We start from the raw sequence: 56571 nt of genomic DNA, 5'->3' as shown, positions 1-56571 counted from the left end.
CGTCGGCCGCGCCCGCGAGGTGCGCGTGGAAGTCCGCCTCGTCGCCGAGCGCGAGCGTGTCGGTCCCCCGCCGCAGCCGCCGGGCGATGAGCGCCTCGCTCACCCCGAGCGACGGGTAGCCCGAGGAGTGGGTGAGGAGGTGATGCAGGCGGATGGGCTCGTCCCCCTCGGCCCCCAGATCGACGTCCAGGTAGTCCGTCACCGGGTCCTCGACCGAGAGCATCCCCGACTCCTGGAGCTGCATGACCGCGAGCGCGGTGAACGACTTCGTCAGCGACCCGATGCCGTACAGCGTGTCGGGCGTCGCCGGCCGGTTGCCCGCGAGGTCGCGCGAGCCGAACCCGTCGGCGTACGCGACCGAGTCGTCGGCCACCACCGCGACGCTCACGCCCGGCAGCCGGTCCCGGCGCATCGTCCGCCGGACGAGCTCCCCCACGGTCCGCTCCGCGTTCGTGTCCATGGGAGCGCGACGGCGCGCGTCGGCTTCAATTCACGGACCGATACGTCGCGGGTGATTGGGGGTTGGTGCGTTTCGGAGGCGGTTACCCAAAGAGAGCGACCACAACAGCAGCGACCACCTCGAAAGCCCCCGCACGTCTCGGCTCGGTTCGGCCGCTGTGCTCCTCGGCTTGCTCCCATCGGTCGCTCGCCTGCGGTGCTTGCTTCGTCCGCGTTCGCCGAGAGCCACGGGGGCTTTCGCGGTCGTCACCAGCGTTCCTACCAGCTATCCACCGAACCATCCATCGCTGATCCGATCACTGAATTCCCTGCCCGACCCGAACCGTTCCGCTACCCGGAGCGTTTTCCCCGCCCGACCCTCGAACCCACCATGCCAGAAACCGACTCGGACCTGTTCGGCATGACGTGGGAGGACGCCGGCGAGGCGTTCCTCACGGCCGACTGCGCCGTCCTCCCGACCGGAAGCGTCGAACAGCACTCGACCCACCTCCCCGTCTCGACCGACACCCTGCGGGCGGACCACCTCACGGCCGAACTCGTCGAGGCGGCCGAGGACCACGGCCTCGAGTTCGTGCGCCTCCCCACGCTCCCGTACGGCTACTCCGAGCACCACATGCGCTTCCCGGGCACCGTGACGCTCTCACAGGACACCTACAAGTCCGTCCTCGTCGACGTGGGCGAGTCGCTCGCCGAGCACGGCGCCGAACGCCTGCTCTTTCTCAATACCCACGGCGGCAACAAGGAGGCGCTGTCGCTCGCGTCGGACCGGCTCAACCGCGACACGGAGCTCACGGCCCACTTCGTCCACTGGACCGACTTCGCCCGCGACGAACTGGAGGACCACTTCGGCGAGGGCTGGGGCCACGCCGGCGACCACGAGACGTCGTTCGTGGAACTGTACCGCCCCGACCTCGTGAAGGAGGGGAAGAAGGAGCCCCAGACGACGAGGGAGCTCCCCGAGACCCGCTCGTGGACCTACTTCGACGACGTGACCGAGCAGGGCGGGCTGGGCGACCCGACGAACTCCGACCCCGAGTTCATGAAGGAGGTCGTCACCAACACGACCGACCGCATCCTCGATGCGCTGACGGACGACATCGGCGCCGGCTGGTAATCGGGAGACTGCGGTTCGAATCGGAGCGTCGAGCGGCCGACTCGTCCGCCCGATTGTGGGTTCGGAACCCGCGATTCACCGACGGAAAAACCGACGGGGGATGACGCCGACCGGCCGATCGAAAATCGATATACTGCGACCCGAATCGGAGAAGTCAAGCGACGATCCGGGGTCGATTCAGACCGCCGGGCCGCGCTTCGACTCGCCGTCGCCGTCGACGCCCGCGGACCCGACATCCCCGTCACCCGCGCGTCGCGCCCGCAGGACGAGCAGCACGGCGCCGGCGCCAATCACCGTCAGCGCCAGGCGGACCAGGCCGCCGCCGGGAACGAACTGGGTGAGCGCCACGACGAGGAGACCGAAGCCGAGCGCCAGCCAGCGTGCGTTCTCGGCGTCCGCACGGTCGAGCGCCCGCAGGGCCCACGTTCCGAGCGTGAACGCGCCGAGCACCAGCCCGGCCCACAGCAGCAGGCCGTAGGCGACGCCGCCGAGCAGGGCGAGGGGGATGCCGATCAGCGTGATCGCCAGGAGCACGAGGCCGACCGGGACGAGCAGGAGCGCCGCCAGCCCCACGCCGCCGCTCCGGGCGGTGTCGGTCAGGCCGGCCTCGCTCACCTCGCCCACGAAGCGGGGCGCGACGAGCAGCAGGACGGCCCCGAGCGCGAGGTGGACGAGCGTGCTGTACAGCACGCCCAGCCACGCGGGAAGGGTGAACAGCGCACCGTCGAAGTTCCAGGCCGCCGCGCCGTCGAGGTCCGTCCGGCTGACCGTGCCGGCCACGCCGTCGCCCTCGTAGGCGAAGTCGTCGGAGTCGTACGCGACGTTCCCGCCGACGGTCGCGGTCGGGCCGATGCGGATCCGGTCGGCGCCCGCGGTCACGTCGCCCGAGACGGCGCCGTCGACGAGCACCTCGCCGGCACCGACCTCGAGGTCGCCGCCGACAGCGCCCGACTCGCGCAGCATGAACGCGCCGGTGCCGACCTCGACGTTGCCGTCGACGCGGCCCTCGATGGTCACCGCGCCGGCCGCGCCGGAGAGGTCGCCGGTGACGACGCCGGTGGGCGCGACGAGCACCGTCCCGCCGGCCGCGTTCAGGTCGCCGTCGACCGTCCCGCGGACGACGATGGTGCCGCCGACCGCGTCGAGGTCGCCGTTCACGGTCTCGCCCTCGGCGACGACGACGGTGCCGCCGAAACTCGATTCAGCGGCCGCCGCCGGCCCGCTCGCGACCAGGAGGAGCACAAGGAGCGCGGCGAGGAGCCGCAGTGCTGTGGATTGCATGATCGCCATTATAGACGCTGGGCGAGGGGATAAACTAGTATCAGCATACCGATACCATACCACTTCGTTGCACGGTCGGGAGGGGCACCGTTCAGACGTGCTCGTCGAGGAACTCCGCGATGGCTTCGAACTCCTCGACGAGGTTCTCCCGCGAGGTCGTGTGGTGCCCCTCGTCCTCGAAGATCAGTTTCTCGACCGGGACGCCGCGCTCGCGCACCGCCTCGACCACCTGCTCGGCCTCCCCGACGGGGACGCGCGGGTCGTTCGCGCCGTGTTGCACGAACAGTGGACACCGGACGTTCTCGACGTGCGAGAGCGGCGAGATGGACTTCAGGAACTCGTAGTCGTCCACCAGGCTGCCGTATTCGGCCTCGCGGTGGCTCCGGCGCCACTCGCCCGTGTTCTCCAGGAACGTCGTGAAGTCGGCGATGCCGACGAAGTCGACCGCGGCGGCCCACAGGTCGGGGTACTCGGTGATGGCCGCGAGCACCATGAACCCGCCGTACGAGCGGCCGTAGGCGACGACCCGGTCGGGATCGACGTCGGGTCGCCCCTCGAGCCACTCCACCGCCGCGGCGATATCCGCGACCGAGTCCATCCGTCTCTCCACGTCGTCAAGGTGGGCGTAGGCCTTCCCGTACCCCGACGAGCCGCGGACGTTCGGTTCCAGCACGGCGTAGCCGCGATTCAGGAAGAACTGCTTTGTCGGGTAGAACCACGGCCGGCGCTGGTGTTCGGGACCGCCGTGGATGTCAACGATGACCGGGGCGGGGTCGTCGGCGGACGCTCCCTCCGGGCTGGTCCAGTACGCGGGTATCTCCCGCCCGTCGAACGTCTCGTAGTGCACCGTCTCGGGCGCCCGGAAGGACTCCTCGGGAAGACCGTTCGTCCCGACGGGCGTCCAGATGGTCTCCTCAGTTTCGCCGTACTCGACGCTGTGAACGCCGTACGGCTCCGTCGGCGCCGTGTGGGTGAACGCCACCCGCTCGGCGTCCGGGCCGAACGTGAACCCCGACGCGATACCGTCCACCTCGGGCGCATCCGTCGGCTCGAAGTCGGTTCCGTCGAGGGTTCCCGTGCGGACCGCCGAGTAGCCACCCTCGTTAACGGCGAACGCAAGCCGCCCCGTCTCGGCGTCGTACGCCAGCGCGTCCACGTTCCAGGCGGCAGTTCCCGGTTCGCCGCTCCGATTCCCGTCGCAGCCTGCGACTTTCTCGAGTTCACCGGTATCGAGATCGAATCGACCTACGTGGGTCGTGTCCGTCCCGTGATCGGTGATGCAGTACAGGCCGCCGTCGCCGTCGAAGTGGACGTGGGAGTAGGTCGCCTCCGCGTCGTCCGAGAGCGTCGTGACCTCGCCCGAGTCGAGGTCGAGCAGCGAGAGCTCCACGTCATAACTCGAGTGTGGCTTCGAGATGACGAGCCGCTCGCCGCGGGGGCCGAACGCCTCGACGTCGAGCCAGCCGCCCGGTCCCTCGTGTACTCGCTCGGGGTGACCCGGGTCACACCCCTCGCCTCGCTCGCAGCCCGCGCCGACGCGCTGGACGTACACGTCGAAGCGGCCGTCCTCGTCGCGGTTCGCGGTATAGGCGATCCGCTCGCCGTCCGGCCCCCAGGCGCCCCAGGCGTGCTTCGACTCGGGGTCGGCCGTCAGCGCCGTCTCGGCTCCGGTGTCGAGGTCGTAGTGGAACAGCTGGTCGCGCTCGTCGCTCCCGCGGTCCATGCCGAAGACGAACGCCTCGTCGGTCGGCGACGCAGCGACCGTCGAGACGCGCTCCTCGTGCGGGGTGAGTCGCTCGGGCCACGCCCCGGGGTCGCTCGTCGTCCACACCTGCGGCGTGCCGGAGGTGTCCGCGAGGAACAGCAGTCGGCCAGCGGGCGTGACCGTCGGGGAGTCGACGTGCTCGACGGCGAGGTACCGGGCCACGCCGTACGCCGGCTCCGTATCGGTGTCGCTCATGCTCCCTCCGGGTGTCGGGGTCGGCTAAAGGGTTGGCGTGTCGGCGAGCCGCGAGTCGGGTCGAGGGCGAGTTCGATACCCGGAGACGGCGCGACGAAACGGAGGCTATTCCGAATCGGTCAAGTAGCGGTTCGGCCGAACGTCTCGTGTGACGACTCGTCCGAGACCGCCGGGTCGGACGCTCACCTCGGGTTACTGCCGAATCGGTACTCGCGGGGATAACGGGGACCCGGTACCGTTCGTCGATCGGCGAATCGACCGACTGGAGTGGCCTACAGTTGGGACAGAACGACCCTACCATGCGTATACAGGCCCAATCCCTTACAACGTTTCTCCCGAACATATCGGATATGCGATTTTCCAGCAGTCAGGAGTCGGAGGACGACCCCGAATCACGGGAGTCGGCAGGCGTCGAGGCACGAGACGGAGTGCGCGTTCTGTCGGACGAAGGACCCTCGTCGAATCGCCATCACCGCCTCGTGACCGACGGCGGAACGGACGAGGAGGCCGAGGGCGACGAGGAAGACGAAGGTGCGGACGAGGGCGATGAAGGCGGCGACGAGGGTGAGGAGGATACCGAGGAGGAAGGCGAGGAAGAGGGAGAGGACGAGGCAGCCCAGGAAGAAGGTGAGGAAGGCGAGGAGGAGGAAGAAGGCGAACAGGGTGCCGAAGAGGAAGAAGGTGAGGAAGGTACCGAAGAGGAAGGGGAGGAAGGCGAAGAAGGTGCTGAAGGTGAGGAAGAAGGCGAGCAGGGCGCCGAGGAGGGAGAAGAAGGTGAGGAAGGCGCTGAAGAGGAGGGGGAGCGTGCGACCGTCCTCCACCTCGACCTCGAGGGGCTGTTCCTCAACCTGCTCGGCCTGGAGGTCGACCTGAACGAGGTGGTCCTCGACGTGGACGCGGTGAAGGGGGAGAACAACCTGCTCGGCAACCTCCTCTCCGGGGTCGCGGGACTGCTCAAGCCGATGTCCGGCGGCGGGCTGGGCAGCCTCCTCGGCGGACTGCCCGGCCTGGGAGATCTGCTCGGCGGCTCCGGCGGCGAGGGTGAAGACGAGGAAGGTGAGGGCGGAGGTGGCGTGTCCAATTGGGCCTCCTCCGCGAAGGAGTCCGTCTCGGGGCCAGTCAGTGACGCGCTGGAGAAGATCGATATCAATGCCATCCTGACCCAGGTGCTGAAGGAGTTCGTCTCCGAGCTGTTCGGCGACGGCTCCGAGGAGTCGAGCGAATCTGACGGGGAGTCCAGCACATGAGCGAGAACGAGGACGGCAACGGGGACGACGGTGGAAGCGGTGATGGGAACGGCGACGGTGAGCAGTTAGACGTCGTCCAGTCCGTCAAGGGGATCGACTTCGAGGAGGTGTTCGAAGGGACGCCCCTCGAGGGATCGCCACAGGAGGGGGAGTCGACGGCCGAGTACGTCGGCGGCCGCATCGGCTCCTTCCTCGGGAGGAGCCTCGGCGCATGGCTGGGGGGGCTCATCGTCGCTTCGCTGACGGAGACGCTGGCGGGCGACGAGGAGGAAGGTGAAGGCGAAGAGGAGGAAGGCGAGGAAGGAGAAGGCGAAGAGGAAGAAAGCGGGGAAGGCGAGGAAGAAGGGGAAGGTGATGGGGACGAAGACGAGGCCGACGAGGACGACGAGGAGTGAGCATGTCGTTTCCCACTGGCCGAAACCGCCGACGGCGGGTGACGGTCGATGAGTGACGAGCCCGATCCGAAGGCGGCGATCGTCGAGGAGGTACGCGAACAGGCCGACGTCGGCGACCTCCTGGCAGGCGGCGACATCGAGGACCAGCTGGACGGCGAGTCGCTCGGCCGCACGCTGGGTAAGTCGCTCGGCGCCATGGCAGGTCGGCAACTCGGTCGACGGATCGCACGGCGAGTTCGGGACTGGCTGCCGTTCGTCAGCGACCCCGACCGGGAACTGTCGCTTCCGGGCCGGGTTCTTCGGGCGCTAGTGGTCGCCATCGGTCGGACCTTCTCACAGCCACAGTTCCAGGACGCCGTCGGCGACGCGCTTCAGGGGATCGCCGAGCGTGGCGAGGAGGCCCAGGAGACCGCGGAGGACGCCGCTGAGACCGCAGGGGAGACCGCCGAAGAGGCCGCCGACCAGGCGACTGAGACGGCCGAGGACGCGGCCGACCAGGCGACCGACACGGCAGAAGGGGTGGCCGACCAGGCGACCGATGCGGCCGGAGGCGCGGCCGACGCCGCGGGGGAGGCGGCCGACGCCGCGGGGGAGGCGGCCGACACCGCGACAGGGGCGGGCTCCGACGCCGTGGAGGCGCTCCAGGGGGACACGGGCGACCTCAAACGCGAGACGTACCGCGAACTGCTCGACGTGCTCTCCTACTCCGACCTCCAGTCGGTCGCCAAGTCTGTCGACGTGAAGGCGAACCTGGGGCGCGAGGAGATGACCAACGCCATCGTCGAGCAGTTCGCGGAGGAGGAAGCCCAGGAGGCCCAGGACGAGACCGAGGAGGCGGAATCCTCCGACGGGGGGGAGGGTGGGAGCGGTTGACGGAACCCTCCTCGGAGCCGGAGGACCGGGCCACAGAACTCGCGAACCGCCTCGCGGAGGCGACCGACCGCATCGTCCCGCTCCTCGACGAGGGGGAGGGCCTCTCGTCCGAGGACGAGGATGCGGTCGGCGACGCGCTCGCGGAGTTCGCGGAAGAGGCACGGGAGGCCGACTTCGAGACGTTGCTTCGGGCCGCCGGATTCGAGGACCTGCCCGACGACCCGAAGCCCACGGACCTCCCGGAACTCGTGGGGCAGGCGGACGACGAGGAGGTCGATACCGTCCACCGATTACTCGGGCTTCGGGATCTGGCGGAGGAGTGGGAGGGCCTGGAGTCCGACGAGCGGCACGAACAGCTTCGGGACCTGTTCGAGGGCGTTTCGGCCGACAGCGGGGTGGGTGATACCGTGGAATCGACAGACGACGGTTCGACCGCCGAACCTGACGAGACCGAGGAAGCAGAGGAACCCGGGGACGAAGCCGAGTCCGAGGACGACGAGCGATCCGGGGGAACCGCGTCGTTCGTCGACAGGCTTCGGGACGCGGCGAATCAACTCTCTGAGACCGCCGCCGAGAGCGTGGCCGACGAGACGGAGGCGGCGGCGGACGCCGTCACGGGCGATGACGAAGCCGAAGAAGCCGAGGAAGCCGAGGAAGCCGAAGACGAAGCGGAACCAGAAGAGGACGACGAGTCGGACCGGAAGTCCCGCTCCCGCCGGGGACGGTACTCCTCGATGCCGTCGAACCGTCCGGACATGCAGGGCGTCGGTCGCAAGTCGACGATGCCCCGCCGCAAGCGGAACTGATCGAGGGGGATTCCGGCGGTTCGGGCCTCAGTCCCCGAACCGTTCGAGGACCGCCGCGGTCGTCCGAATCCCGTTCTCGAAGCAGGTCAGGTCGAGGTGCTCGTTCGGCGAGTGGTTCGCCTGGTCCGGGTTCGCGTACGGGACGACGAGCACCGGCACGTCGGCGAGCGCCTCGACGCGCCGGAAGAACGCGGCCGGGAGCGAGCCGCCGAGCACCGGGAGTTCGACCGGTTCCTCGTCCCACACCGCGGCGAGCGCCTCGCGAACCGGGTCGGCGGCGGGCGCGTCGACGGGCGTCTTCATGGGCGGGAACGTCGTCCCCTTGGTGACGACGACGTCCGGGTGTTCGGCCGCGACGTGCTCGCGGATCCGGTCAAAGATCCTGTCCGGGTCCTGTCCGGGGACGAGCCGGCAGTCGCACTTCGCGGTCGCCTCGCAGGGGACGATCGTCTTGCTTCCCTCACCCTGGTAGCCGGAGTCGAGGCCGTTGACGTTGAGGACCGGCTCCAGCAACAGGCGTTCGTAGTACGGCTTCCCGGTCGCGAGGTGAGTGAGACCGAGTTCCTCGCGAATGGCGTCCTCGTCGTCCGGGAGTCGGTCGACCAGCTCGCGGTCCGCGTCAGTCACCTCAGTATCGTCGTGGAAGCCGTCGACGGTGACCTCGTCGCCGGAGACCATCGACGCGAGCACCTCCGTCAGTTCGGTCGCGGCGTTCGGGACCGGGCCGCCGAAGTTGCCGGAGTGGAGGTCCGCGTTCGCGGTCCGGAGGTCGAGCTGGAAGGTGAGGATGCCGCGGTTACCGTAGAGGAGCGTCGGCCGGCCGCTGCGATGCTGGGGCCCGTCCGCCACGTACACCAGGTCCACGTCGGCGATCTCGGCGGCATCGCCTTCGAGGTACCCCGCAAGGCCCAGGCTGCCGCTCTCCTCGCCGCCCTCGACGAGCACCTTCACGTTCACGTCGGGCAGTTCCCCGGCTCCGTCGAGGGCGTCCACCGCGAACGCGTGGCACGCGAACTGGCCCTTGTTGTCGCCGGCGCCGCGGGCGTAGATGCTGCCGTCGCGGACCGTCGGCTCGAATGCCAGCGAGTCCCACGCTTCGGCGTCCTCGGCTGGTTGGACGTCGTAGTGGCCGTAGAACAGCACCGTCGGCGCGTCGGGGTCGGCGAGTCGCTCGGCGTACACGAGCGGGTAGTGGTCGGTCTCGATTCGTCGGGCGTCGAAGCCGAACTCGCCGAAGAAGTCCGTCACCGCGTCGGCACCCCCCTCCATTCCCTCGCCCGTCGCGCTGACGGTCGGGAGACGGAGGAGTTCGAACAGCGCCTCGCGGTAGCCGTCGAGTCGATCGTCGATTGCCGCGTCGGTCGCGCACATGCGGATACGGGCGTCGGAGGGGGCTTCGCTGTTGTGCAGGCGGCGCGTCGTGCCGGAGATGAGTCGGTGGTAGGGACTCGTTACCTCGCCGAGCAGGCAGTCCTATCGCGGAAATACGCCTTCAACGCGCAGACAGCGTTTAGAACGACTATGAATCCGATTTTCGGCGTTTCTCAAGCCCGATGACGGGCCGGGACTTCGTCCATCGGGACAGGTTTTGTATCGCGTTATTCGATTTACAGTGTCGAGTGTGAGGCACTCACGCGTGACAGCGAATCGGCCCAAAGCAAGCAGTATGGATTCTCTCGCTGCAGTACTCTGAATCGACTTCCGGAAGTCCGGGGAATCCGAGGGTCGTGGGGGCTCACGATCAGTAGGAGCGGGCGAATCCTCTGAGAACAGTCGATTTGGAGGACGGCCGAACGATTGCCAGAACGGGGGCCAAATCGAGCCCCAAGCTCGAAGGAATAGCCACGGAACATGACGGTTGGATCCAGCGTCACTCCGAACACGTGACGGTAGCGGACGCTCCTTCGATAGTACTCTTCGCGCGTGAGGGTCTCGGATCGGCGGGACCCGGGATGAGGTAGCTTGTGAACCCACCACCCAGGAGAACGTAGAGGTATCACCTGCGATTCGCCGACCGCCGAGAACAGTCCGAACGACCGAACAGACCGGGCGTCCCCGCCTTTCAGTTGACCCTGCATTCGAGGACAGTTGCGAAGAGAGTTGATCGGTAGGACCCAACAGGTGTCCGGGATCGCTCCAGCAGCCGAGGGACTCCTTTCCGGACGACGAAAATCGGGAGCCGACGCGGAGCCAGCGAATCCCCTCCCACTAATCGACCCCATTACATGCCGATTTCGGCGCTCTGGACGCCTCAAACGCCGTATCCGGGCCTAGTCTTACGCTTCCAGGAGAGCTACCGGAACGGAGCTAGTGAATCGTATTTCGCTATATCAAATTTTCCGACGGAGCCACGATGGAGGTTCGACCGGCTGCTTCCGGCTTCGCAAGAGCTACCGATGCCGACACCGGAGGTTCAGGCGGATTCCCGTGGCGAACCAGGACGCGCGCGTCGACATGACGACCGGCGCAATCCCCCCGCGGCTGTTCAGACTCGCGTGGCCGCTCGTCCTGGGGAACCTGCTGCAGACGCTGTACAACCTCGCGGACATGTTCTGGGTCGGACGCGTGAGTCCGGAGGCGGTCGCGGCCGTCTCCCTGATGTTCCCGCTGTCGTGGATGTTCGTCTCGACGGCGATGGGGCTCACCGCGGCGACCATCGCGCTCGTCTCCCAGCACGTCGGGGCGGGCGAGGACCGGGCGGCCGACAGGGTCGTCGGGCAGACGACGCTGCTCGCGATCGGCGTCTCGCTCGTTCTGATGGTCGTCGGGCTGCTCGGGCGCGTACCGCTCCTCCGGTGGATCGGCGCGCGGGGCGAGGTGTTCGTCCAGTCGCTCGCGTACATCGAGGTCATCTTCCTCACGCTCCCGCTCACGTTCCTCTTCTTCGCGTTCCGGTCGTCGCTCCAGGGCGCGGGCGACACCAAGACGGCGATGTGGCTCGTGGCCGTCTCAGCCGGCTTCAACATCGTCCTCGACCCGTTCCTCGTGCTCGGCTGGTGGGTGTTCCCTGCGTTGGGCACCCGCGGGGCCGCCGTGGCGACGTTCCTCTCGCGGGGACTCGCGGCCGGCGTCGGCGTGTACATCCTCCTGCGCGGCGATTGGGGGATCCGGCTCCACGTTCGCGACCTCCGACCCGACCCGGAGCTGCTCCGTCGGCTCGTGGACGTCGGCTATCCCGCGACGCTCGACGGATGGGCGCGGTCGTTCGCCGCGGTTGCGATGGCCGCGCTGGTCGCCCGGTTCGGCCCAGCCGCGACGGCCGCCTACGGCATCGGCGTGCGGCTGATGTCCGTCTCCTGGACGGTAGCGGGTGCCGTCGGGCAGGCGACCGCCACGGGCGTCGGTCAGAACCTCGGCGCGGAGACGCCGGAACGGGCCAGCCAGGTGACCGCCACGGCGACCGGCGCGACGATGGCGCTGCTGTTCGCGGCTGGCGGACTCGTCTGGTGGTTCCCCGCCACCGCCATCCGGGTGTTCGTCGGCGACCCCGCCGTCGTCACGGAGGGCGTGACGTTCCTCCGGGTGGTCGCCCTCTCGTGGGGCTTCTTCGGCGGTCTGATGGTCGTTCAGGGGGCGTTCCGCGGCGCCGGCGACACCCGGGTCGCGATGGCGCTGTCGCTGTGCTCGCGGTGGCTGTTCCGCATCCCGACGGCGCTGGTGCTCGCGTTCGCCTGGACCGTCACCGTCCCCGGCGTCGGCGTCGTCTCGGGAATGGACGTCGGCGTCGTGGGGCTCTGGTGGGCCTACGCGCTGAGCGCGGTCGCTTCGTTCGTCGTCGGCGTCGCCTGGTTCCTGCGCGGGACCTGGAAGGAGGGCATCATCGAGCGGGACGCGCCGACGGCCGGCGACGATTGACAACTGGCAACGGGAAGCAGGCCATCGAGCCCCACGCGGGCGGTTAGCCCGGCTCCGTTGTAACTCCGGGAGAGTGAACAGTTCGGCACCTCAACGGGTAGTGGAGATGAGGTAGCGATCAGATAAGACCGAAACGTGCTGCGAAACTGCTAATCTGATCCGACACGATAGAGATTCGGTATGCCGAATAGCGGTACCTTGTTGCAGGCGGCACTGAACGGAGGTCGTGAGCATCCCGCGGCTCCCCATACGCCGGAAGAGCTTGCCGTGGAGGCACACGCTGCAGTCGCTGCCGGGGCCGAATCGCTCCATCTTCACCCGTACGACGAGAACGACCGCCAAACGCTCGCAGCGGAGCCGTGTGCCGAAGCGTTGCGCGCAGTCCGCAATGCTTGTCCCGAGGTTCCGATTTCACTCAGTACTTCAGCAGGTATCGAGCCCGACCCAGAGCGACGATACGAACTCATCGCGGCCTGGACGGAGCTCCCGGACCTCGTGACGGCCAATCAGGGCGAGAAGGGGATTCACGACCTCTGCGAGCTACTCGTCGAGCGTGGTATCGGCATCGAGGCGGGCCTCTTATCGCTGGACGACGCGCACGCTTTCGTCACGTCGGGAGTCGCACCACGTTGCGAACGTGTGATGGTCGAGCCACTGGACCCCGACCCCGATGACGCCGTCGCTCTCGCCGAGTCGATCGAGCGGACGGTCGACGACGGCGGCATCCAGCTCGAGCAGGTCCATCACGGCGACGGCATCGCCTCATGGGCGGTCAATCGACGCGCGGTAGCACGCGGTCACGGGATCCGTACCGGGCTGGAGGATACGACGGCCCTTCCTGACGGTCGTCCAGCCAAAGACAACGGGGAACTGGTTGCAGCCGCGGCGTCGTTGCTCGATTAGGAGGTGTTCGTTCACAGGATCAGGAGCCGCCAGAGACGAGAAACCGAGTAGTGCTTGGCAGTAGTCAATACGCAGATCCACCAAGCGTCTCTTTCACGGGAGAGTATCCCCGAATCGGGGGGTTCGACGGGGCGTTAGTCGTCCAGCCGTTCGCGGAGCAACTGGTTCACCGTTCCGGGGTCCGCCGACCCGCCGGTCGCGGCCATCACCTGGCCCACGAGGAAGTTGACCGCGCCCTCGTCGCCGCCGTGGTAGTCCTCGACGGCGTCGGGGTTGTCCTCGATCGCCGCGTCGACGGCGTCGGTGACCTGGTCGTCGTCGGCCTTGCCGAGGCCCTCCCGCTCGATCACCTCGTCGGGGTCGAGCCCCTCGTCGAGCATCGTTCGCAGCACCGTCTCCTCGGCGTTCTTGGTCGTCACCTCGTCCTCGGCGACGAGTTCGACCAGGCGCGTGAACTCGTCGAGGCGGTCGGTCACGTCCTCGACGGCCATGTCGCGGTAGTTGAGTTCGCCGAGCAGGTTGTCGGCGACCCACGTCGCGGCGAGGTCCGGGTCGAACTCGGCGGCGACCTCCTCGTAGAAGTCGGCGACCGCCTTGCGCGAGGTGAGCTTCGAGGCGGCCTCCGCGTCGAGGCCGTACTCCTCGCGGAAGCGGGCGCGCCGGGCGTCCGGGAGTTCGGGGATGGGGATCTCCTCCTTCCAGCCCGACACCTGCAGCGGGGGGAGGTCCGCCTCGGCGAAGTAGCGGTAGTCCTTCTCCGCCTCCTTCGAGCGCATCGAGACGGTGTTGCCGTGGGTCTCGTTGAAGTGGCGCGTCTCCTGTTCGACGGCGCCGCCCGACTGGATGAGCCGGCGCTGGCGGCTCTCCTCGTACGAGAGCGCCTTCTCGGCCCCCCTGTGGCTGGAGATGTTCTTCACCTCGGTCCGGTTCGCGGACTCGAGGGTCGATTCGGCGATGGTGCCGTCCTCGTCGATCTCGTCGGCGGGGACCATCGAGAGGTTCGCGTCGATGCGGAGGCTGCCGTCGCGCGAGGCGTCGAACACGCCGAGGTACTCCAGCACCTCCTCCAGTTTCTCGAGGAAGGCGCGGACCTCGCCCGGGTCGCGGAAGTCAGGTTCGGTGACGACTTCCATCAGCGGCGTGCCGGCGCGGTTGTAGTCGATCAGCGTGTAGTCGGCGCGGTCGACCGAAGTGGTGCGGACGTCGATCGACTCGGTTCCCTCGCGGACGTGCCGGAGGCTACCGGGGTCCTCCTCGAGGTGGGCGCGGCGGACGTTCACCGTCCGGCGCTCGCCCTCGGTCGAGAACTCCAGTCGACCGTCGGCACACAGGGGGGCGTCGTACTGGGTGATCTGGAAGTTCTTCGGCAGGTCGGGGTAGTAGTAGTTCTTCCGGTGGAAGCGGGTCTCCTCGGGGATGTCGGCCTCGAGGGCCTTCCCAACCTTGACGGCGGCCTCGACGGCGGCCTCGTTGAGGACAGGGAGGGAACCGGGGAGCCCCAGACAGACGGGGCAGACGCGCGTGTTCGGGGCCTCGTCCTCCGCGGGCTCGGTCGAGCATCCACAGAAGACCTTCGTGTCCGTCTCGAGCTGGACGTGGACCTCCAGCCCGATGACGGGTTCGAGGTCGGCCCGCTCGGCTGCTCGTGCCATTACCGACGGATTGGGTCGCCGGAGGTAAAGGCTAACGGAGCGGATTTCCGGCGCGTGCGTCGTCGCCCTCACGACGGCGGGGCGATGGCGGGACGACGACGGACAGTATTTACGGGCGGCACGCCTTCGTCGGGTGAATCCATGACTGCGACACGGTGGTGGGTCAAGCTCGCGGCCCGCTGGCTGGCCAGGGTCGACGGCGTCTCCGGGATGATCCGGCTGGCCATGCTCGGGCTCACCGGCATCTCGACCGCGACGCTCACGCTCCGACAGTACGGCCACGGCGAGTACGCCTGGCCGCTCATCGCCGTCATCAGCGTCGGGACGCTCGTGTTCACGTACCTCTACACGGAGGGCGGCGTCTGGAACCAGATGGCGCGGGACCGACAGGACCTCTCGACGAACTTCGCCGGACCGTCGATGCGGATGAACGACGAGATGATCGCGCGAGGGATACTGGCCGCACAGGAGAAGCGCGAGCTCTCCGCAGCGGAACGGGATGCGATCCAGCGGGAGCTGGACCACGCGTTCGAGGAGTTCCGGGAGGGGATCGACCTGGAGGACTGACCGCGTCACCGGCGGATTTCTGGGCGGGCGTGACGGCACGGCCGAGGCCCTTTCACCCGCGGTGCGATCAGCGCCCCCTCCACCGAAACCGATCGTCCGTTCGAAGTGGAGCGAAACCGACAGACAGCGGTGCGAATCGGAGAAATTCAGCGCGCGTACAGGGACTGCCCGAGCAGCTCCGCGAGCGCCGTCGAGTCCTTCGGCGTCACCGCGACGTACGGATGCGTCACGGGTCCGAACACGTCGACCACGCGCCCGACGGTCGTGAGCGAGTCGTCGAGCACCATCGTGCCGATGTCCGCGGGGTCCTCCCCGTCGGGCACGCGCAGCACGGCGAGCCCCTGGGCGGTCCGGACCACCTCGCCGACCCGGCGCATCACTCGCCCCTGAGGATGCCGATGTAGGCGGCGACGGCCTGCACGAGGTCGTTCTTCGCGGTGTCCTCGGTGCCCGAGACGAGCACGCGCCCGCGCTCCTCGTACTCCCGCGAGTACGTCTTGTCCCGTTCGATCGTCGCGTCGTAGCCGACCTGCTGGACCGCCCTCGCGATCTCGTCCACCGTCGGCTCCGCGACTGCCTGCTCCTCGGAGACGCGCCGCCCCTCCGCGCGGGTGAGCGCCGCGTCGAAGTACGCGGGCCAGAGGACGTTCTCGACCATACCGGAGGGGCGCGCGCCGGGCGGAAAAAGGGTGCTATCGACCTCGGCGTCGAGTCCGGGAACGGAGGGACGGACGCGTCGATCCGGTCGATCGGTCGTCGTGCGATCGGCGTCTACTCGGCTTCAGTCGGCGTTCGGGGGTGCAGCACGGGGCGTCGCCTCGTCCTCCGCATCGAACACGTGGTCGAGAGGGTGGGGCGATCGGAGGAGCGCGATGACGCTCCACATGATGCCGGTGAGGAGCGACCCGACGGCCGACATCGTCATCCCGAGGGTGAAGAACGTCGTCCCGTAGATGATACCGATCGTCGCCGACGGGAGGGAGGTTCCGAGGGGGATGTTCGCCATCGAGTCGCGGAGGGTCGGCACGAGCACGAGGAGCGAGAAGACGCTGCCACAGAGGAAGATCAGGTCCTGCCACATCATCGTTCACCCGCGGTTGGAGGGGCTTTCTTGGAGGTAATGTCGTTCATCACTAGAACGGAGACGAGGGGTGTTGAAAAGCCTTACTCGTTATCGAGTAGTTTCTATCGTGAAGGACCTACGATCACCCTACCTCGGCGTGAGAATGGCTAACGAACGGCCAGGAGACGGGCGGAAAACGGGATGAACGTCATAATCGTCCATGTCCGAGAATCGACCCCAGTCGAGTACAAGAGCAGCCGAAAATCCCTGCTTACTCGCCGAACATGGCCGGTTCTGGGCGGTACCCGGCCACACCGGCCGAGAGTTGATGCGGGGGAGCTGAACCCCGCACCAAGGGAGCTACGAACGCTCGCGCTCGCGCATGCCTCGCTCCCTACTGTGTGCCCTGTCCTCGACGTCCTCGAGCGACTCGGAATCGAGGAGTCGCTCGAGCTTCCGCTCGAACTGCTCGTCCGTGAGCTCCCCGCGCGCGTACCGCTCCCTGAGCGTCGCCAGCGCGTCGCGGTTGTTCGGGCGGTCCGAGTCGGCGGTCCGGGTCGGCTCGTCCGACTCCGTGTCGCCCCACGACCAGAGGTCGTCCCACCCGTCGTCCCACCACTCTGTGACGTCGTCCTCGTCGCCGAAGAGGAGCGCGACGAGCGGAACGACGACGACGTAGCCGATCAGGAGCGCGGCGAGCCACCAGCTCTGCCCGGTGAACAGCGCTGCGAGCCAGAGTCCGGTCACCACCGTCCCGGCGATCTCGGTCGCGTTCTCCCGGAGGCGCTCGCGAGGTGTCTCGGCCATACGGCCTAGAGCGCGGAGGTCCAGTATAAAACGGGGCGGCTCCGCTACCGGCCGCGTCGCGCGAGCAGCGCGCTCGCGAGCAGGGCCAGCGTGGCGACGGCCGCGCCGAAGCCGGCGGCGGTCGTGTCGGTCGTGGTCGGCTCCTCGGTCGGTTCGGCGGTCGCGTCGCCGGTCTCCCCGTCGGGCGTCGGACTCGCCGTCGACGAGGCGGTCTCGACGCTCACCTCACTCCGTGCGACGAACTCGGCGTTCGCGGCCGCCTCTGGGTGGAACCCCTCGGTGAGGTTCCGCACCGCGTAGACGACCGAGCGCGGCGCGGGCTGGTTCAGGTAATTCGTCTCTACCATCACCGTGTTGTTCTCCCGCACGGCGTCGAGGCTCGCGTAGGGCTCCTGCTCGGTGAGGTAGGTCGTGGAGTCCGTGAGCACGAGGTAGTCGGGCGAGAGTTCGAGGACGACCTCGTCGCTCACCTGCGGGTAGGTCGTCGAGAACTCCCGCTGGCCGGCCGCGTTCTCCGCGCCCGCGGCCTCGATCATCGCGGAGATGAACGTGCCGGTGTTCGCGACGTACCCGCCGCCGAGCGGGTAGAGCGCGGTGGGGCGCTCGGCGTCGGCGGTCGCCGTCCCGGCGGCCTCGACGTTCGCGTCCATCCACGCGTTCGCCTCGGCGGCGCCCCGACAGTTGCCCGTGAGCTGGCCGATGAGCGTCGTCTTCGTCCGCACGTCGGTGACGTTCGTCGCCTCCGCGAAGTGGAACACGGTGACGCCCGCCTCGCGGAGGGCCGACACGGTCTCCGGGGAGCTGGCGTTCGGCGCAAGCACGAGGTCCGGGTTCGTCCCGACGACCGCCTCCACGCTCACGCCCATGCCGGACGCGGAGACGTTAGTCCGCGAGTCGGCGCCGTCGAGGTACAGCGCGTACTGCGTGAGGCCGACGACCTGCTCCTTCCCGCCGATCTCCCACATCGTCTGGGCGGCGCTGGGGTTGAGCGTCGTCACGCGCTCGGGCCGTTCCTCGAGGGTGACCTCGGTCCCCGTCGCGTCCGTCGCGGTGAACGGGAACTCGCAGGAGGCCGCCTGTCCGTTCGTCCGGAACTGTCCGTCGACCGCCCGGGCGTCGCCACCGACGGCCGGGGCGTCCACGCCCGCCACCCCGTCGGAAGCCGTCGGGGCGGAGGCCCCGGCGGCGACGGCCGGGACCGCCCCCGAGAGCACGAGGGCGGTCGCCAGAAGGATCGCTGTGTATCGTCGCACACCGAACGGGAACGTGGAGAGCAATAAATATTTATCTAAAGCAAGTCCCCTTTCATCCATGCGCGTGTGGGCCCGGACGGGCGCCTGGTCGGCGGCGCTTCTCGCCACGCTGTTGGCCGTCGTCACCGTGAGCGCCGGCGTCGGTCCGGTCCCCATCCCCGCCCGAACCGTCCTGGCCGCGATCGCGAACAACGTCGCGGTGCCGGTCAGCGTCGAGCGCGTCGCCGGCGCGGCCGACGCCGGCCTCGTCGGCACCGGAATGGACGTCCGCTACGTCCACCCGTTCGCGTTCCCCGTCTCCTCGACCCACGAGGCCATCGTGATGAAGGTCCGCCTCCCCCGCATCGTCCTCGGTGCGTTCGTCGGCGTCGCGCTCGCGGCCGCCGGCACCGTGATGCAGGGGTTCTTCCGCAATCCGATGGCCGACCCCTCCATCGTCGGCGTCTCCTCCGGCGCCGCCGTCGGCGCCGTCTTCGCCATCGTCGCCCCGCTGGCGCTCCCGTTCGGCATCGGCCTCCGCGGCGCGGCGTTCGTCGGGGCGCTCGCGGCCGGCTTCGGCGTCTACCTCGTCGCCACCCGCGACGGCCGGACGCCGGTCGCGACGCTGCTGCTCGCGGGCGTCGCCGTCCAGACGTTCCTCGGTGCGGTCGTCTCGTTCATGCTACTGCGCTCGGGCGAGTCGATGCGCCGAGTCGTCTACTGGCTCATGGGCCACCTCGACAACGCCACCTGGGGCGACGTGGGCTCGGTGGCCCTGCTCGTCCCCGTCCTCGTGCTCGTCCTCTTCACCTACGCGCGCGACCTGAACGTCCTCCTGCTCGGCGAGGGCGACGCGGGCGCGCTCGGCGTGAACGTCGAGCGGAGCAAGCGGTCGCTGCTCGCCGTCTCGGCGGTGCTCACCGCCGTCGCCGTGGCCGTCTCGGGCGTCATCGGCTTCGTCGGGCTCGTCGTCCCCCACGTCCTCCGGCTCGTCGTCGGGCCGGACCACCGCATCCTCCTGCCGACCAGCGCGCTCGCCGGCGGGACGTTCCTCGTCGCCGCCGACACGGTCGCTCGGGCGGGCGCCGCGGAGGTTCCGGTCGGCATCGTCACCGCGGCCGCGGGCGCGCCGTTCTTCCTCTACCTCCTCAGGAAGCGGGAGGTGTACGAGCTGTGATCCGGGCGCGCGACCTCCACGTCGCCCTCGGCGGCGAGTCGGTGCTCGAGGGCGTCTCCGTCTCGGTCGACGCGGGCGAACTCGTGGGGCTGGTCGGTCCGAACGGCGCGGGCAAGACGACGCTCCTCCGGGCGCTCAACGGGACGCTCGCGCCCGATTCGGGGACCGTCGAGATCGACGGCGCGGACGTCGCGGAGCTGTCCGCCCGCGAGGTCGCCCGGCTCGTCGCGACCGTCCCGCAGGACACCGGCCTCTCGTTCGAGTTCACCGTCGAGCAGGCCGTTGAGATGGGCCGAACGCCGTACGTCTCGCGGTTCGGCCGGACGACCAGCGCGGACCGCGAGGCCGTCCGAGAGGCGATGGAACGCGCGCAGGTCGCCGAGTTCGCGGACAGGGCCGTGACGACGCTCTCGGGCGGGGAGCGCCAGCGGCTGCTGTTCGCCCGTGCGCTCGCCCAGCAGACGCCCGCGCTCCTGCTCGACGAGCCGACCGCGAGCCTCGACATCAACCACCAGCTCCGGACGTTCGGGCTCGTCGCAGAGGCCGTCGCGGACGGGAAGGCCGCGCTCGCGGCCATCCACGACCTCAACCTCGCGGCGCGCTTCTGCGATCGACTGGTGCTCCTCGCCGACGGCGAGGTCCGCGCGACCGGGTCGCCCGAGGCGGTGCTCGCCGACGACGCGCTCGCGGAGGCGTTCGGCGTGCGGACGGCGCTGAACCGCGACCCGGCCGTCGACGCGCCGCTCGTCACCGCGCTCTCGGACGAGGACGAGTAGCTGTTCGTCCGGCGATCGTTGGACGACGGGGGTGTTCGGCCGAATACGGGCCGACGAGGAGCACCGAACCGTAGCCGGGATGCGCGGAGAAGTGGCACCCTACAGCCTGATTTCGGCCATCTTTGCCAAGGTACTTGAGCGGAGAGTTACTCTAGACGGGTAGACGTGTATTCTCTATCATCTGGTGGGCAGCGAAACGCTCTCACAACCGAGTGGCCCGAGAACACCCCGGGAGAACAGTGAATCCGAGCCGCGTCGACTCGATCGTCGACCTCACGTACGGCCTGCTGATCGCGATCTCGGTGGGCCTGATCATGATCGCCGGCAACGCCATCGGGCTGGCGTTCGGGTTCGGCGTCCTCATCTCGTACATCATCCACGTCGTCTGGAAGATGGCCCGGTTCGACCCGGACTGGATGACGACGGCGGTCAAGGAGACGGTCGAGGAGACCGTCGACGAGACGGTCGAGGAGAAGGTCGGTGAGACGGTGGAGAAGACGGTGGGGGAGACGGTCGAGGAGACGGTCGGCGAGACCGTCGAGAAGACAGTCGGGGAGACGGTAGAGAAGACGGTCGACGAGACCGTCAGTGAAACCGTCGAGGAAACCGTCGGTGAAGCGGTCGAGGAGAAAGTCAACGAGACGGTCGAGAAGACTGTCGGCGAGACGGTCGAGAAGACTGTCGGCGAGACGGTCGAGAAAACCGTCGGCGAAACGGTCGAAAAGACGGTCGACGAAACCGTCGAGGAGAAGGTCGGTGAGACGGTCGAAGAAACCGTCGAACAGACGCTGGAAGAGCAGTTGGAGGCGGCCGAGGAGGAAGACGTGAAGGAGGACGAGGAGGGCTCCGACACCCAGACCGGGGGCAACTGATGGTCGAACTCCTGCTCGTCGTCGGCGTCCTCGTCGCGATGTTCGTCGCGTACAACATCGGCGGCTCGACGACGGGCCCGGCGTTCGGCCCGGCCGTCGGCGCGGACGCGATCTCGAAGACGGTCGCGGCGGGGCTGATGGGCGTGTTCTTCTTCATCGGCGCCTGGACCATCGGCCGGAACGTCGTGACGAAACTCGGAACGGAACTGGTCGTCGACACCGGCGTGTTCACGCTCGAATCGTCCATCGCGGTCCTCTTCTTCATCGGCGTCGCGCTCCTCGTCGGGAACATCTTCGGCGTGCCGGCCTCGACCTCGATGACCGCCGTCGGGGCGATCGCGGGGCTGGGGCTCGCCGGTGGCGTGCTGGACTTCGCCGTCATGGGCGAGATCCTCACCTGGTGGGTCGTCTCGCCGATCATCGGCTTCTGGGTGTCGCTGATCATCGGCCGGTACTTCTACGCGCGGCTCAACCGCGTGGTCGCGATGGAGCGCAGCGAAGGTCCGCTGTTCGACGTCGATCGCTCGGGCGCGGTGCCGATCCCGCGCGTCCATCGGACGACCAACCGTCGGGAGTTGGCCGGGACGATCACCGTCGTCGCGATCGGCTGTCTGATGGCGTTCAGCTCCGGGACCTCGAACATCGCCAACGCCGTCGCGCCGCTGGTCGGGAGCGGGGAACTGGCGATGAACCCGGCGATCATTTTCGGCGGCGTCGCCGTCACGATCGGCGCGTTCACGATCGCTCGCCGGACCCTGGAGACGATGGGGAGCGACATCACGGAACTGCCGCTGACGGCCGCGATCGTCGTCGCGTCGGTCAGTTCCACGCTCGTCGTCTTCCTCTCGGCGCTCGGCATCCCCGCGAGCTTCGTCGTCATCGCGACGATGTCGATCATCGGGCTCGGCTGGGGCCGGGCGACCCGGCCGATGACCGGCTCCTCGGACGTCCCCACCGCGACCGACCTGTTCAACCCCGCGACGACCGTCCGGATCGTCCTGATGCAGAACGTCGTGCCGGCGATCGCGACGCTCGGCGCGTACCTCACCTTCCGGTTCGTCCCGATATTCGGGTTCTGAGCTGAGTTCGCTCCGAGGCGGCTCCCGGCCGACCTCCACACCCAAGGCCGTGAGATTCGTCCGCCTCCCCATCCGAACCAGCCCCGAACTCACGAACCGGTAGCCCTTTCGCCGCCCGTCGGCGAGACGAATCATGCGCGTCCCGTGCGTCAGGGTCCCCGTCGAGTCCGGCGAGGCGACCCGCCAGCGCCTCGCCGAGGCCGCCCTACTGGACGGCGACCGGGAGATCTCGGTCGAGGACGGCGACATCTTCATCCCGGTCACCGACGCCGACACGGTCCCCGCCGAGTACGAGGTCGTCGAGCGCGTGGCCGCCGAACGCACCGGACAGGTGACCCCCGACGAGATCCTGGGGTACGAGCCGAGTTACGAGCGCCTGGGCGACATCGCGATCGTCGACGAGGACGACCCCGCCGAGGCGAGGCGGGTCGCCGATGCGATCATGGAGTCGGATTTCCCGTGCGAGACGGTCGTGAACCGCGCCTCGAAGGTCCGGGGAGAGTACCGGATCCGCGACTGGGAGGTGCTCGCCGGGGACGGCACCGAGACGGTCCACCGCGAGTACGGCCACGAGTTCCTCCTCGACATCGCGGAGGTGTACTTCTCGCCCCGACTCGCCACCGAACGCCACCGCGTCGTCGAGCAGGTGGCGGCGGGCGAGCGCGCCTTCGACATGTTCGCGGGCGTCGGCCCGTTCGCGATCCCGATGGCCGTCCGCGGCGCGGAGGTCGTCGCCTGCGACGTGAATCCGCGTGCCGTCGAGTACCTCCGGGAAAACGCGAGACGGAACGGCGTTTCGGAGAACCTCACCGCGATCGAGGGGGACGTCCGCGAGGTCGCCGCGGAGTACGACGGCTGGGCCGACCGCGTGGTGATGAACCTCCCCCACTCCGCGAACGAGTTCCTCGACACGGCGGTCACCCTCGCGGGCGACGACTGCGTTCTCCACCTGTACGACATCCAGCACGAGGACGACCCGTTCGGGCCGGGCGAGCGTGCGGTCCGCGCGGTCGCAGGCGACGAGTACGAGGTGACCGTCGAGACCGAGCGGGTCGTCCGGTCGTACGCGCCCCACGAGGTGAACGTCTGTCTCGACGTCCGATTGACCCGGGTGTGACGTCGGCCCACGGGCGCGCCGCTTTCGGAATCCTTATTTCCGTCATGCCGGTATACCGAATGCGAGCGCCGGTGTAGCTCAGCTGGCAGAGCGATTCCTTCGTAAGGAATAGGCCGAGGGTTCAAATCCCTCCACCGGCTTCCGTTTTCCTCCTATGCTCACCTTCATCGGTCTCGGCCTCTACGACGAGCGCTCGGTCACCGTCGAGGGCCAGGACGCGCTTCGGGCCGCCGACCGCGTCTTCGCGGAGTTCTACACCAGTCGACTCGTCGGGGCGACGGTCGGCGAGCTGGAGGCGTACCACGCCGTCGACGTTGAGGTGCGCGACAGGGCGGGCGTCGAGCAGCACCCCGAGCCGATCCTCGACGCGGCCGAGTCGAGCGACGTCGCCTTCCTCACCGCCGGCGACACGATGATCTCGACGACGCACGTCGACCTCCGGATGCGGGCGGTCGAACGCGGCATCGACACCCGAGTGATCCACGGCGTCACCGCACAGTCGGCAGCCTCCTCGCTCACCGGCCTCCAGAACTACCGCTTCGGGAAGGCCGTGACGCTCCCGTTCCCGTACGCCCACGGCGCCGACGGCGTCCCCGCGAGCGTCGTGGACGCCATCGAGGACAACCGGGAGCGCGGCCTCCACACCCTCGTCTACCTCGACATCAAGGTCGCGGGGTCCTCCCCCGCCGGCCCCGCCGAGGGTGAGCCGGACGAGTTCATGACGGCGAGCGAGGCCGCGGGGATGCTCGCCGAGGACTGGGACTCGGAGGTACTCGGCGTCGCGGTCGCGCGGGCGGGCAGTCCGGACCCCGTCGTCGCTGCCGACACGCTCGCCGCGCTCGCCGAGCGTGACTTCGGTGCTCCACTCCACATGCTCGTGGTGCCGGGCGACGTCCACCACCTCGAAGCCGAGGCGCTGGCGACGCTCGCGGGCTGTCCGGCCGGCGTCCTCCCCGAGTTCTGAGCCGGGTTCGAGACGGGAGACGGACTACAGTCGTCCCGACTTCGACCCGCCGGGACTGTCCGGGCGGTCGCCCGGCAGGTCCAGCGACCCCCGCAGGTCGTACTCCTCGTTTGTGGCGAGGTACAGCACGTCCTCGATGACGGTGAGCAGTTCGGGCAGTTCGCGCACAACGAGGTAGGTGACGCCGACGAGCGCGACGACCGCGAGCACCTGGCTGATCACCCGGTCCGAGAGGAAGAACGACACCATGTGCGGGTCCGAGGAGCCGAAGAGGAACAGCACCTCGTCGACGAACACCTGGAGGTACTGGTTGCCGAAGGTGACGCCGATGAACGTCGTGCGGACGAGGTTCAGCCCCCAGATGACCGGGATCGACACCGCCAGCGCGCGGAGCTTCCGGGCCACCGGCGCGCGGACGGCCGCGATCAGGCCGACGAAGATGGCCATGCTGCCGAGGCCGGTGCACGCGAGCACGATCTCGAACAGGAGCGTGTGCCCCTCCGCGGTGGTGAACTGGAAGGCGTTCCAGTAGCCCAGTTCCGGCCCCCGGACGAGTTCGGGATCGTACCCCAGGAGGCGGATGAGAAAGCCCGTCTGGACGGTCACCGTCCGGATGAGCACCTCCTTCGGGGCGGGGAATGTGGCGCCGAACAGGGAGATGCTGGGAATGGTCTCGAACGGGAGGTACACCATCCCCATTCCGGCGACGGCCCGGGAGAGCACGAACAGCGAGTCGCGACCCTCCCAGAGGAGTTTCGCCACGTAGAGACACGCCGGTACCGCGAGCAGGGCGAGCAGGCCCTCGACGTAGCTCTTCTGTCCGAACGCGAAGTGCGGGAACAGGACGAGCCAGAACGCCGCGAACAGCCCCCACGCGCCGGCGACGACGCCGCGAGCCGCCCGGTCGAACGATGACTGGAGTCTGTCCGTTCGGACCGCCCACTCGATCCCGGCGCCGGCGACGAACGTCAGGACGACCAGCCACGCGAACGCGTCCGTGTAGGCGTTCGGCGCCGCGAGGAGGGCGTCGAGGGCGGTGTCGACGGCGCTCTGCATGCGTGACGGGAGGTGACGGTCCGGTAAAGCCCTTGTCTTGTCCGAGTTGGGTGACGGGGTACGCCGTCGCTACTCGAGGTAGTGCGTCGAAAGAATGAGTCCGCGCGAAGCGGACGTGTGACCGGTAACGCCGGTCAGTCGTGGTTGGAGTTAGTCGCGACGGGTCGCGAGCAGCGCGGCGCCGATGAGCGCGACGAGCGCGAGCACGGCAGTGAAGCCGGGCGTCGTGGTCGTCGTCGTCGGCTCGTCCGTCGGCTCGTCCGTCGGCTCGTCCGTCGGCTCGTCCGTCGGCTCGTCCGTCGCCGGCGTACCGGTGCCCGTCGTGGTCACCGTGCCGTTATCCGTCGGCGTTGCCGTGTCCGTGGACTCGACGACGTTACCTTCAACGTTGTCGACCACAGTGGAACCGGCATGGCGGACGTTTACGTTGAACGTGTCGCCCTCAGCCTGCTCGCTGAAGTCGAACTCGCCAGAGAACGTGCCGTCCGACTGGACGGTCACGTCCTTCGTGTTGAAGAACCGCGGCTGCGTGTCACCCGAGGAGCGGACGCGGATCGTCAGCTCGGTGCCGGGTGCGAGGTTCGTCGTGCCGGAGATGGACTGGTTCTCCGAGGCAGTGACTTCGACCGGGTCGCTGTCGAGTTCGGTCTCCGCATCCTCGACCGCGAAGGTCGAGTTGACCGACTCGTAGTTGTCCTCGTCACCTGCCTCATCGTCGTCTAGGCCGAGGAGCCACTGGTCGTTGACCGTGAACTCGCTCTCGAACTCGTCACCATCTTCGGCATTAAGTCCAGTATCGTCACCACGCTCGAAGTCGGCGCCTTCGACGTCGATCGCGAGGTAGTAGGCACCGTCACCTTCGACGACAGTGACATCGCCCGACGATACGTCAAGCGTCTTGGGATCGCGGTTCTGAACCGGGTTGGTCTGCTCGATCGTAAGGCTCAGACCATTATCGATTGCGTTCTGAAGACTTCCCTCAGCGTCAACGAGTCCGTCAAGACCAGTCGCACTGACCTGGAAAACGACGTAGTCGCCGAGAGCGACGGTGTCGTCCTCGGTCAGGACGCCGTCCTCAACAAGCGAGTTGAGGTCTTCTTCGGTGGTATCGCCGTCCTCGTCAGCGTCGAAGTCAACGTCCTCGGGGGCCGTCCACGTCGACATTTCGTCCGTGGACCGCTCCTCGATGAAGATCGAACTGATGTCTTCCGGCGATTCGAGCGTTTCCTCAGCGCCGGTTGTGTCCGAATCGACGGACGCGTCGGTGCTGGTGCTCGTCGCAATCGTGTACTCGCCCGTGGCGAGAATCGAGCTCAGGGCCCCGGACTCGTCCGAGTTTGCAATCTCATCGTCGCTAGCAACGGTGAAGACGTCCGTATCAGGGTCTCCATCGCCTGCTGCGTAGCTGTTGAAGAGGATGGAAACCTGGCCGTCGTCATCTTCGTCGGTGAATTCGACACTGGCCTGGTACCCGTCGGAGTCCTCCTCACCAATCACGAGAGTGCCATCAGTGGCGGCCCCACTGAGGTCGATAGTGATGTTCGCAACACCACCCTGTGCAACTTCGAGCGAACTGTCCTCAGCGAAGGACGTCTCACCCTCTGCCACGTCGTTGACCACGATGGAATCCGAGGCCTCAGCCGACGTGTCGGCCACTTCGAAGTTGAAGGTGTAGTTGCCTGCGTCGATGTCGTTGAATTCGGTCGGGTTGTCTTCGGTCCCGCTGACGGTGACTTCGATACCGTCATCGTCGTCGGCGTCGTCGTCACCGTCGACGTCTGCGTTGGCAGCGTTCCACGCATCGTCACCGAAGATGGTCATGAGATCTGAGTCATCGAGGTCGTCAGCCGTGACTTCCACGGTGTAGTCCTCGACGCGGTTTTCGGATGCAACTTCAAGGTCGACAGTGGTCGATCCCTGATTGCCGACTTCATCATTATCGAACGAGGTACTGAAGTCCTGCTCACGAATAGTGAACCTGACGTCAGCCGTGTCAGCACCCTGGTCCGAGATGAAGTAGGTCGTGCCCGCTTCGAGGCTACCAGTTTTTACCGTGATTGTACCGTCATCATCTTCTTGCAGCTGCCGGACCGGGGCTGCGTCCTCCCCTCTATCCTCATAGAGCTGGTAGTCCCCAGATCCAGTACTGTCATCGCTTGCTTCATAGTCCCATACAGCGTCTTCGCCTTGGAAGACAATCCCGTTGTGGGAGAACGAGCTATTGCCCGCTGCTTCCTGTGCCGCGGTCGTCCCGGTGAGCGCCACGGTACCAGCGAAGACGCTGAATACCATAAGCGCCGTCAGGAACAGCGCGCGGATCTTGTCGTTTGTGTTTGTCATGGTTGGTTGCTATCGGTCGGCGACGTCAGCGTTCGCCCCGCCTCGACCAGTGCGCCCGCGAAGCGGACTTGGCCGGGGGTACTACCTGGTGTCACCATGGGTAGGGGTAGCCAAAACGAACACCGCCCGTTATAAATCTCTTGTGGTGAACTGTGAGTCGGGACAACGCTTCACACACCCGAATTCGGGCGCGTGAGCGGTTCTCGCCGCACCGCAGTACAAGTACTTTGTGCATATTTCCGGCGAGAAAGAAATAGGTTCGGCGTACAGGCGTCGGACGACCGTCGGTCATCGACCCGATTTAGACCCCTACATCTTCGCGCGCTGTCGGAGTTAGTACGATGAGCGTACACGGGCTCGCCCGCTCGACAAGCCTATCGTACGTCGAGGAAAAGCCGAGTAAGCCGACCAAAAGGGATGCCACGTCGACTGCCGACGGCCGCCGAGCGCTACCGATCCCGCAGCACCGACTCGCCGGGCGTCGTCGACGCGCCCCCGCTCAGCACGACGCCGGCGTTCAGGTTCGTGTCGATGCCCGTCTTCACCCCGTCGCCACAAACGACGCCGAACTTCCGGCGACCCGTCGAGGTCGACTCGCCCTTGACGCGCACGCGCACCGGCTCGTCGTCGTGCCTCAGGTTCGCGACGTTCGTCCCCGCGCCGAAGTTCACGTCGCGCCCGAGCACGCTGTCGCCGACGTACGAGAGGTGGCCGACCGTCGCGCCAGCCATCAGGAGGCTGTTCTTCACCTCGACCGCGTGGCCCACCTTCGCGCCATCGCCGAGCATCGTCGCCCCCCGGATGTACGCGTTCGGCCCGACGGTCGCGCCCGACCGAATCAGCGCGGGTCCCTCGATGACCACGCCGGCGTCGATCTCCGCACCCTCCTCGACCACGACCGAACCACGAATGTCCGCGTCCGCGTGGATGTCGCCGAGCAGTTCCCGCTCCAGCTCGCCGAGCTTCCACTCGTTCGCCTCAAGGAGTTCCCACGGCCGCCCGACGTCGAGCCAGCGGTCGAACGGGACGGCCCGGACGTCGCTCTCCTCGCACGCGCGCGTGAGAACATCCGTCAGTTCGAGCTCCCCGCGCTCGCTCTCGCCGACGTCGAGCCACGCCTGCGCCTCGGCCGGGAAGACGTACGCGCCGGTGTTGATGAGGTCCGATGGCGGGTCGGCGGGCTTCTCGATGACGCCCGTGGCGAACGTGTCGCCGCCCCGAGATTCGGTGTAGAGCACGCCGTAGTTCTCGGGGTTCTCGACCCGATAGGAGCCCACCGCGGGCGCCGCGTCGTACAGCGTCGAGAGCGAGCGTTCGTCGTACAGCGCGTCGCCGTTGAGGACCGCGAACGGCCCGTCGTCGAGCTGCGACGACGCGGCGCGGACCGCGTCGGCGGTGCCCCGCTGGTCGGTCTGTTCCGCGTACTCGACGGGGACGCCGGCGAACTCGTCGCCGAAGTACTCGCGCACCGGTTCGGACTCGTAGCCGACGACCAGCACGAGCCGCGAGGCGCCGGCCGAGACCGCGGACTCCGCGGCGTGGGCTGCGAGCGGCCGGTCGGCGACCGGGAGCATGGGCTTCGGGCGTCGTGCGGTCAGCGGCCGCATTCGCGTGCCTTCGCCCGCCGCGAGCAGGACAGTCTGCATAAACGCTACCGCGGGGGGCGGCGGGAAATCGGTTTTGGCTTGGCCGTCGCCCAGGGTGACGATCCGGTCACTCCACCGTCACGCTCTTGGCCAGGTTGCGCGGCTTGTCGATCGCCCGTCCGAGCCGGTTCGCCATGTGGTAGGCGACGAGCTGGAGCTGCGCGTTCGTGAGTACCGGTGCCGTTCGCGGGTGGGTCTCGGGAATCTCCAGCACGTCGTCGGCGTACCGCTCGACGTCCGAGGCGCCGTCGGTGACCGCGACGACCGGCGCGTCGCGCGCCTCGACCTCCTTCACGTTCCCGATGGTCTTGCGCGCCCGCTCGTCGTCGCCCGTGACGACCGCGAACACGGGGGTGTTCGCGGTGACGAGCGCGAGCGGCCCGTGTTTCAGCTCGCCCGACGCGAACCCCTCGGCGTGCTCGTAGGTGATCTCCTTGAACTTGAGCGCCCCCTCCAGCGCCACGGGGAAGGCCGGCCCGCGGCCGATGAAGAAGTACGCCTCGGAGTCGAGGTACTCCTCCACGACGTCCGCCGCGCGCGACTCGTCGAGCACGTGCTGGAGGTGGTTGGGCAGGTCGCGCAGCGCCGCGACGAGTTCGCGGGCGTCCTCGCCGCCGCGCTCAGCGAGCGTCGCCGTGAAGAGCGTGAGCGCGACGAGCTGCGAGGAGAACGTCTTCGTCGCCGCCACGCCGATCTCGGGGCCCGAACGGATGTACAGCACGTGGTCGCACTCCCGCGCCGCGCTGGAGTCGACCACGTTCGTGACCGCGAGCGTCTCCGCGCCGCGCGCACGCGCCTCCCGGAGCGCCGACAGCGTGTCCGCCGTCTCCCCGCTCTGGGTCACGCCGACGACGAGCGTGTCGTCACGGACGGGCGCGGGGCCGGTCGCATACTCGCTCGCGAGGAACGCTTGGGCCGGGATGTCCGCCGCGCGCAGCGCCTCGACTCCGAACAGCGCCGCGTGGTAGGAGGTCCCGCAGGCGACGAACTCCACCCGGCCGGGCGTCTCCACGTCCGAGAGCTCCTCGACGGTGACCCGCCCCGCGAGCTCGTCGAGCCGGCCGCTGAGCCCCTGCCGGAGCGCGGTCGGCTGCTCGTTGATCTCCTTCAGCATGAAGTGGTCGTAGCCGCTCTTGCCGGTCTGCTCGGCGCTCCACTCCACGGTGGTCACCTCCTTCTCGACCCGGCCGCCGTCGGCGTCGGTCACGCGCCAGCCGTCGGCCGAGAGGACCGCGAACTCGCCGTCGTCGAGGTAGACGACGTCGCGCGTGTGTTCGAGGAACGCCGGCACGTCGCTCCCGAGGTAGGTGGCGTCCTCGGCGACGCCCAGCACCAGCGGCGAGTCGTTCCGGGCGGCGAAGACGCGCTCCTCGCCGGCGACGACGACGGCGATCGCGTAGCTCCCGTCGAGCCGTTCAACCGCGTCGCGGACCGCCGCCTCGGGCTCCAGCCCCTCGTCCAGCGCGCGAGCGACGAGGTGCGGGACGACCTCCGTGTCCGTCTCGCTCTCGAACGCAACGCCCTCGGCCTCGAGTTCGTCGCGGAGCGCCCGGTAGTTCTCGATGATGCCGTTGTGCACCACCGCGACCCGACCGGACTCGTCGGTGTGCGGGTGCGCATTCGCGTCCGTCGGCGGGCCGTGGGTGCTCCACCGGGTGTGGCCGATACCGACCGAGCCCCCGGGGACCGACTCGCCCGCGTCGATGGCCTCGCGGAGGTTCGATAGTTCGCCCGACCGTTTCACCACGTCGAGCGTCCCGTTCGAGAGCGCGACGCCCGCGGAGTCGTAACCGCGGTACTCCAGCGTCGAGAGCCCGTCGAGCACCACGTCGAGCGTCTCGTCGCCGCGGCCGACGACGCCGATGATGCCGCACATCAGCGGGTCACCTCCGCGTCCTGACCGACGTTGCCGTCGACGACGACGCCGTGGCCGATCCGGGCGCCGGGGCCGACGAGCGAGCCGGGGACGACGGTCGCGCCGCCGCCGAGCCGCGCGCGGTCTGCGAGCACGCAGCCGAGCCGCCGATCCTCGTGGACCCTGTTGCCGACCCGGACGTCGCCCGGCCCCGACGGCACCGTCGCGCCGGCGCCCACGACCGCGCCCTGGCCGGTGACGGTGTCGGCGAGCGCCGCGTTCGCGCCGATCCGGGTGTCCGTGTCGATCACGCTCCGCCGAACCGTCGCGCCGGCCTCGACCGTCGTGTTCCGTCCGAGCGCGACGTCGGGGCCGACGACGGCGCCGGGTTCGACGACCGCGTCCCCGCCGACGACGACCGGCCCGAACAGCGTCGCGTCCTCGTGGACGCTGGCGCTCCCGGCGACGAACACGCCGTCGGTCCGTTCGGACTCGTCGACCAGCCCCCGTTCGAGGAGCCGCCTCGCGAGCGTGAGGAGGTCCCAGGGGTAGGTCACCTCTGAGCGGAGGCCGCCGGCGCGGACGCCGCGGACGTGTCCGCCACGCTCGATGACCGCGGCCAATGCATCGGTGAGGCCGAGTTCCCCGTCCTCGCGGGGGGTCGCTTCGAGGTCGGAGAAGACGGAGGGGCCGAACGCGTACACGCCCGCGTTGAGGAGGCGGTACTCGTCGCGGCCGGGCTTCTCGATGAGATCCGTCACGGTGTCGCCGTCCAGCACGACGGCGCCGTACATCGGCGCCTCGTCCGACTCGACGACGGCCAGGGTCGTCACGTCCTCGGCGGTGTGGGCGTCGAGCACCGACTCGATCATCCCGTCTGCGACCACCTCGTCGCCGTTCACGACGAGGAAGTCCTCGTCGATGTCCTCCCTGGCCTGGAGGAGCGCGTGTCCGCTGCCGAGTTGCTTGCGCTGGACGTGGTAGGTGATCGGGGTTCCGCGGTAGCTCGACCCGAAGTGGTTCTGTACGCGGTCGCGGTGGTAGCCGACGATGACGTGGAGGTCGTCGATGCCGGCGTTCACGAGCGCATCGAGGACGTACTCGAGGATCGGTCGGTTCGCGGCCGGGAGCATCGGCTTCGGCCGGTGACGGGTGAGCGGGCGGAGGCGCTGGCCCTCACCCGCGGCGAGAACGACGGCGGTATCGAGTTGCATTGGTGTATGGTCTGGAGGCGTCTTCAAAAGGCGTTTCCTCGGCGAGGAACGGTTCGGGACGGAAAGGTGGCTATTCGGCGTCTGCTTTCGGGTCGGCTTCTGAGTCGACCTCTTGGGCGTCCCCGTCGCGTCGTTCGCTCAGCGTCTCCCAGATCTCAGTGCAGCCGGCGCCGTCCTCGACCTCCGCGAGGTGGGCGTCGAGGTCGTCGGAGCGGCGCGTGGTGTTACTCATATACTGAGTAACCATACAAGCAGGTGGTATGAATCTACCGGTCCGGCGTATCAGGTCGGCAGTTCGGGGTCAGCTTCCGGGGCGCACCACCCCAGGTTAAGCCGCTGGACAGTTGAGCGGGGCGCATGGACGGCGAACGCGACCCGAGCGACCTCCTCGACGCGCTCGAACTCACGGAGTACGAGGAGCGCGCCCTCGAGCGGCTCATCGAGCTGGGGCGCACTACAGCGCCCGATCTCTCGGAGGCGACGGGGGTGCCGAAGGCCCGCATCTACGGCGTACTCGAGGAACTCGGCAACGCTGGCTACATCAAGGTCATCCCGGGACGGCCGAAGCAGTACCAGCCGAAACCGCCGGCGGAGATCCTCGACCGCGCGGTCGAGAACCGCCGCCAGTCCTACGAGACGTACCGGAGCGACGTGGAGGAGATCAGGGAGCCGTTCCTCGAGGCGTTCGGCCCGCTGTACGAACGCGCGAGCGAGGACATCTCGCCGACCGAGGAGCTGTTCCACGTCGTCGACGTGGGCGAGGCGAGCGAACGGGAGACGCGCGCGCTGTACGGCGAGGCGGAAGAGCGCGTGCACGTCCTCACAAAGAGCTTCGAGTACTTCGACGCGATCGAACCCGCGTTCACGGCCGCCTACGAGCGCGGCTGCGAACTGGGCGTGCTGTTCCTCGATCCGTCGTTCCTCTCCGCGGAGAACGCGGCCGTCCAGGAGCGGATGGTCGAGCACCTGTGTGGGGGGTACCCCGACGTCGCGCTTCGATTCAGCACGACCCGGCTCCCGTGGCGCGGCACCATCGCCGACCCGAGCCTGGAGTACGACTCCGGACGGGCGGTGCTCCTCGTCGAGGAGGAGGACATCCCACTACACAAGCGCCAGGCGGCGGTGACGGGGAACGCCTCCTTCGTCGCGGGGCTGGAGCGGTACTTCGATCTGACCTGGGAGTACGACACGCTGGAGACGGACCCGTACGGCGGGGCGTAGTATCGAGACGCCGACCGCGAGGCCATCGAGAGCGCGTCGACGAGGATTCGGTCCCCACCCCCGCCAATTTGTCGCAGTCTGGCCTCCTACTCGTCGACGCCTTCCGTTCGAATTCGATTATGAGGAGCCGTGAACAGGTCATCTTCCGGTAGTTTCTTCGTTACTTTGCGCTCCCGGAACACGGAGTAGTCATGCGTCGACGGAAGTATCTCAGCGGCACTGGACTGTTCGCAGCGACGATGCTCGGCGGGTATGTCACCGATTCCGACGAACGGCCAGCGACCTTCGTGCAGGGAGGCACCGAAACGGGGACGGAACCCGGAACCGGGACCGCAGCCGAAACAGCGTCGCGGACGAGCAGATCACAGACCGAATCCGGTCCCGATGGGGAACCGGAGGTCGTGATCGGCGAATCCGAACTCGTCGTCGACGAGGGAGAGTTCGGTACAGACGTGTACGTCACGGCGTCCCTCGAGAACGTCGGCGGTGCGCCGTCCGGCGCCGTCGAAGTCACCGTCGACTGGTACGACGAGGCGGGGGACTACCTGGACAACGGCTACGCGTACCTGAACTCCCTCGACTCCGGGGAGGTCTGGGCCGCCCGAGTGTACTTTCTGGGGACGGATGCGGAGCGAGTGAGTGACTACGAAGTAACGGGGGAGTACGACACCGCACCCCCACGGATGAACCCAGACGGGCTGCGGCTCCTGGAGAGCGATCTCCGGATCGACGGGGACGAGGCCCTAGTCTCGGGGCGGGTCGCAAACGAACGCGACGGAGCAGTTTCGTACGTCGAAGCCAACGCGAAGATATACGACGATAACGGTGTGGTGATCGGCGGCGAGTGGACGAACGTAGCGGACCTCCCGGCGGGCGAAGTGTGGGCGTTCGACGTGTCGTGGTGGGGTTGGGAACGGGTGGAAGAGGCCGCGGACCACACAATCTGGATGACGGACTCGGTGTTCTGAAGCCGCTGATTCGGCCTGACTGGCGGTACAGGGGCAGTCAGCTAGAACCGGTGGACGGCGTGATGTGTTCAGTCAGCTCGCTCCGCCTTCGCGTTCAACAGCGTCCGAACCGAGTCCTCGACACGGAACTCCGGCTCCCAGCCCAGTTTCTCGCGGGCCGTGGAGATGTCCACCGCGAACGAGTCGACGAGCGTCTCGGCGCTGCGCGGGTTCTCGACCAGGTTCACCTCGAGGTCCCGGCCGAGTTCCTCGGCGGCGAGCCGCTGGACCAGTTCCGCGACGGCCCCCACGCTGGGGTCCTCCTCGGACGCGATCTCGTACTTCTCGACGCCCGTCTCGCCTGCGTCCAGTTGCTCGAAGAGGCGCTCGGCGCTGCGGACGTACGCCCGTGCGACGTCCTTCACGTGGATGTAGTTGCGAGCCTGCGTCCCCGGCTCGTACACCGTGAGCGGCTCGCCGGCCATGGCGCGGTTCACGAAGAAGTTGATGACGGTACCCTTCGAGACGCGCGTGCCGCCCACCTCGTGCTCGCCGTACAGGTTCGACTTCAGGTAGAGGTGTGCGGGGAACGCGCCGTCGGCGAACGTCTCGATGGCGTCCTCGGAGAGCACCTTCGTCCGGCCGTACCAGTTCATCGGGTCCCGCGCGTCCTCGACCGTGATGGGGAACGACTCCGGGTCGCCCAGGACGGCCATGCTGAACGGGAAGACGAGGGCTGCACCCGTCTTCCGACAGAACCACGCGACGTTGTTCGTCCCCTGCACGTTCACGTCGTACGCCCGGTCCGGGTGGTCCTCGCAGTCGTCGACGCCGCTGATAGCCGCGAGGTGGCAGACGACGTCGGCGCCGTCGAGGGCAGCCTCCAGTTCCGAACGGTTCCTGACGTCGACGTGCTCGACGGCCACGTCGTCGATCTCGCGGACCTGACCGAGGTAGAAGTTGTCGAGCGCGGCGACGTCCCAGTCGGGGTGGTGCTCGCGGAGGAGGTTCACCACGCGGCTGCCGATGAACCCGGCCGCGCCCGTGACCGCGACGGTGCGGGACTCGTCGGTCGTCATGCTCGTGCGAGCGTGGCGGGGCGGGAAATAGCCGCCGCTTCATCGCCGACCGACCGACCGACCGTGACCGCCCGGGACGGTCATCCCCGGTCCACGTCAGCCGCATCGTTTGCGTCACTCGGAGTACTTACGCCGAACAGCGCCTATCCGACGGTATGTCACTCACAGGCGCCCTCGCGGCAGGGGCGGTTCTCGGCGCCCGCCACGCGCTCGAAACGGACCACGTGGCAGCTATCGCGACACTGGTCGAGGAAGACGATACCCGAACCGGACTGGTCGGCGCGTCGTGGGGCGTCGGGCACTCGGTGCCCATCGTCGTGCTCGGCCTCCTGTTCGTCGCGCTCGGGATTAGATTGCCCGAGCGCGTCACCGGCGTCTTCGAAGCCATCGTTGGCGTGATCCTCGTCCTCCTCGGCGCCCGAATGTTGTGGCGCCTGATCAGCGGGGGAGTCGGCGTCGAGACGCACGAACACGGTACCGACGGCGTCGAGGGGGACGGACACGACCGGGACACGCACTCGCACTTCAGGTTCGGGAGCCTCTCGGTCGGATCGGGTCACGGCCACGTCGACTCCGAATCGTTCCTCGTCGGCGTCGTCCACGGCTTCGCGGGCAGCGGCGCGCTCGTGATCGCGCTCGTCGCCTCGACGCCGTCGGTCGGGGCGGCGCTGTGGTTCCTCGCGGGCTTCAGCGCCCTCTCGGTCGTCACGATGGCGGCCGTCTCGTCCGTCTGGGGTCGGGCGCTCGGGCTCGGGGCGACGCGGTATCTCGAGGGGGCGGCAGGGCTGGTCAGCGTCATTATCGGTGGGCTGCTCCTAGTCGAACAGGTGGGACCGCACCTCCTGTGATCGAATTCGGGTGCCGGAGCGTCCGACCTCGTGGAAGCGTTACTCCGCGTCGAACCGCTCCGCCAGGTCGCGAATCCCCTCCCCGAGCGTGTACTCCGTCTCGAAGCCCGTCCCCGCGATTCTGTCGAAGTTCACGTGGTAGGACGGGCCGGGGTGTTCGTCCTCCAGGTAGGTGATGTCAAGGTCGCGGTCCAGCTCCGCCTTGACCGCCTCGGCGATCTCCTCGATGCGGTAGTTCGCGTCGGCGTCGCCGACGTTGTACACCAGGTGGTCCCAGGCACCCGGGTCGAGCGCCGCGTCGGCGTACGCACTGGCGGCGTCCCGTACGTGGATGAACGGGCGCCAGTTCGAGCCGTCGCCGTACACGGTCAGCGGGCGGTCGGTGAGCGCGCGGAAGACGAAGTGGTTGACGACGAGGTTGAAGCGGACGCCCGGCGAGTAGCCGTAGTTCGTGCTCATCCGCAACGAGACGCCGTCGAATCCGTGCTCCTCGATCCCCTCCCGGAGGAGCGACTCCGCCTCGTACTTCGTCTCCGCGTAGGGGTTGAGCGGGTCCGGTTCGACCGTCTCGTCGATGTTCTCGACCGCGGCCCGGCCGTAGATGTTACACGACGAGGCGAAGACGACGTTCGAGACGTCGAGTTTGCCCGCCGCGCGGAACACGTTCTCGGTCGCGTCGAAGTTGACGCGGAACGTCTCGTCCCGCCGGTCGTGCGTCGAGGATGCGCCCGTGATGGCGGCGAGGTGGACGACCACGTCGACGCCGCGCATCGCGGACTCGACGTCGCCGTACTCCGTGATGTCGCCCCGACGGAAGCGGAGCGAGTCGTCGCTGCCGAGCCCGCTTCCCATCAGGTTCCGCGGGGTGGACATCGAGAGGTCGTCCATGACGGTGACCCGGGAGACGCGCTCGTCCCCGCACAGCATGGGGACGAGCGCGCTGCCGATGTAGCCGCAACCGCCGGTGACGAGGACGTGCATGGCGGCACCGAACGACCCGGTTACACAAAACGGTCGGGGTTGGCACCCGCCCGCCGGTTCCCGGTGTGTGGACGAGACCGAACGGAGGTAGCCTTCAGCACCTAATCAGCCGCGACGAGATGATCTTCCAGAGAACTCTTCGGCGTCGGCTGACGTTCCCGAGGAGTGCGTGGGGGACGAGTTGAACGATCCAGCTCGGCCGTGGAGCGGCCGCGTGTTGCCATTACACCACCCACGCGCTGACGAAAGGGGGAGGACTCGAACCTCCGGGGCCGTGTTTCAGGCCACCCACCGGCGGGGTGGATGCTCTTCCAAGCTGAGCGACCCTTTCGCGCTGCGTCTTCCTCTCGCATCCGTTCGAAGACGCGCTACCGGTCTTGTAATCCGCCCGCTACCGTGCGGTTAGCCCGCACGCTCGATTTCTGGTAATCGCTCGCTAAACCGGGGCTGCGGCGGGGAAAAAGCTCGCGGCGTCGACGGATAGTGTGCTCGCGTTCGAGAACGGACGGGCGACGCGGCTCAGTTCGCCTCGTCGGCGAGCCGGTCCTCGAGGACGCCCGGCAGGAACCGGTCCTCGTGCGCCCGGATGGTGTCCGCGTTCTCGACGAGCGTCTCGAGGACGTTGCGGATGCCGTCCTCGAAGGAGACCGACTGGCCGCCGATGAGGTCGGCGTACCGGTCGTTCTCGATCTCCATCTGGTGGGTCTCGTCCTCCTCGCGGGGGTTCTCGAAGTGCTCGACCTCGGTACCGAGGTCGAACTCCCCGGCGACGTCCGCGATCGTCGTGCCTATCTCGACGATGGAGATGGCGCGGGTCACCTGGTTGTAGACGGTGACGTCGTCGGGCCTGTCGTCCGGGTCGCCGAGCGCGAGCTGTGCGAGCCCCTCGACGGCGTCCTCGAGCGCGACGAACGGCTTCCGCTGTTCGCCCCTGCCGTACACCGTGATGGGGTAGCCGGCGACGGCCTGGGCCGCGAACCGGTGCGCGACGACGCCGAAGTAGTAGTCGAAGTCGAAGCGGGTCGCGAGCCGGTCGTCCCTCGCCGTCTCGTCGGTCTCGGCGCCGTAGACGATGGCCGTCCGCACGTCGGAGACGGGGATGCCGAACTGTTTGTTCGCCAGCCGCAGGTTCGCCGCGTCGTGGCTCTTGGAGAGGTGGTACCAGGACCCGGCCATCGCGGGGAACGGCACCTCGTCGCGCTCGCCGCCGTTCTCCATCGTCGCGCCGCCCTCGGGGATGGGGAACTCCGGCGCGCCGTACACGCCCGTCGTGGTGGTCTCGATGAAGTGGGTATCTGAGAGGTCGTGCTCGTGCAGGCCCCAGACGAGGTTCCGAGTCGCCGCCATGTTGTTCTCCTGGGTGTAGTTCGCCCGCTCGCCGTTGATCTGCGAGTACGGCGCGGAGGGCTGGGCCGCCGCGTGGACGATCGTGTGGGGCTCGTGGACCTGGAGGAGTTCGTTGACGAACGCTCGATCGGTCAGGTCGCCCTCGACGAATGAGAGGTTCGTGAGGCCGAGCGCCTCCTCGGCCGCGTCGAGGCGGGTGTCGATGTCCGCGACCGGCGTCGCGGAGACGGCGCCGACCTCCTCGACCCAGTCACGCCGGCCGAAGTTGTCCACGAGGACGACGCGTTCGTTGGTCCGGGAGGCGATGCGGATCGAGGTGGGCCAGCCGAGGTAGCCGTCGGCGCCCGTGACGAGGATGCTCATAGTTACTCGGATTCTGAGTTACTACGCGAGCACAAAACCGTATCGGTTCGGTCGGGCAGGTAGCTCCTCCGTAAATTACCCGCAACAAATCACATGGAGACCGCCGTAACTAAGGCCTAAACGGCTCGGAAACGTCACCATTGGTACGAATTATTCGGTTAGAGGAGTGCACTGTCGACCGGAAGTGTCGTCCGGCCCGAACGAGGAGAACGCCTTCGACCACCCTCCATCCTCCCGATCAGGCCGGTAGCTCGACGCGGGAGACGCGCCCCGTATCGGGATCGTACCGTCTCACCGGAACGGACTCATCACCGTTCGCAGGATCGTGGTCCCGGCGCCCGTCGAGCACGTCGGCGTAGATCGCCTCCAGCCGTTCGGCCATCCGCTCCAGACTCACCGGCTCGACCGCCTCGCGGCCGTTCGACCGCCGAGGGTTCTGCAGGATCGAGACGAGGCCGTCCACGAGTTCGGCGTCCGTGTCGCCGACGGTCGAGGGCGAGACCCCGTCGAGTCGCTCGGGCACGTCCCCCACCGGGGTCGAGACCACGGGGAGATCGCAGGCCAGCGCCTCCTTCACGGAGTTCGGGGAGCCCTCCTGCTCGGAGGTGAGGATGAGGGTGTCGGCCGCGTTCATGGCAGTCGACACGCGTTCGTGTGGCTCGCCGGAGAGCGTCTGGAGTCGGACGTCCGCGTCGACCCGCTCGGCGGCGCGGTCGACGAGCCGCCTCGCCCGCGGGTAGTCCTTCACGACCCGTCGCGGCGAGTACGGGAACAGGACGTGTCTGGCCGACGGCTCCCAGCCGAGTTCGTCACGAGCGGCCGCCCGGTCCTGTGGGGAGAACAGCGAGCGGTCGACGCCGTGCGGGACGACGAAGCACTCCCGGTCCAGGGTCCGCGCCATCCGTTCGGACATGACCACCACCGCGTCACAGCGGCCGGCGCAGGCCCGCGTCACCGGCCCGTACCGGTTCGTCAACTCCGTCCCCCACAGCGAGCAGACGACCGGCCGCCGCGGCTGGGCGAGCGCGGCGGGGGCCGTCAGGCCGCTGTTCGCGTGGACGAGGTCGTAGTCCCCGACCGACCGTCGCAGCACCGTCGGGTAGAAACGAATGTAGTCGAGGACGGACCGCGACGCGGCGTCCGGCCCGGGGTCGTGGCGGCCGGGCACGGGGACGGTGGTGCAGTCGGTCCCCCGTCGGTCGAGGACGCGCACCTGCTGGTCGTAGAAGCGCGCCTCCGCCTTCGTCACGAGGTTCAGAACGCGAGTCATGGCTCCCGCTGAATCCGACCCGAGCCCGGCGCGCTCGCCCGGTTGCCGCCCCCGTCAGCAATCTCAGAGGCCTCCGTCAGCCCCACCTCGCCGCCCCCGAACCCGCCGATCTCGCCGATGATGCCGGTCTCGCCGTCACGCAGTTCGTCCACGCTACCCCCCGCCTCGCTCACCGCACGGTCGTCGACGAGCGCCTCGACCGCCTCGACAATCCGGTCGGCGACGCTCACGTCCCCGGTCGCACCGTCGGCCGTCCCGGAGTGCCACTCGGTCGAGAGCGCCTCGCGGATGGCCGCCTCGTCGGCGCCGACGAGCACGTTCGCCCCCCGCTCGACGGTCCCGGTCCACTCCGTCCGGTCGCGCATGGTGACGCAGGGCGTCCCGAGGTAGAACGCCTCCTGCTGGACCCCCCCGGAATCGGTCGCGACGCGGTCGGCGGCGTCCAATAGGTGGACGAAGTCGAGGTAGCCCACGGGGTCGACGACGCGGAGTTCTGCCCGCGCGGCCGCCAGCAGGTCGAACTCGTCCAAGCGTCGGACCGTCCGCGGGTGCGCCGGGAACACGACCGGCTTCGGCGAGGCGGCGAGCCCGTCGACGATGGCTTCGAGACGCGACCGGTCGTCCGTGTTGCCGGCGCGGTGGACCGTCGCGAGGACGAACTCGCCCTCCTCGAGCCCGAAGTCGTCGAGCGCCGTCGAGCGACGGGCCGCGGTCGTCCGCGTCCACGCGAGCGAGTCCCGGACTGTGTCGCCGACGAGCGAGACGTGCGCGGTGACGTCCTCCTCCGCGAGGGTCCGGACCGCCTCCGTCGTGGGTGCGAGACAGGCGTCGGAGAGGTGGTCGATGAGGACCCGGTTCCGCTCCTCGGGCATCGACGGGTCGCCGCTTCGCAGGCCGGCTTCCACGTGCACCACCGCCAGTTCCCGTCCGGCGCCCGCGACGGCGCCCGCGAGCGCCGAGTCCGTGTCGCCGTAGACGAGGAGGGCGTCGGGCTCCTCCCGGTCGACGACGTCGCGAAGGTCGGCCAGCAGGGACCCCATCCGCAGGGGCGAGTCGTCGTTGGCGGCGTCGAGCGGGTACTCGGGGTCCGCAATGCCGAGTTCCTCGAAGAACACGGCCGACAGCTCCTCGTCGTAGTGCTGGCCGGTGTGGACGAGCACCCCTTCGTGAGCGGCGCGCACCGCCCGCGAGACGGGGAACGCCATGACGACCTCCGGCCGCGTGCCGACGACCGAGAGCGCCTTCATGCCACACCCTCCGCGCTCTCGGCCGTGTCAACGCCGCCCACGCCGTCCACCCGGTCCTCGCCGTCCGCGCCGTCCGAGCCCTCAGCCCCCTCGGCGAGCACCGTGTCGACCACGACGTCCGTCACGTCGACCTTGTCCGCGAGCAGGCGCTCGCGACGGCGGCCCCAGCGGTCGGCGGACTCCGGGTCGGCGAGCAGGTCGACGGCGCGGTCGACCGCGACGCGCTCGTCGGCCGTCGAGACGAGCAGGCCGTACTCCGACTCCAGTTCGCGGAAGTTGCTCATGTCGTCGGCGCCGGCGAAGGAGTTCGACCGGACGCTCGGCGTGCCGAGCAACGCGGCCTCAGTCGCCATCGTCTGGGAGTCGCCAACGTACAGGTCGGCGTACGCCAGCAGGTCGTGGACGTCCTCCGGCGCGACGGGCAGGCGGTACTCCTCGAACTCGTCCGGAAGCGGCCCCTCGCACGTGAGATACACCGCCCCGTGGTCCGAGAGCCGCCGGAGGAGGTCGCGTTTTGCTGCCCGGGAGAACCCCCGCTGTCCGACGTCGTGGTGGGCGTCCCACGAGACGAACCGCACGACCGAGTACGGCTCGTCCACGTCGACGCCGGCCGCCTCGAGGGAGGTCGGATCGGGGTCGAACCGCTCCGGGTGCAGGTACGCGAGCTCGTGGAAGCCGTCGTAGCGCCGGTGGGCCGGGCCGAGGTCGGTCGCGAAGCCCGCGGGCGTCCAGATGACGTCCGCGAACGGGCGGGTGATGCGGGTGGCGAACCGCGCCGCCTCGCTGTCCGTGAAGAGGACGCACGAGGCGCCGACCAGCCCGGCGGCGTGGGCGGCCGCGGGGCTGATCTGGCTCACAATCACGTCGGGGTCGAACGACCGCGCGAGGCGTGCCATCCGGACCTCGCGGGCCGCCCACTCCGCGGCGAGCGCGAGCGGCGAGCCGCCCGTCCGCGAGACGGGGACGTGCGGGATGTCGAAGGCGTCCAGGAGCTCCAGCGTGACGTCCTTCCCCCGCGACGTGACGAGGAGGTCGTGGCCGCGCTCGTCCAGTTCGTCGATGGCGTGTCTGAACAGGTGGACGAGCGCCGGGTGGGTGACGTCGAAGAGGAGCCTCATCCTCCGTTCCACACCCCCGAAGGGCGAGTCGTGAGCGAGGTGACACCACGCGATATACGGCGTACCGCCGGGATCGACGTGGCCGGCCGGTCGAACTCGTCGACCGGTGCTGGTTCGGCCGCGTGGTCGTCGAGTGGAACAGGGTACTCCATCGCGATGGTGAACAGTCTGGTAATCATTCACAAAGTAATGTCCGAGCTAACTGTCCGGAGACGGGTGATATCCGGTAGCTATCCAGTCATCCTTCCCGTTCGTGAGTCGACCCGTCGAGAACGGCTACTCCGAGACCTGGCGGAGTGGCTCCGAAGCGGACGCCCGGCCGAATCGGCTCCACGCGCGCCCCGACGACTGGCCACCTCTATGTGGACCCTGCCCGAACCGGAGGGCATGGACGGTATCACGACGCGCGACCCGGACGCGGTCGAGGCGCTCGACCCGGCGATCGCGTTCTACACGGTCAAGCGGGTGGACGGCGAGACGGTCGCACCCCGGGCCGACGCGGTCAACTCGATCGCCTGCTTCGGCGACTCGGGGACCGGGACCGACGACCCGGACCGACTCGCAGTCGACGGGGTGGGGGAGCCGGCGACGGCGACCCGGCCGGGGTTCGACTGGGACTGGGTCTGCCCGACCGACGACGCCTACCGCGACCGGCTGCTCGACTGCATCGACGACTGCGTCGCCGCGAGCCCGGACGTTCGACTGATGACCGTGGGCTTCCCCGGCGAGGCGTTCTGTCAGTGCGAGCAGTGTGACCGCTCGTTCAAGGAGAGCGAGTACGGGGACCGTGTCGACTGGCGCGCGGCGGTCGTCACCGAATTCGTCGAGTCTGTCGCCCAGCGAGTGCCCGGGAACCTCACCCTCACCGCGCACCCGGACCCGTATCCCGGAAGCCTGATGCGCAGACGGGGGGTCGACCTCGGGGCGCTCGACGACGTCGTCGACGAGGTGCTGGTCCCCCTGTGCGACCCGTCGTACGAGACGACGTACTGGCTCGAGACCATCGCGCGGGGGTTCGCGGCCGCGGTCGAGAGCAGGCTGACGGTTCAGCTCTCCGTGCCGTCCGACCGGTCGCGACTCGACGCCGCCGGCCGCGCCGTCACCCCCCACGCGGACCAGGTTATCGTCGGCGGGTCACGCGAGACGCTCAGAGACGAGGATTTTCCAGCAGTCCAAACGTTCTGAGCGTGCTCTGCGCAGAGGCAGGATAATCGACTAATGGGGAATAGCCAAATCTTGATTAGCCTATTTTGAGTTTGGTTAGGCTGAGCGACCGTTCCTGACCGCGTTCGACGCGCTCAGTTCTCCCGGACGAACATGACCGTCTCGATGCCGGGCGTCCGCATGTCGAACTCGTGGACCCGGTAGCCGTCGCCGAGGCGCTGGCCGAGCGCCTCCCGATGTTCGGCCCGGGCGATGACGACCGGCGGCGTCCCCTCGGCGCCGACGGACTGGGGAACGCGCGTCTCGTTCCCGGCCGCCGTCTCGACCGTCTCGGGCGTCTCACAGACGACCGCGAACTCCTCTTTCTCGAGATACCAGGCGAGCGGCAACGAGTCGAACCACTCGATGCACGCGGGCGTGCGGACGGCCTCGCTGTCCCCGTCGACGAAGTAGGAACCGTAGACGAGCACATCCGGGCCGGTGGTGTCGGCGTGGGCGGCCCGGGTCATGTCCTCGAGGGCCGGTCGCATCTCCTGGTTCGGCTGGGCGTACTGGACGAGTTCATTGTCGTCGGCCGTCGGATGGAGGTAGGAACTCGAGACGCCGGTGACGGCAGTCATCCCCGCGACCGAGACCAGGACGACCAGTACGAGCGCGACGCCGACGCGGTCGTCGCTCGCCAGCGCGTCGCCGCCCCAGCGCACGACCGTACCGAGGCCGACCGCCGCCGGGATGGCCAGCGGGACCAGCGCGTTCACCATGATCCAGCCGCCGAAGATGTCGGTCCCGAGCGGGTAGCCGAGCACGGAGACGAACCCCCAGTAGGAGGCGAACATCACCAGCGACCGGGGGCGTTCCGCCGCGTACCGCTCGGCCAGGAAGCCGAAGACGGCAAAGCCCATCAGCGGGAGGGCGTAGTTCCGGAGGACGGTCACCGCCCGATCCAGGAAGCAGAGGTAGCCGTCGATGACGTTGTCCTTGTGGCACTTCGGATCGGAGGGGTGGCCGAACCAGTACTCGAAGCCGCCGCGGATGGCGTCGACCGTCGCCTCGACCACCGTCGGGAGCTGTGCGGGGTTGCTCAGCGCGGCGTAGAGGCCGACGCCGTCGCCGCTCCCGACGCGCGGCGCGTAGAAGAGCAGGATGACGAAGCCGAAGAGGAGGAGGGCCAGCGCGAGGTGGCCGGCGACGTGGGCCGGGGAGTGACGATCCAGGAGGTCGTCGAGCGACTCGGGGCGGTAGGCGCGGAGCCGGTCGAGGCCGGTCCGGCCGTCGCCCCGCCGGAACAGCGCGGTGTCGGCGACCAGCCCGCCGGCGCCGAGCCAGCAGAGCAGGTAGACGACCATGTTCTCCTTCGCGGTGAACCCGAGCGCGACGAAGACGACCGCGAGGTGGGCGTACCACGCGTCGCGGGTGTCGACCCACCGCACGAGGAGGCCGAAGGCGACGAAGGCGAAGCCGGCGACGAGGACGGTCGACCGGAAGAAGCGCGAGTAGTACAGCAGGACGGGGTTGAACGCGAGGAACAGCGCGAGCGCGACGACCTCGACGCCGCCCAGGCGCTCGCGGAACAGCAGCGCCGAGAGGGGAAGCAGGCCGCCGATGACGGCCACGACCAGCCGGGCCGCGAAGTCCGTCGTCCCGAGCAGGGCGAACGCGACCGTGTTGACGTGCTGGACGAACGGCCCGTGGATGATGTAGCGGTACTCGAACGAGCCGGTCCGCATGTACTCCATGGTCCACCAGGCGACGCGGGCCTCGTCGAAGTGGGCGACGCGGTCCCCGAGGAGGACGAGGCGGACGAGGAGGGCGAGGACGGTCACGGCCAGAACGACTCGCGGAACGGAGAGCCGATAGGGCGCGACCGGGAGGGCACCGTCGTCGGACATCACCCACCCAGTGGACCCAGGGGGTTAGAATTGTTCTGGTCGAAACCGCTGGCGCGGGCGGGGGTTCGTCGAATATCGGGCCAAATCATGAGGGAGTGGAGGCTGTTCGATGACGCCCGAGTAGTGCGAAGCGGTGAGGCGCGACAACGGCTATCGGTTCAGCGCGACCGAGGGCGAGGAACCGGCGTCGAGCGTCCGGGAAAACGATTTTGCCGCCGACGGAGTAGATGTACCCGATGGCCGAGAAAGCAACTGGCACGGCCCGACTGACGTGTCTCAGGTGCGGGTTCGAGGCGCCGGTGGGCGACGAGTGGAACGAGGTCGAGCACCCGCCGCTGGGGACGCTCACGCAGTGTCCCGAATGCGGGAGCACCAACATCCACAGCCACGAGTAACGGTCGGTCGACGGGCCCTGCTGCCGCCGTACCGAGAGCTACTCGTAGTAGTCCTGGCGCTCGACGACCTCGCCGAACGCGACGGTCTCGGTCACGTCGGTGATCTCGATGGTGACCCGTTCGCGGAGCTCCGTGTCGGGGACGATGACGACGAACCCGCGGTCGACGCGGGCGATCCCGTCGCCCTTCTCCCCGATGTCCTCGATCTCGACGGTGTGCTGTTCGCCCTCCGCGACGGGCTGGTCGGATGGCCCACGGTTGCGATCCGGGGAGCGCACCTCGCGACGGCGGTCGTCGCTGGAACGGTCCTCGTCGGACTGCTCCGGTTGCCCCGCGTCCTCCACGGAGAGGAGCGCGACCCGGTACGTCCCGCCCCCGTCCAGTTCCCCGATCGTCACCTCGTTCCTGGGCACCTCGATGACGTACGAGTCGCCCTGCTCCTCTACCTCGCCCGCGAATACACACAGTAAGTCCTCGGAGATCTCCATCAGTTCAACCTCGTTCCGTGGTACTCGGTCGAAGCGTCGCATGAGTCTGCCGGTTCCGGGCGATGCTGACTGTAGTTGCTGGCGTGGGCGGGTCGTCCGTCGACGCAGAAAGGAGTGCGCGTCGAATCGCTCGAACAGGGCGTTCGATATGGAAATCGCTCGTCGTCGCGGTCAGCGACGTCGCCGAACGACGAGCGCGATCGCCGCCAGCAGCGCCAGCAGCGCGGTGCCCGCCGTGAACCCGGGAGTCGTCGTCCGCGTGGTCGTCGTGGTCGGAGTGGGTTCCCGTGGCGACGTCGTCTCGGTCGCCGTGCTCGTCGCCGTGGGCGACTCCGTTCCATCCGCAGTCGGAGTCGACGTCGGCCGGTCGGTCGGCGTCGGCGATGGAGTCCGGGTCGGCGACGGCGTCGGTGTCGGGTCGTCCTCGCTGTCGCTGCTGTCGCCGTCGTCGTTCCCGTCGTTATCGTTCCCGCTGTCGTTGTTCCCGTCGTCGTTTCCGCCACTACTTCCACCGGAGGACGCAGCGGCGATGGTGAACGAGTGCGTGAACGTCTCGACGTTGCCGGCGCCGTCCGCGACGGTCACGGTCGCGTCGTACGACCCCGCCGAGAGCCCGGTCGCGTCGTAGGAGGCGTAGCGCTTCGTGACCGAGAGCCGCGAGGCGTCGGCCGGTTCCCCGTCGAACTCGAACTGGACGCTGCTCGCGTCCACGCCGCTGATGTCGTCGCTGTAGTCGAAACGCACGTCGGTCCGCGTCGTGCCCGCCGCCAGCGTCCCGGTCGGGCCGGCCCCGTCCAGCGTCGGCGCGCGGGTGTCGGTGACGACGGTGCCGTACGTCGAGAAGTGGGCGACCGAGGTCACCCAGTACTCGCCCGTGGTGCCGTTGACGGTCACCGTCCGGATCTCCGTGCCCAGGTCCTCCCACTCCTTCGTCGTCCGGTTGAAGTAGCTGAGGTTCACGTCGCCCTTCCCCGCGCCGCGCGGCAGTCGCAGTTCGTCCACCGGGACCCCGATGGTCGCGTCCGTGAGGTTGTCCGTCAGCTGCGCGCCCAGCTGGGCGCGCAGGAAGTTCAGCCCGGCGCGGTCGTTCCCCAGCGGCGCGAGGGGCGTCCGACTGTCCGTGAGCACGACGTACGTGTCGTCGACGTCGGCGCTCGTGTTGAACCGGACGAACGTGCCCGACGGCTCGAGCACCACGGTGACCGTCCGGTTCGTCGTGGTCAGGTTCCGGAAGGTCGCGGTCGCGTTGTCGGACCCCTGATTGCCGGCGTGGTCGACGCCCGTCGCGTCGATCTCGTATCGGCCATCCTCGTCGATGCCGAACGTCCCGTTCCACTCCGTTCCGGTGCCCGTCATCGTGACGGACGTGTCGGTGCCGTCAGGTCGCGTCACGGTCACGTCTATCGAACCGGTTTGGAGCGGTTCGCTCGCCGTGAGGTTCACCGCCGCAGTCGTACCGTCGAGTCGCGAGAGGCTCGCGCCGAGCTGGGGCCGCGTCCGGTCGACGACGACCGTCTCGGTTCCGAAGACAACGTTCTGGTTGCCGGCAGCGTCGGTCGCGAGCGCGGCGACGGAGTAGTTGCCGTCGTCCGGCATGTCGTCCGAGTCGAAGGTCGCCGTCCAGTTCCCCGCCGTCGCGTCGAACGTCGCGTTCTCGATGGCGACGAACTCGGCGTCCTCCGAGTCCAACCCGACCAACACGCTCTCGATCGAGGAGTGTTCGTCCGTCGCGTTCACCTCGACGGTGACGGTCCCGTTCGCGTAGACCGTGTCGCCGGCCTCGTTGCTCCCGGCGACGTCCACGATATCGAGCGTCGGGGGCGTCGCGTCGATCGCCTGGCCGCCAAGTTCGAGCACCACCGTCGGTTCGTCGGCGTCGGTACTCGCGACCTCGACCGTCGCGGACTTCGTCCCGAGCGTCGTCGGTGCGAACTCGACGGCGACCGTCTCGGTTCCGCCGGGAGCGACGGTGAACGGACTCGACTGCACCGTGAAGTCACTCGCGTTCGCTCCGGCGACGGTGAACCCGGTGACGTCCAGCGCGGCGTCGCCGGTGTTGGTCACCGCGAACGTCGTGGTTTCCGTGTCGTCCACTGGGACGCTCTCAAAGTAGTGACTACTTGGTGAGACGTCTATGTCGGGCACGGGCTCTGCCGTGCCCGTTCCGGACAGCATGACGTGGACCGCCGGGTCGTTCGGGTCGTCGGTGTTCACCGTCAGCGTCGCCGTGTCCGGATTCTCCGACGTGGGGGCGAACTCTACGGTTACGTTGTGGGATTCGCCGGGACCCAGCGCCAGTTGCGTGTCCCCGGCGACGACGTCGAAGCTCCCGAAGTCGGAGGAGCCGAGCGTCACGCCGTCGAACGTGAGCGTCGTATCGCCGACGTTCTCGACGGTGACGTTCGCCTCGGCCGTCGAGCCGACGGTTACGTCGCCGAAGTCGAGCGTGGATGGCGTGACCTGTACATTCGCCTGGCCACCCTCGACGGTGCCGGTGAGCGGGACGCTCACGACCGGTTCATCGGGGTCGTCGGTGTGTATCTCGAGCGTAGCTGTCTTGGTACCGGGAGTTTCCGAGGTCAGATATACGCGCACGTATCCGCTACCTCCCGACCAGAGGAAGGAGTACGTCTGCGAATCGTCGGAGGTGATCGAGAACTCGTCGGCGTCCGGGCCGGTGATCACCGAATCGGACCAGTGGAGGTCCCCCTGTCCCAGGTTCGTTACCTCGAAGTCCTTGTACACCCACGCGTCGACCTCGGCGGTGCCGTAATCCCAGCTCGATGGCGTGACGTCCACGTCGGGTTGGGGCTCCGTCACGGTCACCTCGACCGGCGGCAGGTCCTCGATGGAGACGTTGTAAGTCCCGGTACTCGAGAACGAGTGGGTGACCTCGATCAGATCGTCGTCGTTGTAGCCGGTGCCGACCGTACCGGCGGTCGTGTCGACGACGCTGTCGTCCACTTTGAGACTCGCAGTGTACCCACAGGCTGCGTCGCCCTGGTTCTCGACCGTCGCGGAGACGGTGAACGACTGGCCGGTGGACACGTTCTCGCTCGACACCGTCAGTCCGTAGTAGTCGAAGAGCGTCTTCGACTGGTTCGTTGGGCCGCCCTCCAGTGCAAGGAGCGAGTACGTGTTGTCGTCGTTCTCCAGACCCGTCGTGTATAGCAGGCCATCGACGACGGCCGGCGTGAACGCGTGTTCGTCGTAGGCGTCGTAGCGCCACATCAGATCGCCGGTGTCGGCGTCGTAGGCCCTGATGGCGCTGTCCGTCGTGGGGACGTACACGACCCCATCTGCGTAGACGGGAGAGTACCTGACGGCCGAGCAGATCTGGGTGCTCCACAGCTCGTCGCCACCGGTCGCGTCGATGGCCCGGACGGCTCCGTCGGCGGTGAAGTACAGCGTGTCGTTCACCAGCGCGGGCGACGATCCGGTGTAGCCGTCGACGTTCGCGGGAGCGCTCCAGATGGGGCTCCCGTCCGTTGCGTCCAGCGCGTAGATGCTCGCGACGGTACTGTCCCACTCAGCGTCGTCGACGTAGACGACGCCGTCCTCGACGACCGGCGAGTGGAGGCTCGACCCGGTACCGGCGATCGACTGATTCCACACCACTCCGCCGGTGGCCGCGTCCAGCGCGTAGGTGTAGCCGTCGTCGCTCGTGACGTAGACCGTCCCATTCTCGACGGCCGGCTTCACGTTCATCCCGTAGTACGAGCTCGCCCGCGTGAACGTCCAGAGGACCTCCCGCGTGGAGGCGTTCAGTGCGTGGACGGTGCCCGAGTCCGCCGAGTCAACGTACGCGTATCCCGAGACGTACGCGACGTCGTCCACGACGGTGATGCCGCCGACGTCCCCCAGCCCGTTGTACGTCCAGAGCCGCTCGCCGGTCGCGGCGTCGAACTGGTAGACCCTGCCGTCGGACGTAGCGGTGTAGACGTAGCCGCCGGCGTAGGTCGGCGGGACCACGACGTCGCTCGCGGAGTAGGTCAGGTACTGCCACTGCAACTCGCCGTCGGTCGCGTTGAACGCGTAGACGAACGCGCCGCCGCTGACGTGGTTTCCACCGACGAACACCGTCTCGTTCGCCAGCGTCGGGCCGGTCGTCCATTCGTAGGAGTGGTTCACGGACCAGTTCACGATATCGCCGCCGACCGCGGTCGGCGCGCCGGTCCCGGTGTTGTTGCCGGTGTTCCCGGCGTCGAGGCTCTCCTTCGGCCAGGCGTCGGGCCCGGACGGCATCTCGCGCGGCCCGATGAACGGGATGGTCTCGCCGTCGCGGGAGTCGCCGGCACTGACCGTGACGCCGGCAGTGCGGTCGGCGAGGTACGCGTTCATCCCCGTGTCCTCGTAGTTCGGTTGCAGAGTGAACACGTAGTCGCCGCGCTCGTCGAGGCGGACCGTCCAGGTGGCGGTCTCGCTCTCGCCCGGGGCGAGCGTCCCGTCGCGGGACGGGTAGTTCCAGACGTGGTGGTCTTGGCGATCCTCGTCCGGGGATACGAGGAGGTTCGCGTTCCACGACCGGGCCATCGTCCCGCGGTTCGTCACCGTCGCCGTGACCGTGACGTTCTCGCCCATGTCGACCCATTCCGAGTCGACAGCGAGGTCTGTGAACTCGAAATGGCCGCCCTCGGCCAGTACACGCAGCGGTTGTCCGGACTGCTCGACCGTGAACAGCGTGCCGTTCGCGACAGCGAGTACCGTCCCCGATGCCCGCGCGGTAATGTCCGTACTGCCGTAGTACTCCCCGGTCTGTGCGTCGTAGAGGTGCGTCGGTTCGTCGTCGCCCTCGCCGATGTAGAGCAGCCCGTCGACGGCGAGCAGTGTCGACGGGTAGGCCGTGCTCCAGTTCCAGTCGAGCGCGCCATCGGCTGCGTCGATCCGGTAGAGGTGTGACCTGTCGTAGGAGATGCCGTTCCCCAGCTCGTACTGGCGGAGGAAGACGGCGTCGTCGGTGACGACGGGGTCGAAGAGCCGCCAGCCGTCGGCGGTCTCGTCGAGGCCGTGCGGGACGAAGCGCCATCGCTCGCCCCCGTCGGAGACGTTCAGCGCGTGGAGTTCTGGCTCCGCGTCGCCGTCGGCGCCAGCGGTCTGGTTGATGACGTAGACAAGGTCGCCACTAACTACCGGCTGCTCGGTCAGGTCGAGGTTGAACGGTCGCGACTCGGTCGACCATCGCGCCGTGCCGCTGGAAGCGTCGATCGCGACGAGATCGTCGTAATGTACCCTGGAACTGTCCACCCACTCCTCGTTCTGAAGGGCCGCATAGACGGTGCCGTCCGCGACGGCGATACCGTGGAAGAGCTCCGTTGTACTGCGTTCGGTTCGATCGTACGTCCAGGCGACCGACCCGTCGGTCGCGCTCAGCGCGATAACGGAGGCGTTCGCGTACTGATCCGTGTTCGGTTCGTAGGTCCCGCCGGCAACGTAAACGCGCCCGTCGGCGACGATCGGCGCCTGGTCGGACGTCAGCGACCGGTTCAGCGAGGTGTCGTGAGTCCACTCGACGCCACCGTCGCTCGCATTCAGCGCGAACACCGTACCGTCGCCGTCCACACCGTTCCCGTCGAAGTTGAACGGCGTCGTGTAGAGGTAGACCGTGTCCTCCTCGACGGTCGCAGATCCGGCCGGGAGACGGTTGCGGTCGGAGACGTTGAACTCCCACTCCCGGACCCCGGTATCGACGTCGTAGGCGGCCAGGCTGAAGATGGTGTTCTCACCGTCTCGGCGCTGGCTGTGGACGACATAGGCGGTCCCATCGGCGACGACAGGGCGGGTGTCTCGGTGGAAGTTGTTGACGTTCCACCGTTCCTGGAGGTGATGCTTCGGTGCGACTGCGTCCGGGTTGCTCCCAGTGAGACCGGCGTCGAACTTCCAGGTGGGCCAGTCGTCGACCGGGGTGGAATGGATCACCTCGACAGTGACAGACTCAGTAGATGGGCCGACCTCCAGGTCGCGCTTGATCGAGAGGTTCCAGGACCCGGAGGTGTTCAATCGCGTTTCGAACGTGAACGTCTTCGACTCGCCGGCGTTCAACGTCCCGTTCACCCGGTCCGTAGCCCACCAGTCCACGTGCAGCGGCGGGTCGGCCATCAGCGAGAGATCGTATTCGCGAGCCTCGTCGTCGACGTTCTCGACGGTCACGTCTACGGCGACGAGTTCGCCCGGCGCGGGGGTCGTGGTCGACGTCGTCAGCCCGGAGAACGCGAATGGCTCCGCCTCCAGGGCGTAGACGCGGACGATGTCATCGTCGGTCACGTCTTCCTCGTCGGTCGTGTGGACGTACACGCGTTCGTCAGCGATGACGGGGTCGGTTGCCTGTCCCTCGACTCGATAGGTCCAGAGCACGTCGCCCGTATTGCCATCGATGGCGTCGACGAATCCCCGATCGTTGGTCGCGTAAACGACGCCGTCGGCGACGGCGGGCGGGTTCGCGTCTATCGTCGTGTAGACGAGTCCGACGTCGATGTCGCCGGCCATCCGGTGGACCCACTGACGCTCACCGCTGGCCGCATCGAGCGCGTGGATTCCGTTGCCCATCGAGACGTAGACCGTCCCGTTCGCCACCGCGGCGCCGTTCGGACGGGCGTGTGCGTCGTGAATCCACTCGACGTGGCCGTCGGAGGCGTTCAGCGCGTAGAACTTCGGATCGTACACATCGCCCCCGAACTCCACCTCGTCCCCGGCACCGACGTACACCGTGCCGTTCACGACGGTCGGCGCCATCGTGATTCGACCTTCGACCTCGAACCGCCAGCGCTCGCTTCCGTCGGAGGCGTCCAGCGCGAACACTGCGTACTCGCGGTCCCAGCTATCGGAGAGCTTCCACGTCGCGTAGACGGTGTCCCCGTCGGCCGACAGACCGCCGCCTACGTCATCGGCGTGCTGGACCGACCACAGCTCGTCGCCCGTCGCGAGGTCGAACGCGTACAGTCGGACCTCGTCGACGTTTTGGTAGTACCGCTCGACGTAGACCGTCCCGTTCGAGGCGACCGACGACCGGGCCTCGAAGTCGGTCACGGTCCAGAGCTCCATGCCGTCAGTGACGTCGTAGGCCCTGACCGATTCCTCGTTGTAGCCGCTCGTCGTAACCACGGCCACGTCCTCGGAGACGGAAACGTGATCGACGGTGAGGTCGCTGACGGCCCATAGCTGCTCACCGGTCTCGTTGTCGAGGACCCGGAGCCCGTCACGCGTTGGAACGAACACCCGACCGTCCGCGACGGCTGCGGGCTCGTTCCGGGTCAGGTTCTCGGCCTCGAACACCCACCGGGCGTCGACGTCGGTTGCTGGCCCGGACGCGTTCGGGTCGTGCCCGGAGCGTCCCGAGTCGTGGCCCGAGGTCGGCCAGTCGGCGAACGCGGTCGATTCGCCGAGAGTTGCCGAGGGGTTCGATTGATCAAGATCGGTCGGTTGTCCGGCACTCTCGGGGAAGGCACCCGCGACTCCGCTCGCGGCCACCGTCGAGAGGACGACGAGCAGGGCCAGTCCGACCGCCCGCCACCTCCCGCGTTCGTTCACGCGGACCACCCGGTCGCGATCGACTCGTTCAGACCACGGTGCTCGGGGACGGGTAGGGTGCTACTAACGGTCATGAGTAGTATACGTTCGATGATACCTCGAACTCCGCAGGGCTGGATATACCCACCCACCGACACGGTCACCACGATCCGAACTCGTTTCGGGAAGTGGAACGGTTTCGTTCGGGAACGCGCCGGCGGGTAACAACGCTTTTCGTGGTGTGTTTCCAGTGACCGGTATGATAGAGCGGGAGTCGGGGGACGTCACCGAACTTCTCGACGTGTCCATCTCCCGGATGGACGTCCTCGACCTGTTGCGGACCGGCCCGCTCCGTCGGGCAGAACTCGAATCCGACCTCGGGGTCTCCAAGACGACGGCCCACCGGATCGTCAGGGCGCTCTCGGACCACGGCCTCGTCGAGCGGACAGTCGAGGGCTACGCGCTGACCCCGTTCGGCCAGGTCGCGGCAGAGGAGGTGGTCCGGACGCGGCGAACCTTCGAGGCGGCCGACGCCCTGCGCCCCTTCCTTGACGCCATCGCGGCGGTTCCGTTCGACCTCGACGTCTCGCAGTTCGCGGACGCCGTCGTCACGACGGCCCGACCGACCGACCCCTACCCGCCGGTCGCGCGCTTCATGGAGCTGCTGGCCGGGTCGAGCACGCTCAGGGGGTTCGACACGACCACCATCGCGCCGATCTTCGTCGACGACATCCGTCGGGAGATCCTCGGCGGGATGGAGGTGAGCGTCGTCTACCTCCCGGACACTGCCGCCCAGATCGCCGACGCCCACCCTGAGGAACTCGCCGACTCGATGGCGAGCGGGAACGTGGAACTGTTCACGAGCGAGTCGCTCCCGTTCGGCCTGGCGCTGTTCGACGACCGGATCGGCATCGGCGCGTACGACACCGGGACGGGCATGTTGACCACCTTCGTCGACACGGACGACCCCGACGCGATCGAGTGGGGCAAGGCCCTCTACGAGCACTACCGCGAGGACGCCGAGCCGTTCGAGCCACGGGTATGAGCGACGCTTCCGGGAATGGTCCCGGTCCGGCGAGAGGGTTCAGGTGCGCAGCCACCGACTCCGCCTGCTCACTTGCATCGTACCAGCAGACGACCCGAACCGTTCGAGAGCCGGTGTCCCGAGGAGCGTCGCTCAGACCGGGCCGTAGAGCGAGACCGCGATGATGCTGGCGGAGGCGATGGTGTTGGTGGCGACGTGGGTCACAGTGCTGCTCGCGGTCCCCCAGCGGTGCCGGACGAGACCGAAGACGAGGCCGAGCGCGAGGAGCGTCGTCAGCCTAGCGACGGAGCCGTCGACGACGACGTGCTTGAGCGCGAACAGTACCGCCGTGACGGCGATCCCCGGAGCGACGCCCCAAGTGTCGACGAGCTCGGTCTGGACGATCCCCCGCCAGACCCGTTCCTCGGCGATCGGCGCGAGGAGGCCGTTCCCGACGAGGAGCAGGACGGCGACCCACGGCGACGCCCCGATCGCGGCGCCGAGTCCCTCGGTCTCGGCCGCTGCCTGTGTGTCAAGATCGAACAGCATGGCGTCGACCTGTGCGGTCACGACAAGCAGGACGAAGGCGACGACGGTCGCGAGCGCACCCGCGAGGAGCAGTCGGATGGACTAGTCGTACTCCCAGTCGGCACGGGACTGTCCGCGGTCGAGCGCGTACCTCGACAGCAGGATGGCGATCAGGGGGAAGCCGACCGCCAGCGCTAGGTAGTCGCCGATCGTGGGCGCGTCGAGGAGGATTCCGGCGAGCGCCGCGCCGCCGTGTCTGAGGAGGTACTCGAGGACGATCCAGCTCACGACGACGACGAGCGCGAGTCGGGTGGAGGAAGCCCGGGACATACCACCCGCTGTCAGGGAGCCCACCTATTCCTTGGCATCCGTTGTCGTGACGGACGCGGGGCCATGAGCGGTGCTGGACGCGGAACCGAGTTCGAAGGACCGCTTGACACCCGCTTCGTCACAGCACTCGGGGGCGCCAAGGCGTCCTCCACTGAACGCTGATAAAGCGAGGGTGGGGCGCCAGAACGCTTTTTGGACTCATTCGGAAACGGAATCCCATGGGCTACTCGAAGGAGAACTACGAGGACGTCGAGCCGAAAGCGCCCGGGATGTACTTCCTCCGCGACGCGCTGGGCTGTGAACAGCTCGGGCTCACCGTCGTCGAGGGTGACGAGGAGTGGTCCGGGATGGAACACGACCACGAGGACGAGGAGCAGGAGGAAGTGTACCTCCTGCTGGAGGGCTCCGGGCGTATCACCGTCGACGGCGAGGAGGTTTCCCTCGAGTCCGGGGACGTCGTCCGAGTGCCGCCCTCGGCCACGCGGGAGTACGAGTTCGACGAGGCGAGTCGGATGATTA

Annotated in this window: 48 protein-coding genes and 1 tRNA gene (2 of these 49 only partly in view); 22 read left to right on the top strand and 27 right to left on the bottom strand. The window is 68.1% G+C overall.

Annotated features, from left to right (window positions below):
* Positions 1–460: the 5' portion of a serine hydrolase gene (locus HUG10_RS14820; RefSeq protein ID WP_179170308.1), read on the bottom strand. Its footprint begins 929 nt before the window's first position; the window shows 460 of its 1389 coding nt (coding positions 1–460); its start codon is at positions 458–460; its stop codon lies off the left edge, out of view.
* A gap of 369 nt (positions 461–829) precedes the next feature.
* Here HUG10_RS14820 and HUG10_RS14815 point away from each other — a divergent pair, with 369 nt between their 5' ends.
* Positions 830–1573, top strand: coding sequence for a creatininase family protein (locus tag HUG10_RS14815; protein WP_179170307.1), 744 nt, complete (start codon positions 830–832; stop codon positions 1571–1573).
* Positions 1574–1750: 177 nt separating this feature from the next.
* Here the strand turns inward: HUG10_RS14815 and HUG10_RS14810 are convergent, their stop codons facing one another.
* Together HUG10_RS14810 and HUG10_RS14805 are read right to left on the bottom strand one after the other, a co-directional pair.
* Positions 1751–2854, bottom strand: coding sequence for a bactofilin family protein (locus HUG10_RS14810; RefSeq protein WP_179170306.1), 1104 nt, complete (start codon positions 2852–2854; stop codon positions 1751–1753).
* A 91-nt stretch (positions 2855–2945) separates the two neighbouring features.
* The gene (locus tag HUG10_RS14805) at positions 2946–4814 is read right to left on the bottom strand and encodes a S9 family peptidase (RefSeq protein WP_179170305.1); all 1869 of its coding nucleotides are present in this window, start codon (positions 4812–4814) and stop codon (positions 2946–2948) included.
* Positions 4815–5164: 350 nt separating this feature from the next.
* Between HUG10_RS14805 and HUG10_RS14800 the strand changes: the two genes are divergently transcribed.
* From HUG10_RS14800 to HUG10_RS14785, 4 genes are read left to right on the top strand one after another with little or no spacing between them, the layout of a single operon-like run.
* Complete coding sequence (locus HUG10_RS14800; protein WP_179170304.1) at positions 5165–6061, top strand: hypothetical protein; 897 nt, start codon at positions 5165–5167, stop codon at positions 6059–6061.
* Positions 6058–6456 carry a hypothetical protein gene (locus HUG10_RS14795; protein ID WP_179170303.1) on the top strand — a complete coding sequence of 133 codons (399 nt, stop codon included), beginning with the start codon at positions 6058–6060 and terminating at the stop codon, positions 6454–6456. Before HUG10_RS14800 ends, HUG10_RS14795 begins: the two co-directional genes overlap by 4 nt.
* 48 nt (positions 6457–6504) lie before the next feature.
* Positions 6505–7329 (top strand): hypothetical protein, encoded by an 825-nt coding sequence (locus HUG10_RS14790; protein WP_179170302.1) that lies wholly within the window; start codon positions 6505–6507, stop codon positions 7327–7329.
* Positions 7326–8135, top strand: a complete 810-nt coding sequence (locus tag HUG10_RS14785; RefSeq protein WP_179170301.1) for a hypothetical protein — start codon at positions 7326–7328, stop codon at positions 8133–8135. Before HUG10_RS14790 ends, HUG10_RS14785 begins: the two co-directional genes overlap by 4 nt.
* A 27-nt stretch (positions 8136–8162) precedes the next feature.
* On the opposite strand, the gene HUG10_RS14780 is transcribed toward HUG10_RS14785, so the two are convergent.
* Entirely contained in the window at positions 8163–9506 is a 1344-nt protein-coding gene (locus tag HUG10_RS14780; protein WP_179170300.1) for a M20/M25/M40 family metallo-hydrolase, read from the bottom strand.
* A 1083-nt stretch (positions 9507–10589) separates the two neighbouring features.
* Here HUG10_RS14780 and HUG10_RS14775 point away from each other — a divergent pair.
* Positions 10590–11990 carry an MATE family efflux transporter gene (locus HUG10_RS14775; RefSeq protein ID WP_179171100.1) on the top strand — a complete coding sequence of 467 codons (1401 nt, stop codon included), beginning with the start codon at positions 10590–10592 and terminating at the stop codon, positions 11988–11990.
* A 180-nt stretch (positions 11991–12170) separates the two neighbouring features.
* Complete coding sequence (locus HUG10_RS14770; RefSeq protein WP_179170299.1) at positions 12171–12893, top strand: 3-keto-5-aminohexanoate cleavage protein; 723 nt, start codon at positions 12171–12173, stop codon at positions 12891–12893.
* 134 nt (positions 12894–13027) lie between these two features.
* Here HUG10_RS14770 and gatB read toward each other — a convergent pair whose 3' ends face one another.
* Positions 13028–14545, bottom strand: a complete 1518-nt coding sequence (gene gatB / locus HUG10_RS14765) for an Asp-tRNA(Asn)/Glu-tRNA(Gln) amidotransferase subunit GatB (protein WP_179170298.1) — start codon at positions 14543–14545, stop codon at positions 13028–13030.
* Between the two features lie 141 nt (positions 14546–14686).
* Between gatB and HUG10_RS14760 the strand changes: the two genes are divergently transcribed.
* Positions 14687–15112 (top strand): hypothetical protein, encoded by a 426-nt coding sequence (locus tag HUG10_RS14760; protein WP_179170297.1) that lies wholly within the window; start codon positions 14687–14689, stop codon positions 15110–15112.
* Between the two features lie 146 nt (positions 15113–15258).
* On the opposite strand, the gene HUG10_RS14755 is transcribed toward HUG10_RS14760, so the two are convergent.
* The 5 genes from HUG10_RS14755 to HUG10_RS14735 all read right to left on the bottom strand — a co-directional run bounded on the left by HUG10_RS14755 (position 15259) and on the right by HUG10_RS14735 (position 18235).
* Positions 15259–15489, bottom strand: coding sequence for an H/ACA ribonucleoprotein complex subunit GAR1 (locus HUG10_RS14755; RefSeq protein WP_179170296.1), 231 nt, complete (start codon positions 15487–15489; stop codon positions 15259–15261).
* A complete protein-coding gene (gene srp19, locus HUG10_RS14750) occupies positions 15489–15770 on the bottom strand; it encodes a signal recognition particle subunit SRP19 (RefSeq protein ID WP_179170295.1) in 282 nt (93 codons plus the stop codon). The genes HUG10_RS14755 and srp19 overlap by 1 nt, the downstream gene beginning before the upstream one ends.
* A gap of 123 nt (positions 15771–15893) precedes the next feature.
* On the bottom strand, positions 15894–16196 hold the full coding sequence (locus tag HUG10_RS14745) for a hypothetical protein (protein WP_218780603.1): 303 nt from the start codon (positions 16194–16196) through the stop codon (positions 15894–15896).
* A gap of 339 nt (positions 16197–16535) precedes the next feature.
* Positions 16536–16982 (bottom strand): SHOCT domain-containing protein, encoded by a 447-nt coding sequence (locus HUG10_RS14740; protein WP_179170294.1) that lies wholly within the window; start codon positions 16980–16982, stop codon positions 16536–16538.
* Between the two features lie 44 nt (positions 16983–17026).
* Complete coding sequence (locus HUG10_RS14735; protein ID WP_246310154.1) at positions 17027–18235, bottom strand: PGF-CTERM-anchored ABC transporter substrate-binding protein; 1209 nt, start codon at positions 18233–18235, stop codon at positions 17027–17029.
* 58 nt (positions 18236–18293) lie between these two features.
* On the opposite strand from HUG10_RS14735, the gene btuC reads away from it, so the two are divergent.
* The 7 genes from btuC to dph5 all read left to right on the top strand — a co-directional run bounded on the left by btuC (position 18294) and on the right by dph5 (position 24199).
* Entirely contained in the window at positions 18294–19391 is a 1098-nt protein-coding gene (btuC, locus tag HUG10_RS14730; protein ID WP_179170292.1) for a vitamin B12 ABC transporter permease BtuC, read from the top strand.
* Entirely contained in the window at positions 19388–20167 is a 780-nt protein-coding gene (locus HUG10_RS14725) for a heme ABC transporter ATP-binding protein (RefSeq protein WP_179170291.1), read from the top strand. The genes btuC and HUG10_RS14725 overlap by 4 nt, the downstream gene beginning before the upstream one ends.
* Before the next feature lie 239 nt (positions 20168–20406).
* Entirely contained in the window at positions 20407–21039 is a 633-nt protein-coding gene (locus HUG10_RS14720) for a hypothetical protein (protein ID WP_179170290.1), read from the top strand.
* Positions 21039–22118: an inorganic phosphate transporter gene (locus HUG10_RS14715; RefSeq protein WP_179170289.1), complete on the top strand. Its 1080-nt coding sequence runs from the start codon at positions 21039–21041 to the stop codon at positions 22116–22118. The genes HUG10_RS14720 and HUG10_RS14715 overlap by 1 nt, the downstream gene beginning before the upstream one ends.
* A gap of 133 nt (positions 22119–22251) precedes the next feature.
* The gene (locus tag HUG10_RS14710; protein WP_179170288.1) at positions 22252–23235 is read left to right on the top strand and encodes a class I SAM-dependent methyltransferase; all 984 of its coding nucleotides are present in this window, start codon (positions 22252–22254) and stop codon (positions 23233–23235) included.
* A 67-nt stretch (positions 23236–23302) separates the two neighbouring features.
* Positions 23303–23375 (top strand) — tRNA-Thr (locus HUG10_RS14705).
* A gap of 14 nt (positions 23376–23389) precedes the next feature.
* Entirely contained in the window at positions 23390–24199 is an 810-nt protein-coding gene (dph5, locus tag HUG10_RS14700) for a diphthine synthase (RefSeq protein WP_179170287.1), read from the top strand.
* 24 nt (positions 24200–24223) lie between these two features.
* On the opposite strand, the gene artA is transcribed toward dph5, so the two are convergent.
* From artA to HUG10_RS14670, 6 genes are all read right to left on the bottom strand, one after another.
* Positions 24224–25255, bottom strand: coding sequence for an archaeosortase A (gene artA / locus HUG10_RS14695; RefSeq protein ID WP_179170286.1), 1032 nt, complete (start codon positions 25253–25255; stop codon positions 24224–24226).
* Between the two features lie 150 nt (positions 25256–25405).
* Positions 25406–27595: a BGTF surface domain-containing protein gene (locus tag HUG10_RS14690; RefSeq protein WP_179171099.1), complete on the bottom strand. Its 2190-nt coding sequence runs from the start codon at positions 27593–27595 to the stop codon at positions 25406–25408.
* 449 nt (positions 27596–28044) lie between these two features.
* Entirely contained in the window at positions 28045–29241 is a 1197-nt protein-coding gene (glmU, locus tag HUG10_RS14685) for a bifunctional sugar-1-phosphate nucleotidylyltransferase/acetyltransferase (RefSeq protein ID WP_179170285.1), read from the bottom strand.
* 67 nt (positions 29242–29308) lie between these two features.
* Positions 29309–31117 (bottom strand): glutamine--fructose-6-phosphate transaminase (isomerizing), encoded by a 1809-nt coding sequence (glmS, locus tag HUG10_RS14680; protein ID WP_179170284.1) that lies wholly within the window; start codon positions 31115–31117, stop codon positions 29309–29311.
* Positions 31117–32310, bottom strand: coding sequence for a sugar phosphate nucleotidyltransferase (locus HUG10_RS14675; protein WP_179170283.1), 1194 nt, complete (start codon positions 32308–32310; stop codon positions 31117–31119). Before HUG10_RS14675 ends, glmS begins: the two co-directional genes overlap by 1 nt.
* Before the next feature lie 70 nt (positions 32311–32380).
* On the bottom strand, positions 32381–32542 hold the full coding sequence (locus tag HUG10_RS14670; RefSeq protein WP_179170282.1) for a hypothetical protein: 162 nt from the start codon (positions 32540–32542) through the stop codon (positions 32381–32383).
* 125 nt (positions 32543–32667) lie between these two features.
* Between HUG10_RS14670 and HUG10_RS14665 the strand changes: the two genes are divergently transcribed.
* Both HUG10_RS14665 and HUG10_RS14660 read left to right on the top strand, forming a co-directional pair.
* On the top strand, positions 32668–33531 hold the full coding sequence (locus HUG10_RS14665; protein ID WP_179170281.1) for a TrmB family transcriptional regulator: 864 nt from the start codon (positions 32668–32670) through the stop codon (positions 33529–33531).
* A gap of 191 nt (positions 33532–33722) precedes the next feature.
* Positions 33723–34499: an FxLYD domain-containing protein gene (locus tag HUG10_RS14660; protein WP_179170280.1), complete on the top strand. Its 777-nt coding sequence runs from the start codon at positions 33723–33725 to the stop codon at positions 34497–34499.
* Between the two features lie 68 nt (positions 34500–34567).
* Here HUG10_RS14660 and HUG10_RS14655 read toward each other — a convergent pair whose 3' ends face one another.
* Positions 34568–35557, bottom strand: a complete 990-nt coding sequence (locus tag HUG10_RS14655; protein ID WP_179170279.1) for an NAD-dependent epimerase/dehydratase family protein — start codon at positions 35555–35557, stop codon at positions 34568–34570.
* A 155-nt stretch (positions 35558–35712) separates the two neighbouring features.
* Here HUG10_RS14655 and HUG10_RS14650 point away from each other — a divergent pair, with 155 nt between their 5' ends.
* A complete protein-coding gene (locus HUG10_RS14650) occupies positions 35713–36405 on the top strand; it encodes a high-affinity nickel-transporter protein (protein WP_179170278.1) in 693 nt (230 codons plus the stop codon).
* 39 nt (positions 36406–36444) lie between these two features.
* Here the strand turns inward: HUG10_RS14650 and HUG10_RS14645 are convergent, their stop codons facing one another.
* The 5 genes from HUG10_RS14645 to HUG10_RS14625 form a co-directional block, all read right to left on the bottom strand.
* Complete coding sequence (locus tag HUG10_RS14645) at positions 36445–37386, bottom strand: NAD-dependent epimerase/dehydratase family protein (protein ID WP_179170277.1); 942 nt, start codon at positions 37384–37386, stop codon at positions 36445–36447.
* Between the two features lie 519 nt (positions 37387–37905).
* The gene (locus HUG10_RS14640) at positions 37906–39096 is read right to left on the bottom strand and encodes an NAD-dependent epimerase/dehydratase family protein (RefSeq protein WP_179170276.1); all 1191 of its coding nucleotides are present in this window, start codon (positions 39094–39096) and stop codon (positions 37906–37908) included.
* Between the two features lie 238 nt (positions 39097–39334).
* A complete protein-coding gene (locus HUG10_RS14635) occupies positions 39335–40366 on the bottom strand; it encodes a glycosyltransferase family 4 protein (protein ID WP_179170275.1) in 1032 nt (343 codons plus the stop codon).
* The gene (wecB, locus tag HUG10_RS14630; RefSeq protein WP_179170274.1) at positions 40363–41613 is read right to left on the bottom strand and encodes a non-hydrolyzing UDP-N-acetylglucosamine 2-epimerase; all 1251 of its coding nucleotides are present in this window, start codon (positions 41611–41613) and stop codon (positions 40363–40365) included. The genes HUG10_RS14635 and wecB overlap by 4 nt, the downstream gene beginning before the upstream one ends.
* On the bottom strand, positions 41610–42731 hold the full coding sequence (locus HUG10_RS14625) for a DUF354 domain-containing protein (protein WP_179170273.1): 1122 nt from the start codon (positions 42729–42731) through the stop codon (positions 41610–41612). Before HUG10_RS14625 ends, wecB begins: the two co-directional genes overlap by 4 nt.
* Before the next feature lie 387 nt (positions 42732–43118).
* Between HUG10_RS14625 and HUG10_RS14620 the strand changes: the two genes are divergently transcribed.
* Complete coding sequence (locus tag HUG10_RS14620; RefSeq protein WP_179170272.1) at positions 43119–43916, top strand: hypothetical protein; 798 nt, start codon at positions 43119–43121, stop codon at positions 43914–43916.
* A gap of 113 nt (positions 43917–44029) precedes the next feature.
* Here HUG10_RS14620 and HUG10_RS14615 read toward each other — a convergent pair whose 3' ends face one another.
* Positions 44030–45784: a flippase activity-associated protein Agl23 gene (locus HUG10_RS14615; RefSeq protein ID WP_179170271.1), complete on the bottom strand. Its 1755-nt coding sequence runs from the start codon at positions 45782–45784 to the stop codon at positions 44030–44032.
* A 236-nt stretch (positions 45785–46020) separates the two neighbouring features.
* Here HUG10_RS14615 and HUG10_RS14610 point away from each other — a divergent pair, with 236 nt between their 5' ends.
* Positions 46021–46179 (top strand): hypothetical protein, encoded by a 159-nt coding sequence (locus tag HUG10_RS14610; protein WP_179170270.1) that lies wholly within the window; start codon positions 46021–46023, stop codon positions 46177–46179.
* 38 nt (positions 46180–46217) lie between these two features.
* On the opposite strand, the gene HUG10_RS14605 is transcribed toward HUG10_RS14610, so the two are convergent.
* Together HUG10_RS14605 and HUG10_RS14600 are read right to left on the bottom strand one after the other, a co-directional pair.
* Positions 46218–46667, bottom strand: coding sequence for a TRAM domain-containing protein (locus HUG10_RS14605; protein ID WP_179170269.1), 450 nt, complete (start codon positions 46665–46667; stop codon positions 46218–46220).
* A 171-nt stretch (positions 46668–46838) separates the two neighbouring features.
* Positions 46839–54191 carry an outer membrane protein assembly factor BamB family protein gene (locus tag HUG10_RS14600; RefSeq protein WP_179170268.1) on the bottom strand — a complete coding sequence of 2451 codons (7353 nt, stop codon included), beginning with the start codon at positions 54189–54191 and terminating at the stop codon, positions 46839–46841.
* 238 nt (positions 54192–54429) lie between these two features.
* Between HUG10_RS14600 and HUG10_RS14595 the strand changes: the two genes are divergently transcribed.
* Positions 54430–55215: a helix-turn-helix transcriptional regulator gene (locus tag HUG10_RS14595; RefSeq protein WP_179170267.1), complete on the top strand. Its 786-nt coding sequence runs from the start codon at positions 54430–54432 to the stop codon at positions 55213–55215.
* 132 nt (positions 55216–55347) lie between these two features.
* Here HUG10_RS14595 and HUG10_RS21695 read toward each other — a convergent pair whose 3' ends face one another.
* Together HUG10_RS21695 and HUG10_RS21690 are read right to left on the bottom strand one after the other, a co-directional pair.
* Positions 55348–55764, bottom strand: coding sequence for a CPBP family intramembrane glutamic endopeptidase (locus HUG10_RS21695; RefSeq protein ID WP_218780602.1), 417 nt, complete (start codon positions 55762–55764; stop codon positions 55348–55350).
* Positions 55765–55824: 60 nt separating this feature from the next.
* Positions 55825–56052 carry a hypothetical protein gene (locus HUG10_RS21690; RefSeq protein WP_218780601.1) on the bottom strand — a complete coding sequence of 76 codons (228 nt, stop codon included), beginning with the start codon at positions 56050–56052 and terminating at the stop codon, positions 55825–55827.
* A gap of 218 nt (positions 56053–56270) precedes the next feature.
* Between HUG10_RS21690 and HUG10_RS14585 the strand changes: the two genes are divergently transcribed.
* Positions 56271–56571, top strand: the 5' portion of a protein-coding gene (locus HUG10_RS14585) for a cupin domain-containing protein (protein WP_179170266.1). 17 nt of this gene lie beyond the right edge of the window; only the first 301 of its 318 coding nucleotides appear in the window; it begins with the start codon at positions 56271–56273; its stop codon lies beyond the right edge, outside the window.

The sequence above is a fragment of the Halorarum halophilum genome (genome assembly GCF_013401515.1).
Classification (GTDB): Archaea; Halobacteriota; Halobacteria; order Halobacteriales; family Haloferacaceae; genus Halorarum; species Halorarum halophilum.
The sequence above is the reverse complement of the archived record's forward strand: the minus strand, read 5'-3'. Positions and strand labels throughout refer to the sequence as shown.

What these genes read in the sequence shown, in the direction of transcription:
- HUG10_RS14815 (WP_179170307.1), top strand. Translation starts at nt 830, where the DNA reads ATGCCAGAAACCGACTCGGACCTGTTCGGCATGACGTGGGAGGACGCC.
- HUG10_RS14810 (WP_179170306.1), bottom strand. Translation starts at nt 2,854, where the DNA reads ATGCAATCCACAGCACTGCGGCTCCTCGCCGCGCTCCTTGTGCTCCTC.
- HUG10_RS14805 (WP_179170305.1), bottom strand. Translation starts at nt 4,814, where the DNA reads ATGAGCGACACCGATACGGAGCCGGCGTACGGCGTGGCCCGGTACCTC.
- HUG10_RS14800 (WP_179170304.1), top strand. Translation starts at nt 5,165, where the DNA reads ATGCGATTTTCCAGCAGTCAGGAGTCGGAGGACGACCCCGAATCACGG.
- HUG10_RS14795 (WP_179170303.1), top strand. Translation starts at nt 6,058, where the DNA reads ATGAGCGAGAACGAGGACGGCAACGGGGACGACGGTGGAAGCGGTGAT.
- HUG10_RS14790 (WP_179170302.1), top strand. Translation starts at nt 6,505, where the DNA reads ATGAGTGACGAGCCCGATCCGAAGGCGGCGATCGTCGAGGAGGTACGC.
- HUG10_RS14780 (WP_179170300.1), bottom strand. Translation starts at nt 9,506, where the DNA reads ATGTGCGCGACCGACGCGGCAATCGACGATCGACTCGACGGCTACCGC.
- HUG10_RS14775 (WP_179171100.1), top strand. Translation starts at nt 10,590, where the DNA reads ATGACGACCGGCGCAATCCCCCCGCGGCTGTTCAGACTCGCGTGGCCG.
- HUG10_RS14770 (WP_179170299.1), top strand. Translation starts at nt 12,171, where the DNA reads ATGCCGAATAGCGGTACCTTGTTGCAGGCGGCACTGAACGGAGGTCGT.
- gatB (WP_179170298.1), bottom strand. Translation starts at nt 14,545, where the DNA reads ATGGCACGAGCAGCCGAGCGGGCCGACCTCGAACCCGTCATCGGGCTG.
- HUG10_RS14760 (WP_179170297.1), top strand. Translation starts at nt 14,687, where the DNA reads ATGACTGCGACACGGTGGTGGGTCAAGCTCGCGGCCCGCTGGCTGGCC.
- HUG10_RS14755 (WP_179170296.1), bottom strand. Translation starts at nt 15,489, where the DNA reads ATGCGCCGGGTCGGCGAGGTGGTCCGGACCGCCCAGGGGCTCGCCGTG.
- srp19 (WP_179170295.1), bottom strand. Translation starts at nt 15,770, where the DNA reads ATGGTCGAGAACGTCCTCTGGCCCGCGTACTTCGACGCGGCGCTCACC.
- HUG10_RS14745 (WP_218780603.1), bottom strand. Translation starts at nt 16,196, where the DNA reads ATGATGTGGCAGGACCTGATCTTCCTCTGTGGCAGCGTCTTCTCGCTC.
- HUG10_RS14740 (WP_179170294.1), bottom strand. Translation starts at nt 16,982, where the DNA reads ATGGCCGAGACACCTCGCGAGCGCCTCCGGGAGAACGCGACCGAGATC.
- btuC (WP_179170292.1), top strand. Translation starts at nt 18,294, where the DNA reads ATGCGCGTGTGGGCCCGGACGGGCGCCTGGTCGGCGGCGCTTCTCGCC.
- HUG10_RS14715 (WP_179170289.1), top strand. Translation starts at nt 21,039, where the DNA reads ATGGTCGAACTCCTGCTCGTCGTCGGCGTCCTCGTCGCGATGTTCGTC.
- HUG10_RS14710 (WP_179170288.1), top strand. Translation starts at nt 22,252, where the DNA reads ATGCGCGTCCCGTGCGTCAGGGTCCCCGTCGAGTCCGGCGAGGCGACC.
- dph5 (WP_179170287.1), top strand. Translation starts at nt 23,390, where the DNA reads ATGCTCACCTTCATCGGTCTCGGCCTCTACGACGAGCGCTCGGTCACC.
- artA (WP_179170286.1), bottom strand. Translation starts at nt 25,255, where the DNA reads ATGCAGAGCGCCGTCGACACCGCCCTCGACGCCCTCCTCGCGGCGCCG.
- HUG10_RS14690 (WP_179171099.1), bottom strand. Translation starts at nt 27,595, where the DNA reads ATGACAAACACAAACGACAAGATCCGCGCGCTGTTCCTGACGGCGCTT.
- glmU (WP_179170285.1), bottom strand. Translation starts at nt 29,241, where the DNA reads ATGCAGACTGTCCTGCTCGCGGCGGGCGAAGGCACGCGAATGCGGCCG.
- glmS (WP_179170284.1), bottom strand. Translation starts at nt 31,117, where the DNA reads ATGTGCGGCATCATCGGCGTCGTCGGCCGCGGCGACGAGACGCTCGAC.
- HUG10_RS14675 (WP_179170283.1), bottom strand. Translation starts at nt 32,310, where the DNA reads ATGCAACTCGATACCGCCGTCGTTCTCGCCGCGGGTGAGGGCCAGCGC.
- HUG10_RS14670 (WP_179170282.1), bottom strand. Translation starts at nt 32,542, where the DNA reads ATGAGTAACACCACGCGCCGCTCCGACGACCTCGACGCCCACCTCGCG.
- HUG10_RS14665 (WP_179170281.1), top strand. Translation starts at nt 32,668, where the DNA reads ATGGACGGCGAACGCGACCCGAGCGACCTCCTCGACGCGCTCGAACTC.
- HUG10_RS14660 (WP_179170280.1), top strand. Translation starts at nt 33,723, where the DNA reads ATGCGTCGACGGAAGTATCTCAGCGGCACTGGACTGTTCGCAGCGACG.
- HUG10_RS14655 (WP_179170279.1), bottom strand. Translation starts at nt 35,557, where the DNA reads ATGACGACCGACGAGTCCCGCACCGTCGCGGTCACGGGCGCGGCCGGG.
- HUG10_RS14650 (WP_179170278.1), top strand. Translation starts at nt 35,713, where the DNA reads ATGTCACTCACAGGCGCCCTCGCGGCAGGGGCGGTTCTCGGCGCCCGC.
- HUG10_RS14645 (WP_179170277.1), bottom strand. Translation starts at nt 37,386, where the DNA reads ATGCACGTCCTCGTCACCGGCGGTTGCGGCTACATCGGCAGCGCGCTC.
- HUG10_RS14640 (WP_179170276.1), bottom strand. Translation starts at nt 39,096, where the DNA reads ATGAGCATCCTCGTCACGGGCGCCGACGGCTACCTCGGCTGGCCCACC.
- HUG10_RS14635 (WP_179170275.1), bottom strand. Translation starts at nt 40,366, where the DNA reads ATGACTCGCGTTCTGAACCTCGTGACGAAGGCGGAGGCGCGCTTCTAC.
- wecB (WP_179170274.1), bottom strand. Translation starts at nt 41,613, where the DNA reads ATGAAGGCGCTCTCGGTCGTCGGCACGCGGCCGGAGGTCGTCATGGCG.
- HUG10_RS14625 (WP_179170273.1), bottom strand. Translation starts at nt 42,731, where the DNA reads ATGAGGCTCCTCTTCGACGTCACCCACCCGGCGCTCGTCCACCTGTTC.
- HUG10_RS14620 (WP_179170272.1), top strand. Translation starts at nt 43,119, where the DNA reads ATGGACGGTATCACGACGCGCGACCCGGACGCGGTCGAGGCGCTCGAC.
- HUG10_RS14615 (WP_179170271.1), bottom strand. Translation starts at nt 45,784, where the DNA reads ATGTCCGACGACGGTGCCCTCCCGGTCGCGCCCTATCGGCTCTCCGTT.
- HUG10_RS14610 (WP_179170270.1), top strand. Translation starts at nt 46,021, where the DNA reads ATGGCCGAGAAAGCAACTGGCACGGCCCGACTGACGTGTCTCAGGTGC.
- HUG10_RS14605 (WP_179170269.1), bottom strand. Translation starts at nt 46,667, where the DNA reads ATGGAGATCTCCGAGGACTTACTGTGTGTATTCGCGGGCGAGGTAGAG.
- HUG10_RS14595 (WP_179170267.1), top strand. Translation starts at nt 54,430, where the DNA reads ATGATAGAGCGGGAGTCGGGGGACGTCACCGAACTTCTCGACGTGTCC.
- HUG10_RS21690 (WP_218780601.1), bottom strand. Translation starts at nt 56,052, where the DNA reads ATGTCCCGGGCTTCCTCCACCCGACTCGCGCTCGTCGTCGTCGTGAGC.